The organism is Microcoleus sp. FACHB-1515 (genome assembly GCF_014696105.1).
GTDB lineage: Bacteria > Cyanobacteriota > Cyanobacteriia > Elainellales > Elainellaceae > JAAUTJ01.
The window spans coordinates 112,456-168,994 of record NZ_JACJPO010000027.1 but is presented as its reverse complement, the minus strand read 5'-3'; the positions used below and the strand labels follow the sequence as shown (position 1 = coordinate 168,994).

The 56,539-nt window shown below is 54.1% G+C and carries 56 protein-coding genes (2 of these 56 running past the window's edge); 31 read left to right on the top strand and 25 right to left on the bottom strand.

Annotation, left to right across the window (positions count from 1 at the left end):
- On the top strand, positions 1–1,362 hold the 3' portion of the coding sequence (locus tag H6F67_RS09790; protein ID WP_190765777.1) for an alpha/beta hydrolase. 336 nt of this gene lie to the left of the window's left edge; the window shows 1,362 of its 1,698 coding nt (coding positions 337–1,698); its start codon lies beyond the left edge, outside the window; its stop codon occupies positions 1,360–1,362.
- Here H6F67_RS09790 and H6F67_RS09785 read toward each other — a convergent pair.
- Positions 1,359–1,742: a VOC family protein gene (locus tag H6F67_RS09785; RefSeq protein WP_190765774.1), complete on the bottom strand. Its 384-nt coding sequence runs from the start codon at positions 1,740–1,742 to the stop codon at positions 1,359–1,361. The genes H6F67_RS09790 and H6F67_RS09785 overlap by 4 nt on opposite strands.
- 307 nt (positions 1,743–2,049) lie before the next feature.
- Here H6F67_RS09785 and H6F67_RS09780 point away from each other — a divergent pair, with 307 nt between their 5' ends.
- From H6F67_RS09780 to H6F67_RS09770, 3 genes are all read left to right on the top strand, one after another.
- A complete protein-coding gene (locus tag H6F67_RS09780; RefSeq protein WP_190765772.1) occupies positions 2,050–4,047 on the top strand; it encodes a serine/threonine-protein kinase in 1,998 nt (665 codons plus the stop codon).
- Positions 4,048–4,161: 114 nt separating this feature from the next.
- Positions 4,162–4,485 carry a thioredoxin gene (gene trxA, locus H6F67_RS09775; protein WP_190765770.1) on the top strand — a complete coding sequence of 108 codons (324 nt, stop codon included), beginning with the start codon at positions 4,162–4,164 and terminating at the stop codon, positions 4,483–4,485.
- Position 4,486: 1 nt separating this feature from the next.
- A complete protein-coding gene (locus H6F67_RS09770; protein WP_190765768.1) occupies positions 4,487–4,873 on the top strand; it encodes a hypothetical protein in 387 nt (128 codons plus the stop codon).
- Positions 4,874–4,879: 6 nt separating this feature from the next.
- Here H6F67_RS09770 and H6F67_RS09765 read toward each other — a convergent pair whose 3' ends face one another.
- Positions 4,880–5,149, bottom strand: a complete 270-nt coding sequence (locus tag H6F67_RS09765; RefSeq protein WP_190765766.1) for a hypothetical protein — start codon at positions 5,147–5,149, stop codon at positions 4,880–4,882.
- 256 nt (positions 5,150–5,405) lie between these two features.
- On the opposite strand from H6F67_RS09765, the gene H6F67_RS09760 reads away from it, so the two are divergent.
- Entirely contained in the window at positions 5,406–6,470 is a 1,065-nt protein-coding gene (locus H6F67_RS09760) for an LOG family protein (RefSeq protein WP_190765764.1), read from the top strand.
- A 3-nt stretch (positions 6,471–6,473) separates the two neighbouring features.
- Here H6F67_RS09760 and H6F67_RS09755 read toward each other — a convergent pair whose 3' ends face one another.
- Together H6F67_RS09755 and H6F67_RS09750 are read right to left on the bottom strand one after the other, a co-directional pair.
- Positions 6,474–7,037, bottom strand: coding sequence for a hypothetical protein (locus H6F67_RS09755; RefSeq protein ID WP_190765762.1), 564 nt, complete (start codon positions 7,035–7,037; stop codon positions 6,474–6,476).
- A gap of 238 nt (positions 7,038–7,275) precedes the next feature.
- Complete coding sequence (locus H6F67_RS09750) at positions 7,276–8,745, bottom strand: glycosyltransferase family 2 protein (protein WP_190765760.1); 1,470 nt, start codon at positions 8,743–8,745, stop codon at positions 7,276–7,278.
- A gap of 187 nt (positions 8,746–8,932) precedes the next feature.
- On the opposite strand from H6F67_RS09750, the gene radC reads away from it, so the two are divergent.
- On the top strand, positions 8,933–9,664 hold the full coding sequence (gene radC, locus H6F67_RS09745) for a DNA repair protein RadC (RefSeq protein ID WP_190765758.1): 732 nt from the start codon (positions 8,933–8,935) through the stop codon (positions 9,662–9,664).
- 11 nt (positions 9,665–9,675) lie between these two features.
- Here the strand turns inward: radC and H6F67_RS09740 are convergent, their stop codons facing one another.
- Together H6F67_RS09740 and H6F67_RS09735 are read right to left on the bottom strand one after the other, a co-directional pair.
- Positions 9,676–11,514 (bottom strand): ATP-binding protein, encoded by a 1,839-nt coding sequence (locus H6F67_RS09740; protein WP_190765756.1) that lies wholly within the window; start codon positions 11,512–11,514, stop codon positions 9,676–9,678.
- Positions 11,515–11,921: 407 nt separating this feature from the next.
- Positions 11,922–12,167 (bottom strand): hypothetical protein, encoded by a 246-nt coding sequence (locus H6F67_RS09735; RefSeq protein WP_190765754.1) that lies wholly within the window; start codon positions 12,165–12,167, stop codon positions 11,922–11,924.
- Positions 12,168–12,403: 236 nt separating this feature from the next.
- Between H6F67_RS09735 and lepA the strand changes: the two genes are divergently transcribed.
- A complete protein-coding gene (gene lepA / locus H6F67_RS09730; protein WP_190765752.1) occupies positions 12,404–14,206 on the top strand; it encodes a translation elongation factor 4 in 1,803 nt (600 codons plus the stop codon).
- A gap of 567 nt (positions 14,207–14,773) precedes the next feature.
- On the opposite strand, the gene H6F67_RS09725 is transcribed toward lepA, so the two are convergent.
- Complete coding sequence (locus H6F67_RS09725; protein WP_190765750.1) at positions 14,774–15,469, bottom strand: riboflavin synthase; 696 nt, start codon at positions 15,467–15,469, stop codon at positions 14,774–14,776.
- A 392-nt stretch (positions 15,470–15,861) separates the two neighbouring features.
- Between H6F67_RS09725 and H6F67_RS09720 the strand changes: the two genes are divergently transcribed.
- Together H6F67_RS09720 and H6F67_RS09715 are read left to right on the top strand one after the other, a co-directional pair.
- Positions 15,862–16,362, top strand: coding sequence for a bifunctional nuclease family protein (locus tag H6F67_RS09720; RefSeq protein ID WP_190765748.1), 501 nt, complete (start codon positions 15,862–15,864; stop codon positions 16,360–16,362).
- A gap of 196 nt (positions 16,363–16,558) precedes the next feature.
- Positions 16,559–17,674: an aldo/keto reductase gene (locus tag H6F67_RS09715; RefSeq protein ID WP_190765747.1), complete on the top strand. Its 1,116-nt coding sequence runs from the start codon at positions 16,559–16,561 to the stop codon at positions 17,672–17,674.
- A gap of 18 nt (positions 17,675–17,692) precedes the next feature.
- On the opposite strand, the gene H6F67_RS09710 is transcribed toward H6F67_RS09715, so the two are convergent.
- Together H6F67_RS09710 and H6F67_RS09705 are read right to left on the bottom strand one after the other, a co-directional pair.
- Positions 17,693–17,998, bottom strand: coding sequence for a hypothetical protein (locus tag H6F67_RS09710; protein WP_190765745.1), 306 nt, complete (start codon positions 17,996–17,998; stop codon positions 17,693–17,695).
- A 171-nt stretch (positions 17,999–18,169) separates the two neighbouring features.
- Positions 18,170–18,772 (bottom strand): RNA polymerase sigma factor, encoded by a 603-nt coding sequence (locus tag H6F67_RS09705; protein WP_190765743.1) that lies wholly within the window; start codon positions 18,770–18,772, stop codon positions 18,170–18,172.
- A gap of 291 nt (positions 18,773–19,063) precedes the next feature.
- On the opposite strand from H6F67_RS09705, the gene H6F67_RS09700 reads away from it, so the two are divergent.
- Both H6F67_RS09700 and H6F67_RS09695 read left to right on the top strand, forming a co-directional pair.
- Entirely contained in the window at positions 19,064–19,492 is a 429-nt protein-coding gene (locus H6F67_RS09700) for a peptidoglycan-binding protein (protein ID WP_190765741.1), read from the top strand.
- A gap of 175 nt (positions 19,493–19,667) precedes the next feature.
- On the top strand, positions 19,668–20,597 hold the full coding sequence (locus H6F67_RS09695; protein ID WP_190765739.1) for a methylated-DNA--[protein]-cysteine S-methyltransferase: 930 nt from the start codon (positions 19,668–19,670) through the stop codon (positions 20,595–20,597).
- Between the two features lie 23 nt (positions 20,598–20,620).
- On the opposite strand, the gene H6F67_RS09690 is transcribed toward H6F67_RS09695, so the two are convergent.
- Both H6F67_RS09690 and H6F67_RS09685 read right to left on the bottom strand, forming a co-directional pair.
- Positions 20,621–20,983 carry a hypothetical protein gene (locus H6F67_RS09690; protein ID WP_190765737.1) on the bottom strand — a complete coding sequence of 121 codons (363 nt, stop codon included), beginning with the start codon at positions 20,981–20,983 and terminating at the stop codon, positions 20,621–20,623.
- A 258-nt stretch (positions 20,984–21,241) separates the two neighbouring features.
- Positions 21,242–23,341, bottom strand: coding sequence for a pentapeptide repeat-containing protein (locus H6F67_RS09685; RefSeq protein WP_242020575.1), 2,100 nt, complete (start codon positions 23,339–23,341; stop codon positions 21,242–21,244).
- A 402-nt stretch (positions 23,342–23,743) separates the two neighbouring features.
- Between H6F67_RS09685 and H6F67_RS09680 the strand changes: the two genes are divergently transcribed.
- The 3 genes from H6F67_RS09680 to H6F67_RS09670 all read left to right on the top strand — a co-directional run bounded on the left by H6F67_RS09680 (position 23,744) and on the right by H6F67_RS09670 (position 26,454).
- Positions 23,744–25,543: a tetratricopeptide repeat protein gene (locus tag H6F67_RS09680; RefSeq protein WP_190765733.1), complete on the top strand. Its 1,800-nt coding sequence runs from the start codon at positions 23,744–23,746 to the stop codon at positions 25,541–25,543.
- An 86-nt stretch (positions 25,544–25,629) separates the two neighbouring features.
- Positions 25,630–26,052 (top strand): hypothetical protein, encoded by a 423-nt coding sequence (locus H6F67_RS09675; protein WP_190765731.1) that lies wholly within the window; start codon positions 25,630–25,632, stop codon positions 26,050–26,052.
- 39 nt (positions 26,053–26,091) lie between these two features.
- On the top strand, positions 26,092–26,454 hold the full coding sequence (locus H6F67_RS09670) for a nuclear transport factor 2 family protein (RefSeq protein WP_190765729.1): 363 nt from the start codon (positions 26,092–26,094) through the stop codon (positions 26,452–26,454).
- 35 nt (positions 26,455–26,489) lie between these two features.
- Here H6F67_RS09670 and H6F67_RS09665 read toward each other — a convergent pair whose 3' ends face one another.
- On the bottom strand, positions 26,490–26,876 hold the full coding sequence (locus H6F67_RS09665) for a YidH family protein (RefSeq protein WP_190765727.1): 387 nt from the start codon (positions 26,874–26,876) through the stop codon (positions 26,490–26,492).
- Here H6F67_RS09665 and H6F67_RS09660 point away from each other — a divergent pair.
- From H6F67_RS09660 to H6F67_RS09640, 5 genes are all read left to right on the top strand, one after another.
- Positions 26,847–27,872, top strand: a complete 1,026-nt coding sequence (locus H6F67_RS09660; protein WP_242020574.1) for a cation diffusion facilitator family transporter — start codon at positions 26,847–26,849, stop codon at positions 27,870–27,872. The two genes, H6F67_RS09665 and H6F67_RS09660, sit on opposite strands and share 30 nt — an antisense overlap.
- Before the next feature lie 9 nt (positions 27,873–27,881).
- Positions 27,882–28,259, top strand: a complete 378-nt coding sequence (locus H6F67_RS09655) for a hypothetical protein (protein WP_190765725.1) — start codon at positions 27,882–27,884, stop codon at positions 28,257–28,259.
- Positions 28,256–29,674, top strand: a complete 1,419-nt coding sequence (gene dacB / locus H6F67_RS09650; protein WP_190765723.1) for a D-alanyl-D-alanine carboxypeptidase/D-alanyl-D-alanine-endopeptidase — start codon at positions 28,256–28,258, stop codon at positions 29,672–29,674. Before H6F67_RS09655 ends, dacB begins: the two co-directional genes overlap by 4 nt.
- 105 nt (positions 29,675–29,779) lie before the next feature.
- A complete protein-coding gene (locus H6F67_RS09645; RefSeq protein ID WP_199304329.1) occupies positions 29,780–31,522 on the top strand; it encodes a serine/threonine-protein kinase in 1,743 nt (580 codons plus the stop codon).
- Between the two features lie 38 nt (positions 31,523–31,560).
- Positions 31,561–32,640 (top strand): glycosyl transferase, encoded by a 1,080-nt coding sequence (locus tag H6F67_RS09640; RefSeq protein ID WP_190765721.1) that lies wholly within the window; start codon positions 31,561–31,563, stop codon positions 32,638–32,640.
- Positions 32,641–32,687: 47 nt separating this feature from the next.
- Here the strand turns inward: H6F67_RS09640 and H6F67_RS09635 are convergent, their stop codons facing one another.
- On the bottom strand, positions 32,688–33,221 hold the full coding sequence (locus tag H6F67_RS09635; RefSeq protein WP_190765719.1) for an FHA domain-containing protein: 534 nt from the start codon (positions 33,219–33,221) through the stop codon (positions 32,688–32,690).
- A gap of 592 nt (positions 33,222–33,813) precedes the next feature.
- Here H6F67_RS09635 and H6F67_RS09630 point away from each other — a divergent pair.
- Positions 33,814–34,623 carry a carbon-nitrogen hydrolase family protein gene (locus H6F67_RS09630; protein ID WP_190765717.1) on the top strand — a complete coding sequence of 270 codons (810 nt, stop codon included), beginning with the start codon at positions 33,814–33,816 and terminating at the stop codon, positions 34,621–34,623.
- 46 nt (positions 34,624–34,669) lie between these two features.
- Here H6F67_RS09630 and H6F67_RS09625 read toward each other — a convergent pair whose 3' ends face one another.
- The gene (locus H6F67_RS09625; RefSeq protein WP_190765847.1) at positions 34,670–37,681 is read right to left on the bottom strand and encodes a HEAT repeat domain-containing protein; all 3,012 of its coding nucleotides are present in this window, start codon (positions 37,679–37,681) and stop codon (positions 34,670–34,672) included.
- A 215-nt stretch (positions 37,682–37,896) separates the two neighbouring features.
- Entirely contained in the window at positions 37,897–38,424 is a 528-nt protein-coding gene (gene infC / locus H6F67_RS09620; RefSeq protein WP_190765715.1) for a translation initiation factor IF-3, read from the bottom strand.
- Positions 38,425–38,643: 219 nt separating this feature from the next.
- On the opposite strand from infC, the gene H6F67_RS09615 reads away from it, so the two are divergent.
- Together H6F67_RS09615 and H6F67_RS09610 are read left to right on the top strand one after the other, a co-directional pair.
- Positions 38,644–39,294: a ComF family protein gene (locus H6F67_RS09615; protein WP_190765713.1), complete on the top strand. Its 651-nt coding sequence runs from the start codon at positions 38,644–38,646 to the stop codon at positions 39,292–39,294.
- Positions 39,295–39,395: 101 nt separating this feature from the next.
- The gene (locus tag H6F67_RS09610) at positions 39,396–39,854 is read left to right on the top strand and encodes an ERF family protein (protein WP_190765712.1); all 459 of its coding nucleotides are present in this window, start codon (positions 39,396–39,398) and stop codon (positions 39,852–39,854) included.
- Between the two features lie 135 nt (positions 39,855–39,989).
- Here H6F67_RS09610 and H6F67_RS09605 read toward each other — a convergent pair whose 3' ends face one another.
- Positions 39,990–41,438, bottom strand: coding sequence for a hypothetical protein (locus H6F67_RS09605; RefSeq protein WP_190765710.1), 1,449 nt, complete (start codon positions 41,436–41,438; stop codon positions 39,990–39,992).
- A gap of 213 nt (positions 41,439–41,651) precedes the next feature.
- Between H6F67_RS09605 and H6F67_RS09600 the strand changes: the two genes are divergently transcribed.
- A complete protein-coding gene (locus H6F67_RS09600; protein WP_190765707.1) occupies positions 41,652–42,209 on the top strand; it encodes a DUF721 domain-containing protein in 558 nt (185 codons plus the stop codon).
- Positions 42,210–42,325: 116 nt separating this feature from the next.
- Positions 42,326–42,811 carry an Hsp20/alpha crystallin family protein gene (locus tag H6F67_RS09595; protein ID WP_190765705.1) on the top strand — a complete coding sequence of 162 codons (486 nt, stop codon included), beginning with the start codon at positions 42,326–42,328 and terminating at the stop codon, positions 42,809–42,811.
- A 47-nt stretch (positions 42,812–42,858) separates the two neighbouring features.
- Here the strand turns inward: H6F67_RS09595 and H6F67_RS09590 are convergent, their stop codons facing one another.
- Together H6F67_RS09590 and H6F67_RS09585 are read right to left on the bottom strand one after the other, a co-directional pair.
- Complete coding sequence (locus H6F67_RS09590) at positions 42,859–44,895, bottom strand: thioredoxin domain-containing protein (RefSeq protein WP_190765703.1); 2,037 nt, start codon at positions 44,893–44,895, stop codon at positions 42,859–42,861.
- A gap of 153 nt (positions 44,896–45,048) precedes the next feature.
- The gene (locus H6F67_RS09585) at positions 45,049–45,708 is read right to left on the bottom strand and encodes an SDR family oxidoreductase (protein ID WP_190765702.1); all 660 of its coding nucleotides are present in this window, start codon (positions 45,706–45,708) and stop codon (positions 45,049–45,051) included.
- A gap of 354 nt (positions 45,709–46,062) precedes the next feature.
- Here H6F67_RS09585 and H6F67_RS09580 point away from each other — a divergent pair, with 354 nt between their 5' ends.
- On the top strand, positions 46,063–46,710 hold the full coding sequence (locus H6F67_RS09580) for a DUF1997 domain-containing protein (protein ID WP_190765700.1): 648 nt from the start codon (positions 46,063–46,065) through the stop codon (positions 46,708–46,710).
- A 64-nt stretch (positions 46,711–46,774) separates the two neighbouring features.
- On the opposite strand, the gene H6F67_RS09575 is transcribed toward H6F67_RS09580, so the two are convergent.
- The 5 genes from H6F67_RS09575 to nuoH form a co-directional block, all read right to left on the bottom strand.
- Positions 46,775–47,695, bottom strand: coding sequence for an NAD(+) kinase (locus H6F67_RS09575; RefSeq protein ID WP_190765698.1), 921 nt, complete (start codon positions 47,693–47,695; stop codon positions 46,775–46,777).
- A gap of 4 nt (positions 47,696–47,699) precedes the next feature.
- Positions 47,700–48,005 (bottom strand): NADH-quinone oxidoreductase subunit NuoK, encoded by a 306-nt coding sequence (gene nuoK / locus H6F67_RS09570; protein WP_190765691.1) that lies wholly within the window; start codon positions 48,003–48,005, stop codon positions 47,700–47,702.
- A 23-nt stretch (positions 48,006–48,028) separates the two neighbouring features.
- Positions 48,029–48,679: an NADH-quinone oxidoreductase subunit J gene (locus H6F67_RS09565; RefSeq protein WP_190765689.1), complete on the bottom strand. Its 651-nt coding sequence runs from the start codon at positions 48,677–48,679 to the stop codon at positions 48,029–48,031.
- An 86-nt stretch (positions 48,680–48,765) separates the two neighbouring features.
- On the bottom strand, positions 48,766–49,353 hold the full coding sequence (gene ndhI / locus H6F67_RS09560; RefSeq protein WP_199304335.1) for an NAD(P)H-quinone oxidoreductase subunit I: 588 nt from the start codon (positions 49,351–49,353) through the stop codon (positions 48,766–48,768).
- Between the two features lie 66 nt (positions 49,354–49,419).
- Entirely contained in the window at positions 49,420–50,538 is a 1,119-nt protein-coding gene (gene nuoH, locus H6F67_RS09555; protein WP_190765685.1) for an NADH-quinone oxidoreductase subunit NuoH, read from the bottom strand.
- 448 nt (positions 50,539–50,986) lie between these two features.
- On the opposite strand from nuoH, the gene H6F67_RS09550 reads away from it, so the two are divergent.
- Positions 50,987–51,619 carry a viroplasmin family protein gene (locus H6F67_RS09550; protein ID WP_190765683.1) on the top strand — a complete coding sequence of 211 codons (633 nt, stop codon included), beginning with the start codon at positions 50,987–50,989 and terminating at the stop codon, positions 51,617–51,619.
- A 239-nt stretch (positions 51,620–51,858) separates the two neighbouring features.
- Here H6F67_RS09550 and H6F67_RS09545 read toward each other — a convergent pair whose 3' ends face one another.
- Positions 51,859–53,004 (bottom strand): HhoA/HhoB/HtrA family serine endopeptidase, encoded by a 1,146-nt coding sequence (locus H6F67_RS09545; protein ID WP_190765681.1) that lies wholly within the window; start codon positions 53,002–53,004, stop codon positions 51,859–51,861.
- A 170-nt stretch (positions 53,005–53,174) separates the two neighbouring features.
- Between H6F67_RS09545 and H6F67_RS09540 the strand changes: the two genes are divergently transcribed.
- The gene (locus H6F67_RS09540; RefSeq protein WP_190765679.1) at positions 53,175–53,537 is read left to right on the top strand and encodes a metal-sensitive transcriptional regulator; all 363 of its coding nucleotides are present in this window, start codon (positions 53,175–53,177) and stop codon (positions 53,535–53,537) included.
- Positions 53,538–53,541: 4 nt separating this feature from the next.
- Here the strand turns inward: H6F67_RS09540 and H6F67_RS09535 are convergent, their stop codons facing one another.
- On the bottom strand, positions 53,542–54,141 hold the full coding sequence (locus tag H6F67_RS09535) for a Uma2 family endonuclease (protein ID WP_190765677.1): 600 nt from the start codon (positions 54,139–54,141) through the stop codon (positions 53,542–53,544).
- 144 nt (positions 54,142–54,285) lie between these two features.
- Between H6F67_RS09535 and H6F67_RS09530 the strand changes: the two genes are divergently transcribed.
- From H6F67_RS09530 to H6F67_RS09515, 4 genes are all read left to right on the top strand, one after another.
- Positions 54,286–55,128, top strand: coding sequence for an AraC family transcriptional regulator (locus H6F67_RS09530; protein WP_190765676.1), 843 nt, complete (start codon positions 54,286–54,288; stop codon positions 55,126–55,128).
- A gap of 45 nt (positions 55,129–55,173) precedes the next feature.
- Positions 55,174–55,845: an AzlC family ABC transporter permease gene (locus tag H6F67_RS09525; protein ID WP_190765675.1), complete on the top strand. Its 672-nt coding sequence runs from the start codon at positions 55,174–55,176 to the stop codon at positions 55,843–55,845.
- A complete protein-coding gene (locus H6F67_RS09520) occupies positions 55,842–56,132 on the top strand; it encodes an AzlD domain-containing protein (RefSeq protein WP_190765673.1) in 291 nt (96 codons plus the stop codon). The genes H6F67_RS09525 and H6F67_RS09520 overlap by 4 nt, the downstream gene beginning before the upstream one ends.
- A 97-nt stretch (positions 56,133–56,229) precedes the next feature.
- Positions 56,230–56,539: the beginning of a sporulation protein gene (locus H6F67_RS09515; RefSeq protein ID WP_190765671.1), read on the top strand. Its footprint extends 464 nt past the window's final position; the window shows 310 of its 774 coding nt (coding positions 1–310); the start codon lies at positions 56,230–56,232; the stop codon falls past the right edge of the window.

The window sequence follows — 56,539 nt, the reverse complement described above, 5'->3', positions numbered from 1 at the left end:
ATTCTAGAGCGCGTCGGCAACTTGATTCAAACCGAGTCGCACAAGTCCGGCTTTTATGCGATTCGCTCGGCGTTGATTTTGGCTGCTGCCGATTCGCAAGAAGGCTTGACGCCCCTGAACTTTTTGCGGCAGTTTCCGCTGGCCGGACTGCGCGTGGAGATCGATCGCACCTTGGCAATTGCCGACGAGCTGGAAGATCTCGTCAACGAATCGACCGCAGCACTAGCGGCTGTGCAAACCGAATTTGAACTCGAAGCGGCCACCCCGATCGATCCTGCCCTGCCGGATTTGCGAACCCCTGGCCCGAACAGGTCACAACGGCAAACGATTACCCTGGTGAATCGACAGCGCGATCGCGTATTTCTGGCCGATGTTTACCTGCCCGTTGCGCCTGCCAACCGTCCGCCGCTGCCCGCCGCCCCGGTGATCGTGATTTCGCACGGATTGGGATCAGACCGCACCTCGTTTGCGTATCTTGCAGAGCATCTAGCTTCTTATGGATTTGCCGTCGCCCTCGTTGAACACCCTGGCAGCAACACCGCCCAGCTTGAAGCGCTGTTGAGCGGCAGGGCTGGTGAGGTGATTCAACCAGAAGAATTTGTCGATCGCGCCCTGGATATCCGACTGCTGCTGAATGATTTGAATCGTCGATCGCGCAACGATCCGCTGTTTCGCGGACGCTTGAACGTGCAGCAGGTCGGCGTGATCGGGCAATCGTTCGGTGGCTACACTGCACTGGCCTTGGCCGGAGCCGAAATCAACCGCGACCAGCTTCGCCAAGACTGTCCGCCCGGAGATTCATTTAACCTGTCGCTGCTGCTGCAATGTCAGGCCAACGATTTGCCCCAGCGCACTCCCCGCCTGCGAGACGATCGCATCAAAGCAGTCATGGCGCTCAACCCCTTCAACAGCAGCATTTTCGGTCAAGAAAACCTAGCGCCAATCAACCTACCCGTGATGATCGTTTCCGGCAGTGCAGACACCGTCACGCCCGCTCTATTCGAGCAGATTCGCCCGTTCACCTGGCTCACCACGCCCGATCGCTTCTTGCTGCTGCTGCGCGGCGGCACGCACTTCTCCACTATTGGCCCCAGCGAAAACCCTGCCGTCGATTTGCCGCCTGAAGTAATTGGTCCCGACCCGACGATCGCCCGTCGATACATTAGCGCCTTCAGCGTCGCCTTCTTCCAAACCTACCTCGCCAATCAGCCGAGCTATCGGCCTTACCTGAGCGCTGCCTACGCCAACCGTCTCAGCCAAGCGCCCCTGCCCCTGCAACTGGTGCGATCGCTAACGCCCGAACAGCTTGCCACCAGCTTAAGCAACTCCTCCGATCGCACTCCCACACCTTCACGCGACTAAGCTTCCACCTCCGCTACCTCCGCCACCTGCGTCAGTTCGATCACATTGCCATCCGGGTCTTGCGTAAACAGCGCCGATCGCCCCGACGCACTCATCTGTAGCTCACAGCCCTGCGCCTGCAAATGCGCCTTCGCCACCTCCAAATCCACCACGCCCAAGGCAAAATGGCGATCGCGCCCCCACTTTTCCGGCGGGGCGATCGGCTCCATCTGCTCATCCACAATGAGATGAAGCTGCACCGCCCCAATTTGATACCACGCACCGGGATACTTTAACGGGCGATCGACCTTCATCAATCCCAACACCGCCCCATAAAAATGCTCGGCTCGCGCTAAATCAGAAACCCGCAGGGCAGTGTGGAGGTAAGTTGTGAGCTGCATAAGAAAACGCAGATGTCGGTAGAGAGGAAGTTGAGTTCAGGCGTTAAGAGACAGAGAGCAAAGGGCTGAAGGGGAAGCGAGCAGGACGGGGGACGCAGCGGGAAAGCAAATGTGGCGTACATTGACACCCACCGATATGACCTTTGGGAGTTTCAGGGTGGCCTTTGGTGGGAAGGTTTGGAGGCAGGGGCAACGCCCTTGGCCTTTCGGGTCGGCGGATCGGATCAGACAAGAAACGCTAACCTCGATCGCTTCATGACTGTAAGAATCCTATCGCCTAAACTAGAACAGATTCCCCACCGCTAGCATGACTTACTGTAGCCAAGGCCACCCCAACACGCTCGGAAGCCGCTTTTGCGCCTCCTGCGGCGAAAAACTGTCTCCCCAAACGATCGAGACAGGCTTGGTGCTGGGCGATCGCTACCAAATCCAATCCGAACTCGGACACGGCGGCTTTGGGCGCACCTACCTCGCTTGCGATCGCAACCGCTTCAATGAACCTTGCGTCCTCAAAGAATTTGCCCCGCAAGTCCAAGCAGCCGAAGCCCTGCAAAAAGCCGAAGAACTCTTCGCCCGCGAAGCCGGAGTTTTGTATCAGCTTCAGCATCCGCAAATTCCCCGCTTCCGCGAACTGTTTCGCGCCCACGTCGGCGGACGCGATCGCCTCTTTCTCGTTCAAGATTACGTCACCGGAAAAAACTACCGTCAACTGCTCAACGCGCGATCGCAGCCATTTTCTGAAGCCGAAATCGCCACGCTGCTGCGGCAGCTATTGCCCGTTTTGCACTACATTCACTCGATCGGCGTCATCCACCGCGACATCTCACCCGACAATTTGATCCAGCGCGAAACCGACTTCCTTCCCGTCCTGATCGATTTTGGCGGCGTCAAACAAATTGCCGCCAGCGTTTCGCAAATGGCGCACACTCCTTCATCCGCCACGCTGCTCGGCAAAGTCGGCTATGCCCCGCCCGAACAAATGCACGCCGGAATCGTTTCGCCCGACAGCGACCTGTATGCGCTGGCAATGACCGCACTGGTGCTGCGAATCGGAAAAGAACCGCAAGACATTTCGGCAACCTGGCGCGATGCATTTACGCCGCCGCTGCAAACCGTTTTGGCAAAAATGCTTGCCCTCCAGCCGATCGATCGCTACCCTAACGCGATCGCCGTCCTGCAAGCCCTGGATGCAACCAGCCTGCCAACTTCCGCTTCCACACCGATCCCCACACCGACTCCCGTTCCGATCGCCACTGTTGCCGCTGTTCCACCCGCTCCCGTTGCCGAAAAGAAATCGAGCGTCGGCAAAATTGCGCTGCTGGCCGTATTTGCCGCTGCGATCGGCTTCACCTGGGGAACCCGCAACTTGTGGCTGCCGCCTGCCTCAGAGCCAACCGAACCGACGCCAACCGCAACTCCGTTGCCCGTCGAATCTCCCAGTCCCACCCCCACCTCAAACTTTTCTGCCGCAGAACGCGCCCGCAAAGCCGCTTTGCGCGATCGCCGCGAAGCCTTGGGCGTGCCGCAACCGTTCTACACCGCCATCACCAACACCACCTTTTTTGAGCGCTATCCCAACCAGCAAGGCCGGACGCTCTCTGACAGCAAGGAAGACGAAATCTGGCGCGATCGCTGGGATCAAATTGCAGGCGACTGGCTCGACTGGTTTGAGGAAAACCTCAGTAGTCAGGCACGCCGTAATCTGGGCAGCTATGGCGACGACGATCTGGCTCGCTTCCGACAGCAGATCAACGCACTGGGCGTGGGCAGCGGCACACTGAACGATTTGACCGATGCCAAATTTTTCCATCTGTTTCCCGACCAGCGCGGCAAAACGGAGCAAGACGGATTTCTCACCAGTCCGATCGGGCAAGTGTGGCAGGCGATCGCTGCCGACCAAGTGCAGGCGCTTCAATCTGGCGACACGCTAGAAAAAGTCGAGTTTGCTCCGGGCACGACGAGCGATCGCCTGACAGCCACACTCGCTCCGGGTGAAGGCCGAGTCTACACCGCCACTTTGCAAACTGGACAACTCCTCGGAATTAAGCTGCAAGCACCAAACACCCGCCTGTCGGTTTACCCGCCGCGCCCAACTGCTGAGCAACCCTTTCTGCTTTCGGATTCTGAGGAGAAAACCTGGTCGGCCACACTGCCGCAAAGCGGCATTTACGAGATTGTCGTGATTTCAACTGCATCCCAGCCGATCGATGTGGAACTGTCGATCGCTGCTGAAAGCATTGCGCCTGAACCCGCTCCGCCTCCAGCAGACGACTCAGCCGAGCCTTCAGAAGACGATTCAAACTAGCGATCGACTCAGACTGACGAAAATGTATCTGAATGTATAGCCCTGCTGGTTCTGCGGCGACATTTTCGCTATGGTAAAATTTTGATTCATAACCTAGGCAAGGAATTTTCAGGCATGTCAGCAGCCGCACAAGTTACAGATTCCACTTTTAATCAAGAAGTACTTGAAAGCGATGTCCCCGTTCTGGTGGATTTTTGGGCGCCTTGGTGCGGCCCCTGCCGAATGGTGGCTCCGGTCGTCGATGAGATTGCTGAACAGTACTCCGGTCAGGTCAAGGTCGTCAAGGTCAACACCGATGACAATCCCAGCGTCGCCAGCAAATATGGAATTCGCAGCATCCCGACGCTGATGATCTTCAAAGGTGGTCAGCGCGTTGATATGGTCGTCGGTGCGGTGCCCAAAACCACGCTGGCGAACACGCTCGAAAAGTATCTCTAAGTTGCAGTTTCTCGATCGCCTCAGCGCAGCGATCGCCAAAACCAAGCTCGATATCTCGCTCGACTTCGTTGTGGAAGTCGAGCTTTTTATGCGCGTCAGCGAAGGGCAAATTTCTCACCCTTCGGTGACATCTTCAGTAGTTCCCCCGTTTAAAACCAGAGCCAACCAGAATCGATCACTGAACGGAATGAGCGGCTGCGGGTTTTGTAGTTTCACAAGATGCAGAGGCCGTGTCAAGTTCCGGTTGAAAGCGCAAACCCATTCAATTGGGTTGATCCTCGCGAGTCCGTTCCGGCATCCCTACGGGATCGCCAGTTTTTGGGACTGGAGCGATGAGCTTTGGAAATTGATTTGCGGGTTGGCAATGCGTCATTCCTATTTAGATTAACTGCGACTACTGCGGAGAAGGCGTTGCGGTCGGGGTCGGTGTGGTGGTTGGGCTACCCGTTGGGCCACCACCCGTCTCACCCGTAATGCCGCCTGTTGTTCCTGCACCGCTGTCTCCTGCACCGCCTGTTGTCGTGCCGCCTGCGCCGCCTGTTGTGTCAGTTGTGCCAGGATCATCGGTTGCGCCATTACCTGCACCACTGTTTGTATTCGTGTCGCAAGCGCCGAGTACCAGCAACAGTCCGATCGCACCTGCAAAAAACATTGATTTCTTCATCGATTCCTCCTGCAAATTAAGTCTGTTTGGCAATTTGCAGCGATCGAGCCGCATCAAATGGGCGATCGCTCTCGCTCGTTTGCTTTCTTAAAGGGAGCGAACTTCAAGCGCAGTTTTCTCTGCCATCAGCGAGATTTGCTGAGCTTGGAAACGATTGACTCGTCAAAAGTTGTATCGCCTACTACAAAGCTTTAATGTTTAGACAAGTTTCTAGATTTGTCGATACAATAGGGTGCTGTCCGTTTGGCTGGTGTTCATGACTTTATCTTCCGATTCGGGTCTTGAGTCGCTACAGCAAGACTTGAATGAACTGCTTCAGCAACTGCCCGCACATCGACATGGAGCGCTGATTCAGCAAGCATTATCAACGATCGTCGAATTAGCCGAAGGCGGAGCCGATCGCCTGGACTGGAAGATTTTGTCGGCCTCGCTGTTGGACATGAAGCGAGCCTTTCAAGCGCTTTATCCTTATCGCCACACGCGCAAAATTTCGATTTTTGGCTCGGCTCGCCTCTCGCCCGAAACGCCCGAATATCAAATGGCCGTTGCCTTTGCTCGCTGCGTCACTCAGCAAGGCTTCATGGTGATTACAGGCGGCGGGCCAGGCATTATGCAGGCCGGAAATGAAGGAGCCGGAGCCGCCAATTCATTCGGACTCAACATTTTGCTGCCGTTTGAGCAGGGCAGCAATCCGTTCATTGAAGGGGATCCAAAGCTAATTAACTTCAAGTATTTCTTTACGCGCAAACTGTTTTTTCTGCGCGAAAGTGATGCGCTCGCTTTATTTCCGGGCGGCTTTGGCACACAAGATGAAGCGTTTGAATGTTTAACTTTGGTGCAAACGGGCAAGTCGCATTTTGTGCCCTTGGTGCTGATCGATCGACCCGGCGGCGACTATTGGCATAGCTGGTATGACTATGTGCAAAAACATTTGCTTCAGCGCGGTTTGGTGAGCGCGGATGATTTCAGCCTGTTTACGATTACCGATCGCCTCGATGTCGCCTGCGATGAAATCTCGAATTTCTATCGCGTTTATCACTCGAATCGCTTTACGCAAGGCCAACTGATTTTGCGGCTAAAAACCGAACTTTCCGACGAAAATATTGACCAGCTAAACCAGGAATTTAGCGATCTTTTAGTCAAAGGCAAAATCGAAAAAAGCGTTTCTCTACCGGAATCTGGCGATCCCGCTTCGGATTCATTGCCTTGCCTGAAAATGTATTTCAATCAGCGCGATTATGGTCGTCTCTATCAGATGATTCGCCACCTCAATCAGCTTGCACCTGCCTCGCCGATCGTCGATCATCCTGAACAGAAATAGCTACTAAGGCTGCACGGGAATCGGTTTGCCCGATCGCAAAATCCGCTTCATCTCCTCAACGCTCAACGTCGTTGATTTCAGTGAAATTCCTTGCTCTAAAAAGGTGACTTGTGAAATATCTGCTTCGTCTGCATTAAATACCAGAAATTGATCTGAACCAGGAGGAGTCAAAGTACTAAACGTTCCCGCACTCATGCTTTGAGAAAGACTAATTGCTTGACCCGATCGCAATGCTGCTTCGGCAACATCCGACTCAATTTCAATTGTGCTTCCCCACCATTCTCGCGGCAGCGGTGGAGCAGATAATCCCTGCTTGTAAATGATGTAGCTTTCTCCACTCGCACCCATGATGTAATACGCCAAGCCGTTGTAGTATTCTTCGGGCAATTCATAGTCTTTTGGATAAAGAAATGGGCGATCGCCTTTTCCCTGAAATAAATCTTGGCTACCACCCGATCGCGCTACTTCTTGAACTCGATCGCGCCAAGTTTTCAAAGCTGGCGGAGTTGGCGTTGGGGAAGCAGATGTTGCAACTACGACAGGTGCGATCGATTGAGAAGAAAACACAACCTGATTGTCAAAAAAGATTGAGCCTTTTGTAAAAAGAAATTTAGTGCATGGAATCGCGACACAGGCTGTTAAAACGAATCGGATTAATTTCATTTTCTGCTTTGAATCGTGCCATTCATTTTTACAGATATTTTTCTTGAGATCAGCGAGTTTCTGTTAAAAAATTTTGCGCGATCGTCATAAAAAATCTTCACAGGTTGACTGTTCCTGTGAAGATTTTTCGTTTGTTGTTGAATTAGAATTTGGGCGATCGCGATTCAGTCACGTCCAGCCAATCTGAACCGTGATGCACCGTTTTCACCCACTTTAGCCGCTTTTGCCGAACAGACATTCGCGCCGTTGTTGCGGGCATCACGATCAGCCAGTGCAGCATATAGATCGTGCCGCGCAGCGTTTGCAAGAGGGTGATCCAGCGCGACGGCACGGTGACGGAACCTGTGACGCCTGCGATCGCGGGTTCGTGCGGTTCGCCCGTTTGAATGCGGCGCAGTCCGCTAAACATGCCAAACAGAAATAGGCTGAAGCCCAAACCGCTCAGAGGCGTGAGAATCGGCGGACGACTGCGGGCGATCGACATGAGAAAATCGGGAACGGCGGCAGTCGGCAGAATGTATTGAATCAGCCAGTAGCTAAACAGATCGGCGGTTTTGCCCAGTCCCATGCGGTTGCGGACGATCAAGCGCCAATAGTCGAGGTAGCGCTGATAGCCGCCTTCTGCCCAACGACTGCGCTGATGCCACAGACCGATCGATCGCGTCACGCCTTCTTCGGCCACAGCAGGAAATAGCACAAAATCGATGTCCCAGCGATCGAGATGCAGTCGCAAGGTGAGGTCGAGATCGTCCGTGATCGTCTGCTCGTTCCAGCCGCCGCAGCGATCGAGTGCCGCCCGTCGGACAAACTGACCGTTGCCGCGCAGTTCGCCAATGCCGCCAACCGCAATCCGCTGCTGCTGCATGTAGCTGTCTACGGCCATTTCTGCCATTTGGCCGCGCGTAAGAAAGTTGGTGCGGGCATTGGCGATCGCTTTTCGCACCTGCACGGCTCCGACAGTGGGGCGATCGAACAGCGGCACAACCCGCCGCAGCAAGTCTTTTGTCACCTGTGCATCGGCATCGAATACGGCGAGAATTTCGCCCTGCGTCAGTTCTAAAACTTGGTTGAGTGCGCCGGATTTGCCGCCTGTTGCATCTGCCGATCGCCGCATAATCTGAAGCTGCTGATAGTTTTGTGCCAGTTGCTTCAAGACGGTTGGGGTGCGATCGCTGCTGTTGTCGTCGACGATCCAGACTTCATAGCGATCGCTGGGATAGTCAAGGCTGCACAAATCTTCGACTAAGGCTGAAATGACGGCTTCCTCATTTTTGGCAGCAACTAGCAGCGACACAAACGGATAGTCTGCCGGATCGTCACTGTCGATCGGATCGGGTGGAACGAGCGGACGCGCCAGCACAATTCGCAAGGCCTGAATGCCCAAAAGTGCCGTCAGTCCAAAAACGAACCAGTAGCCCCAAGAGACGAGATGCAAGGCGATCGTGCCGCTCCAAACGACCGTGATTGCAACCGCAGCTTTGCGCCGTCGTCCGGGCAGGCCGCGATAATAGTGGCGATTGAGATCTGCCGATTCCGCCAAATCTACGGTCAGCGAACTGATCGGCTCCAGTTCGTTCAAAAAATCGTCGTCATCGCGCCAGTTGTTCGCCATAAGCGGTTCGGTCTACCTCCTGATCAAATCTCTGCATGAAGCATGGCATGATGCTTCCCCCCTCAGATTACCCTTAGAGCGTTGTCGTTGTCAGAATTCCCGCCGCGATCGATTGGAGAAAAAATTCGGGATAACTAGAGAAAAGGAAGCGCATTCCCTTCCCGCTTTTCGTTCCTGATTTCCGCTGATGACCTACACGCTTCGAGTTACCGATTTACCCACTAGCGAACGTCCCCGCGAACGATTGATGTCGCACGGCGCAAAAAACTTGGCAACGGCTGAACTGATCGCGATTTTGCTGGGCACAGGTCAAGGCGCAGGCAAGCTCTCGGCAGTCGGGTTGGGACAGCTTATCTTGCAGAAGCTAGCAGAAGACCAGCGCGATCCGCTGGCTGCTTTGCGCGATATTACCGCTCAAGAACTGATGGACATTCAAGGCGTTGGTCCGGCCAAAGCCACGACGATTCTGGCCGCGATCGAACTGGGCAAGCGCGTTCTCCATTCGCGTCCGTCTGAACGTCCGATCGTGGATGATCCTGCGATCGCCGCTTCTCTTTTAAGTAGCGATCTGATGTGGCAGTCGCAAGAGCGCTTTGCCGTGCTGCTGCTCGATATCAAGCATCGGCTGATCGGAACGCGAATCATCAGCATCGGCACGGCCACCGAAACGATCGCGCATCCGCGTGATATTTTTCGCGAAGTGATTCGGCAGGGGGCAGTGCGAGCGATCGTCGCTCACAATCATCCATCGGGCAGCGTCGATCCCAGTCCCGAAGATATTGCCCTGACTCGTCAACTGCTGGCAGGCGGGCAATTTTTGGGAATTCCGCTGCTCGATCATCTGATTTTGGGCAACGGCAATCACCTGAGTTTGCGGCAGACGACTACGCTGTGGAAAGAATTGCCGCAGGGTGATTGAGGGTCGCAGAACTACTGAGTCAGCAGATTCATCGTGTCGGGCGCTTGGGCAGTAATCATCAGCGGGTCTTGATAGAGCGGCACGGTAAAGGTAACGGTCGATCCAAGACCTTCGCCCATGCTGTAGAAGTTAACGACACCATTCATCGCTTCGACCAGCTTTTGCGAAATTGCCAGCCCCAAGCCTGTGCCGCCATACTGCCGCGTCCGCGAACCGTCCACCTGACTAAACGACTGAAACAGCTTGTCTTGCTTTTCGAGCGAGACGCCAATGCCCGTGTCGGCTACGCTGATTTTGACCGCGCTCGGCTGGTCTTGATTGTGTCCCAGAATTTTCTTCTCAATCACTTCGGCGGTGATCGTAATGCCGCCTTCATGCGTGAATTTGATCGCGTTGCCGACCAGATTGAGCATCACTTGCAGCAAGCGCTGATAGTTGCCGAGCAGGACAACCTCATCGCGAGTGGCAGGCAGGCGGATTTCAAAGCTGAGGTGTTTCTGATGGGCAAGCGGACGAGTGAAATCTTCGACATCGCTGAGCAGATCGTCAAGCCGGACGGGATTGAGGTCAAGCTGCATTTTGCCCGCTTCGATCTTGGCGATGTCAAGAATGTCGTTGAGGATGTCGTGCAGGTGAACTGCCGATCGATACGCTTCTTGGAGAAATTCGTTTTGCTCTTCGGGATCGTCCGCCATGCCATCCATAATCAGCTTTAAAAAGCCGATCATGCCGTTGAGCGGCGTCCGCAGTTCGTGCGAGGTGTTGGCTAAAAATTCGCTTTTGAGCCGTGACGCTTCCTCGGCAAAGGCACGGGCATCTTCGAGTTCTTGGTGCTGCTGCATCAAGCTGTCGTTCGCTTTTTGCAGTTCGGCAGCGAGACTGTTGCTCTCGGCAAATAGCGTGGCGTGAGCAATGCCTGTCCCCACCTGATCGGCCAGCTCGCGCAGCAGTTCCAGTTCGGCTTCGTGCCACTGGCGATCGCCTTGGACACCCGATCCGCGATCGAGCTGATGCAGCAAAATCAGGCTGTTTGGCTGGTCTTGGTAGCAAGTGGCGATCGCCAAAACCGGATGTGGCAGATCGTCCGGATTGATTTCTTCTGAAGGAACGGTAATCGGGCGCGTCGTGGTCAGTGCACGACTGAGATAGGTGCCGGGTGTAATTTCTTGACCCAGCAGCGAGGGCAAGCCTGCCTGTAGATATTCGGCGACAACGCGCAGCGGCTCGCCTGGAGTATGAGTGCAAAGTACGCAGCGCGAAACGGCCAGCGCTTCGCCCAGTCCATTGACTGCCCGTTGCCAGATCGTTTCGAGGTCAAGCGTGCGGCGAATGTCCCAGGTAATTTGCGTCAGCAGTTTGTGGTAGCGATCGAAGCTGGCAAAAACGGCGGGACAGGCGGCCACCTGCGCCAAAGTTTGCGCTTGCGATTCCGTCAGGCGATCGTGCAGTTGTCCGACCACGACCACCTGATGCGCCTGACCCTGCGGCAGCAAAATCGGGCTGACGACCAAGTTAAACAGAAAATATTGTCCCGCAAAGCAAAACGGACACTGAAACTGCTCAGGCAGCAGCAAATCGAGGGCACGCTGAACCCGCTCTAGATAAAACTGCGGAGCGACCGGGCCAAACTGCGGGTCGATCGATCGTCCGATCAATCTGGCAGGCTCTAACCCGTATTGAGCGGCGGCAGGCCAAAAAAACGACAAATAGCGGCCTGTCGCATCTTGAGTCAATACAAGGTCGGTATTTGAGCCGGAAGCTTCGCTGCGATCGAAGGGTTGCTCCGCCGCTGATGCGTTTGCGGTGAAGCCGTTGGACAGCGAAGGAGAAAAGTCGCTGGGCGAAGTCATTAATACTACAGCACTGAAGACGAAAGGACGAAGAGAGAAATCGATCGAAAAGTTTGGTTCAAGCAGGCATTCATGTTCATTAAAACAAATTGCCGCTGCGATCCGCTGCTCAATTCGCGCTGTGGCTGCGAATTGAGCAGCTTATCTCAACTGCTCGCTTCAGCGATTGTGGATTCTACTCAGCTTGAACCGATTTGCCGCTCGCTTGCAGTTGGCTCGCACGCAGTCGAATGAGCAATTTACGCCGATCGAGCGAGGTTCCCTAGGCAAGATTCACCCTGTCCCAGACATGATTCAACCATGAGGTCGCTGCTTTCTACTATTAATTGCGTGGAAACACGGCAATTTCAGGAGAAAATTTAACTGTTTGTAAAAAAACGATGAACCTCGATCGAATTTTGTCCAGCTTAATCATTCCATTCGCCACGCGGCGGAACAGGCACATTGCGCTGCATCGATCGCGTCAGGTCGTCATCGCGGCGCGACCCGCCCCTGAGCCATTGACGCACCGCTACTTCGATCACCTTGCTGGGATCGGCGGTGAGATGAGAAATCTGGTCGAGCAGTTCTGCGTCAATGTTGATTGAAATATCGACGCGGCTCGGCTGCGACGGTTTGGGCAGTGACTGCTCTGGTGGAACGGCGTCGTTCATGTTGTCTTATCCACTGTTTCGCGAAGGTGAATTGAATCCATCAGCGCGAAAAAACGCCATCGCGTCAGCGACGGATTCTATTTGTGATTCTACGCTTTTCAAAGCAGAGATCAACGAAGTTCGATCGCCTGCGTATTAAAGCTTGACGATCGCCACAAATCAACAAAAAAATCGGCCTGTCAGAGGATTCGTTTGAAGAAGAATTACAATGTGTAACAGGACGACGCAGAAGATCTATGACAGACGTACCCGTTTCGCGCATTCGCAATTTCTCAATCATCGCTCACATCGATCACGGTAAATCGACGCTGGCCGATCGCCTGCTGCAAACCACCGGGACGGTGAACGATCGCGACATGAAAGAGCAGTTCCTCGACTCGATGGATCTCGAACGCGAACGCGGCATCACCATCAAGCTGCAAGCCGCCCGGATGAACTACACCGCTCGCGACGGTGAGAAATACGTCCTCAATTTGATCGACACGCCGGGGCACGTCGATTTCTCGTATGAGGTGTCGCGATCGCTCGCTGCCTGTGAAGGAGCGCTGCTCGTCGTCGATGCTTCACAAGGCGTGGAAGCGCAAACCCTGGCAAACGTGTATCTTGCTTTAGAACACAACCTCGAAATCATCCCGGTTCTCAATAAGATCGATTTGCCCGGAGCCGAACCCGATCGCGTCAAAGGCGAAATCGAAGAAATTGTCGGACTAGACTGTAGCGGCGCCATTCTTGCCTCGGCCAAAGAAGGCATCGGCATTGATGAAATTTTGGAATCGATCGTCTATCTGGTTCCGCCGCCACAAGACACAACGCAAGAACCGCTGCGCGCCTTGATTTTCGATAGCTACTACGATCCCTATCGCGGCGTGATCGTCTATTTCCGCGTCATGGATGGCACGGTGAAGAAGGGCGATCGCGTCCGTCTGATGGCTTCGGGCAAAGAATACGAAATTGACGAACTCGGCGTTCTCTCACCCAATCAAATTCAAGTCAACGAACTCCACGCAGGCGAAGTCGGCTATCTCGCAGCCGCAATCAAATCGGTTGAAGATGCTCGCGTCGGCGATACGATCACTCTCGCGAACGCTCGTGCCAAAGAACCGCTTCCGGGCTACACCGAAGCAAAACCAATGGTGTTCTGCGGATTGTTCCCGACCGATGCCGACCAGTTTGAAGATCTGCGCGAAGCTCTCGAAAAGCTGCGCCTCAACGATGCCGCCTTGCAGTACGAGCCAGAAACGTCGAGCGCAATGGGCTTTGGCTTCCGCTGCGGCTTCTTGGGACTGCTGCACATGGAGATCGTCCAAGAGCGGCTAGAGCGCGAATACGACCTTGATCTGATCACCACCGCACCTTCAGTTATCTATCGCGTCACCAAAATCGACGGCGAAGTGCTGGAAATCGACAACCCCAGCATGTTGCCTGACCCGCAATATCGCGAAAAGATCGAAGAACCTTACGTTCAAGTCGATATCATCACGCCCGAAGAATATGTCGGAACGCTAATGGAGCTAAGCCAAACGCGGCGCGGCCAGTTCAAAGACATGAAGTATCTCACCCAAGGCCGCACGACCTTGATGTATGAGATTCCCCTTGCCGAAGTGGTGACTGACTTCTTTGACCAGATGAAATCGCGATCGCGCGGCTACGCCAGCATGGAATATCACCTGATTGGCTATCGCGAAAATCCGCTCGTCAAGCTCGACGTGTTGATTAACGGCGATCCGGTCGATCCTTTGGCGACGATCGTGCATCGCGACAAAGCCTACTACGTCGGCAAAGCCCTCGTTGAAAAGCTGAAAGAACTCATTCCCCGCCATCAGTTCAAAATTCCACTTCAGGCGGCGATCGGTTCTCGCGTTGTTGCCAGCGAAAGCATTCCCGCTCTCCGCAAAGACGTTCTCGCCAAGTGCTACGGTGGCGACATCAGCCGCAAGAAAAAACTTTTGCAGAAGCAGGCGAAGGGAAAGAAACGCCTGAAGGCGATCGGCACGGTCGATGTTCCGCAAGAAGCATTCATGGCCGTTCTGAAGCTGTAGAAGCCGCTTTCGGTGGAAAAATCGCTGCCTAATTACGAGGCGATCGCTTGCTCGATCGCCTTGACTGTAATTAACTGTGTCGATTGAAATTGCTAACTATCAAGTCGTGTAAATCTTAGTGAATTGAGTGTGCTGCAATACGGTTTGGGTGTTACTTTATCAATAGGCGCAAGAGAAAAGATTCAACTCCAAACTTCCTCGGTCTAGAGCCTGCGCCTCCTGCTCTCAAGCCGAACACAACATTCGATTTCTGTTTTAATTACCCATTCAGGAGGTAGCGCGATCGCCTTTTATTTTGCTCTCTTTGATTAGGCGAAATTGTGATTGCCCACAGTATAGTCTCCTACAGAGATTTGCGGTTTAATCGAACTTGAATTGTTGTGCATTTGACGTTCACTTTAGTTGTGATTTTTTCGATCGTTCGATTCGCTACGTTTGTCCGATCAACCTGGTTCAATTTCACTTCATCGCTTTTTTGCATTGAACCAAACTCAATCACTCCTATCGAGGTCTAGCAAATCGCTAGACCTTTAGCATTTTTGGCAACCTTTGTGAGAAGCGATTGCCCTACAAATAGCCGTTTTCCATCAAAAACTCTGGTGTGATCGAATCGCGTGAAGCCGAGCCAGCCATGACTGTCTCAAGCTGAGCCGTTGCAATGCCGCCGTTTGACATTCGCAAAAACTTTTCGACATATTTGCCCAGCACATCCCCTTCCAGGTTGACCGAATCGCCCGCTTCGAGATATTGCAGATTTGTCTCGGCATAGGTGAGCGGAATCACGGCGACCGAGAACCAAGAGCCGATCGCATCACAGTCCGCCACTGTCAGGCTGACCCCGTTCACCGAAATGCTGCCTTTCGGGACGATGTAGCGCGAAACGCGGCCATCCGTGACCGTGAACGTCATCACCCAAGCGTTTTCCGTTTGAACGCTCGATTCGAGGTGGCCGATGCCATCGACGTGGCCTGTGACGAAATGTCCACCCAGCTTGCTGCCGACACGCAAAGAAGCTTCGAGGTTGACGTGGGTTTTGCCGCGTCCCAACGTGGAGCGATCGCGCGTTTCCGGCGAAACTGCTGCCAAAAAACCGCTGGGCATCAATTGCGTGACGGTGAGGCAAACGCCATCAACGGCAATGCTGTCGCCGATCGCCGCTTCCTTCAGCAGGGCTGCACCCGCCGCACCCGGACAGGAAATTTGAAGTTCTTCGGCACTCCAAGGTTTGAGCGTGCCGATCGCCTGAATCAATCCGGTAAACATGATGCGAACTCGCTAGACTAGTACACAGCTTGCCCTGTTTGTTAGTGTATCTTTTCGTCAAAGATTCCGACCCAGATTCAAGATGAGTCGATCAGTTCAGGGCATACTGGAGTTCAATACCCTCAAGCTGCTCACTGAGTTTGATCGCTCAGGCAGCAAGGCGAGGCAAACCGCTTCAAACCGCTAATTCAAGTTCACTTTTAGTAAAGCCTCTATGAATTGTGATGCTGGTGGGAGGAATTGATTTTTGCCAAATCTTTAACAGAACGATCGCTCGATCACTTTATGCCGCTCGTTCATCGGCTATCGTTCAAGACAGAAGCTCAATTTGAACAAACTGCCCAGTTGATGTACTGCTTTCCTTTCTCGCACATCGGATAGAGGCTAGATCAATGATTGAAATGAAGGTCGCTGGAATTGCGGTGGACGCCCAAACACGCAGCCCCATCGTCCTGCTGCGCGATGCCACCGATCGCCGCCAGTTGCCCATCTTCATCGGCCAAGACCAGGCCAAGTCGATTATGATGGTTCTGGAAAATCAAGCGCCGCAGCGCCCGCTGACGCACGATTTGCTCGTCAACATTTTGGAAGCGTGGGACATGACGCTGGAGCGCGTCGTGATTCACACGCTTGAAGACAACACCTATCACGCCAGCTTGATGCTGAAAAACGGCGAAGCTCGCAAAGAAATCGATTCGCGCCCCAGCGATGCGATCGCGCTTGCCCTCCGCACCCGCAGCCCGATCTGGGTACTTGAAGAAGTTGTGGCCGAAGCGTCAATTCCAGTCGATCGCGATGCCGACGAAGCCGAGCGTCAAGCCTTTCGCGATTTTCTATCAAACCTGCGGCCTGAAGATTTCACCGGGCGCAAACCGAAGCGGAACAGCGACTAGGGGTGTGTCTTAAACCCTTCTGGTCGCTTAATTTTCCGGTGGAGATCCCCCTAAATCCCCCTTAGTAAGGGGGATTTTGAGCGGTGGTTCGACTCCCTCCTTGCTAAGGAGGGTCGGGGAGGATCGATGGCTGTTAACACATTCTAGGGGTTGGGAAAGCAGCCGACACCCGGCACTCGATCCCCAACACTCAATCATGCGCTATCGTCGCTTCGGGCAAACGAATCTGTCACTCTCAATTTTTTCGCTGGGAACGATGCGCTATTTGGCCTCAGCGAAAAATGCCAAGCAAACGATCGATCGCGCCCTCGAATTGGGCATCAACCACATCGAAACGGCCAGCGGCTACGGCAACAGCGAGCAGTTGTTGGGAGAAGCGCTCCGCTCGCTCCGTCCGCCCTCCGTTTATCTGACCACTAAGCTGCTGCCGACACCGGATGCCGAACCGATGCGGCAAAACATCGATCGCTCGCTGGCTCGATTGGGCGTCCAGTCGATCGACTGTCTCGCCATTCACGGACTGAACACGTGGGAGCATCTGGACTGGGTGAACCGGGCGGATGGCTGTATGCAGGCAGTACGCGAGGCGATCGCGGCGGGAAAAATTCACCATGTCGGCTTTTCGACTCACGCACCGCTGGAATTGATTTTGGCGGCGATCGAAACGCGACAGTTTGCCTTTGTCAATTTGCACTACAACTATTTTTTTCAACGCAATCGGGCGGCGATCGATCGAGCGCATCAGCTTGATATGGGCGTCTTCATCATTTCGCCTGCGGACAAGGGCGGCCTGCTCTACACACCGCCGCCCACGCTTGAAAAGCTGTGTGAACCGTTTTCGCCGCTGGAATTGAACTACCGATTTTTGCTCAGCGATCGACGCATTACAACACTGAGCGTGGGAGCCGCCGAGCCGCAGGAACTTGACTGGCCGCTGAGCATGGCCGATCGAGACGGTGCTTTGACAGCAGGTGAACTGGAAGCGCTAAGCCAATTGGAGCGCCAGCAGGACAGCATGAGCGATCGCTGTCGTCAGTGTTTTGCCTGTCTGCCTTGCCCAGAGGGAATTCAGATTCCTGAAGTGTTGCGCTTGCGGAATTTGGCGCTCGCCTACGACATGACGGCCTACGGACAATATCGCTACGGCATGTTTGAGAATGCCGGACATTGGTTTCCGGGGCGTCGGGGCGATCGCTGTACGGACTGCGGTGACTGTCTGCCGCGCTGCCCCGAACAGCTAGACATTCCATTTTTGCTTAAAGATGCTCACGATCGCCTCAAGAGTTCGCCCCGCCGCCGCCTCTGGGAATAGACTGACAATTCAATCGCTCTAATCCTTTCGCAAAAATGATTCAATATCATCTAAATTCGGACAATACTCATCACTTGTATCAACTTCGATCGTCGGAAAAGATAAAAGTGGTGGATTATAGTTTTTAAGTGGTAATTCGATGCCCCTTTGAGCGGTGCAAACGTCCCAATCACCGTGAAATTTAAGCCTTTTTGGATCAGATAAGCCTCGTTGAATGAAGCGGGATCTCGCTAAATCAGGGTCAACGGTGCACACGATAATTTTGAGCAACATTTGAAGCCCTTCATCACCTGCAAACCAAAATCGATCAATTACTCCATCCACTAACTGCTCCGATGATTGCTTCGATTACGGGTTATCCCTTTTTTCTTGCTGCCCTATCTGCCCTCACCACTCTTTAAATTCGTATAATTCTGCTGAAGCTGTCATTCGCAGTTCTCAGCAGTCGGGCGATTGCAGCTTCACGTCGTGCGATCGCACATTGCCCCGAATGAATTAAACGCTTGCTTTCTCGGTTTCGTGATAAATCTGTCTGAGTTGTTTGCGAGCGCGAGTACAGCGTTGCCGCAGCGTGTCAACATTGGGCGCATTGCTGCCGCTCGCAGTCAGATGAGCTTGGATCGCTAACCAAGACATGCCTTCACAGTCTTTCAGTTGCAGCAGTTCAGCACTTTCAGGATTGTTGCGCTTCAAGATCAAAAAGGCATCCAGCATCACCTGAATGCGATCGTCCAGTAGTTCGCTGCTCACCTGCTGATCGGTGTGTATCCTTCCATACCGATCTTCTAAAATTTCCACCTCAGCTAATTGATACTTTCCGAGTTTCCGCTGCTGTTCGCGCACAATGTTGAAGCACACTCGCCGTAACCAAGCGTGAGGAGAACGAATGATTTCTCCTTTTTTTCGAGCAGCTTTGGCTCGCAGGTAAGCTTCATGCAAAACCTCAGATGCTTCAACCCGCGACGCAATATTAAACTGGCGCAGCCACGCTTGAATAGACGAAAGAAATGAATAGGACAGCGGGCTATCAGCGGACAAAAGTGTTTCTATGAGCGAATCAAACTCATCGTCGATCGAATGCTGCGAGGGGTTGTGCATAAATGGAAAAAAGTTGATTTACAACCTAGTGACCCCAAACCAGAGAATGTGACAGTCACGAAACACTCAACTTGCGATCGCGCCAAACCACATTGAAAGTAGCCCTCACCTGGATTAATTGAATTTCCGCTTCCCTTTACCAAAACTTTACGTTTGACCTGTCACACTTGCGCCAGTGCTTAACACTATACATATAGTGATTTATTTCAGCTTCGCGAGGAGTGATGCAGTTCAATGGAAAATCAACGAGCAGAAGAGGCAATGAAGACTGAACTAAGCCTACAGGAACTAATGAAATACAAGCCCATTGTCCGCGAATATTGCACTTTGTCCATTCAGTCAAAGCTGACCGAAACCGAAGCCAATCGCCTGGGTGCAATTTTGCAGCAGGCCGAGCAAGAACCTATGCTCAATCTGCTGCTGGATGAAGCCGATCATCTGGTTGCCCACGAGCTTGATTTGATCGATCCTGTTTTTATTCAGGAACAGCAGCATAAATTGAAGGTTGCTCTACAGCTAGAGCGATTTAAAAAGGCAAACCTCAGCCAAACAGAAACAGTCGAAATTCAAACGGTTTTGCAAAAAGAAGGACTGTATACGGGTGCGATCGATGGCGTCTGCGGCCCCCGCACCCAAGAAGCGATCAAACAGTTGCGATCGCTCCCTACCAATCGCTGGATTCGCAACTTTATCAGCGCGGAAATTTGGTCAACTTGCTGAAGACAGGAGGCAGAGGGTAAGAGGTCTGGGGAACAGGTACCTCCAACCCCGTAAAGTCGCGAATCACCTCTCTTCGCCCATACCCCCTCTGCCTCCTGTCTTCGATCGCAACAATCGGGTGGCTCTTCCTCGCCGTTTCCGTCTACAGTAAGCGAGCATTTCTATTCAACTTGCTATGAACGCTCGCAGTGAGGCAAATCTGAATCCGGAAGACTATCAGCGCATGGCGCAGGCGATCGCTTTTTTGCAGCAGCATCAGATCAGCCAGCCGGATTTGGCAACGATCGCGCAGCAGGTGAACCTGAGCGAATTTTACTTTCAGCGTTTGTTTACGCGCTGGGCAGGCATCAGCCCCAAGCGATTTTTGCAAAATTTGACGATCGAGCAGGCCAAGCGCAAAATTGCCCAGTCAAATTTGCTGGATCTGTCGATCGATCTGGGTTTGTCGAGTCCCGGACGGCTGCATGATCTGTTCGTGAATTTGGAGGCGATGTCTCCGGGCGAATTCAAGTCGGGCGGGGCAGGGCTGCAAATTCGCTATGGCCTGCACGATTCGCCGTTTGGTCGATCGCTGATCGCAACGACGGCGCGAGGCATTTGCAACCTGCATTTTCTCGATGCCGATCGATCCGCAGAAACGCTGCTGCGGCAGGACTGGCCGAATGCTGAAATTCACTTTGATCCGACGGTGACGGAAGCGATCGCCGCTCAAATCTTTCAGCCTGCCGGACTGCAACCGCCGCTGACGCTCCACGTCAAAGGCACAAATTTTCAAATTCAAGTGTGGCGAGCGCTTTTGGATGTGCGCTTTGGCGATCTCACCACCTACCAGTCTTTAGCGGGAAGGCTGAACCGTCCAACAGCGGCAAGAGCAATCGGCAATGCAGTGGGCGACAATCCGATCGCCTACCTGATTCCCTGCCATCGCGTCATCCGTGCTTCTGGCGAACTCGGCGGCTACCGCTGGGGACTCGATCGCAAACGCATGATGCTGGGCTGGGAAGCGGGGCGATCGAGTGGCGAGCTTGGACGTGATTGCTCAGCCGAACCGTGTCAGCAGACAGACAGTGAGCAACTGACGCTTGAGGGCTTAACGCCAGTTTAAGTGCGGTCAAGATGCGCTCGCGCCTACGCCATGCTGAAGCGGGAATCGGCCTTGAGCGACTGCGGCTCAAACTCCTGCACCCACTTGACAAAGGTGGAACTGCTGATTTCGGGCAGATTGCGATCGAGCAGCAACGCCGTGTAGCAAGCTCGCTGCTTGACGACGATCGCGCAGTGGTCGTTGCCGTGAATGCGAGCATAGCGAAAGCCTTCAAGCTGAAGTGACGACAGCAAAAGTGACTGGAGGCCAAGCGACTGAAAGACCGTTTGCACCCAGCCGCTATCGCGGCTTTCTTGGGTGGCGAAATAAGCTTTGGGCAGGCCGCTCAGATCAAAAATGGCCGCTCCAAAAATGGCGTTCGCGTAAGCCGGAGGAATATTGGTCATGGGAGAAGCCTTGCTGAATGGCTTTGCGATCGAATCAATTTGTCAGAGACGCCTTAGTTTGGAAGATGACAGGCGTCGTTCGCAATGGTGAAACTGCTCGACACCACCAAGGAATGCTTCATTTTTACACCGAATCTATGCCCTGAGAAGGTTGCTACACTACAAAAATTTTTTCATTTAATAAAGTTGATGCTGCAAAGCGATCGCGCTTCTGTTGAATGGTCGGCAGCAGAATGTTGGCTTCGTTGACCGCACGGCTCAAGGAGCAGGACAGCGCGGATAAATGCCGCCTTGCACACAGATGTATTCGACTTGTTCGCGGCTGAGATTGCGGACACGAGTGAAATCTACGCCTTTGAGCGCGGCAGTGACTTCATATTGCGGATCGGTCTGGATGAACTGGTTCGATCGCACGGGCGGCGCAGGCACAAAAATCGCGTCTTGAAAATCGGCTCCGTCCAAATTGGCTCCGCTGAAGTTGACGCCGTTCAAATCGGCTCCGGTCAGATTGGCGTTTTGCAAATTGGCGTTTGTGAAGTTGGCGTTTTGCAAATTCGCCGCGCTTAAGTCGGCATTGTCGAGATTGGCCTCGGTGAAATTGCTGCGCGACAAATCGGCTTCGCGCCAATCGGACTGCCGCAAATTCGCGCGGGTAAAATTCGTGGCGATCGCCTGCGCCTGAGAGATCATGCCTGCTTGCAAATTCACCTGCGAGAAGTTTGCATTTCCCAAATTGGCTCCGGTGAAGCTCGCCCGCTCCAGAACGGCCTGCTGCAAGTTGCCACCGACCAGACTGGCGTTGCTGAAGTTGCCCGCGATCGATCGCGCATGGCTCAAATCTGCTTTATTCAGCGTGGCATTTGTGAAGTTGGTGCGATCGAGCCGCACCCGACTTAGAATTGCTCCGGTTAAATCGGTCTGCTTGAGTTCCGCGCCGCTCAGATCAGCGATCGCATCGTCAAATGTGCCCCAGCGATCGTCTTTGCCTCGGCCATAAAAGCGAGTGCCACGCAAACTGACGCCCGCCAATCTTGCGCTGCGAAAATTCAAACTCGACAAATCCGTTTGATCGAGAACCAGACGAAATGCAGGCTGGTTGGTTTGGCCTAAATCGATGCGGCTTAGGTCGAGGCGCGGCAGTTGACCGCTGTAGATCGTGAGGATTTTGGCGATCGCCTGCTGCGTCGTTCGCAAGCGCAACGCGGCTAGTCTTGCCTGCGACGTGCCCTGTGCAGAAGCAAATTCCGATCGCATCGCCTGATTGAGTTTTCGCAGAGCGGGCAGCGTCTCGGTTCCCAAACTCACCAAGGCTTGCTCGATCGCGTCGAGCATTGTGGAACTAGTTTCTTGAGCGAGCAAATCGCTGAGCAAGGCAGGCGATCGCGGATCGTCGATCGAGGCCAACGTCAACACTGCCGCTTGCCGTTCAGACAAGCGATCGCTCGTGGCAAGCTGATTGACGATCGCCAGAAACATCTGGTCGCGCTGCTGACGAATTTCGCGATCGTTGGCTTGTCCTTGGATATAGAGCAGCGTGCCGACGAACGTGCCTAAAACCAGTCCAACCGTAGCGATCGAACCGCCCACGAGCACAGTTCCCGGATGATGACGCATCCACAGCCACAGCCCTTGCTGGCGCGGCAGCGGTTCGGGCGGCAAGACGATCGCCGTAATCGCGCCATCCACCCAATCGTCTGCTGTTTCCGTCACAACGGCTTGTAAGGGCGGTTCGACAGGCTGCCAGATCGGGGAAAACGCATCGATCGCATAGGTGCCGCCGATCCGGTCGTGTCCTGTGCGGCGGTCGCGATCGAACAATGCGATCGCCGCTTCTCCCACAAGCAGCAGCGCACTTAAGCTGGCGAGAATGCCCAAACCGGGAAACGCCCCGCTGTAGCGCCAGATTAGATAAGCTGTGCCAACGGGCAATCCCCAGCGTCCTACGCCTTCGCGCAGCAGCACTTTTGCCAGTCCGGGCGGTGTGCCCGTTGCCGTTGTCACCTGAATGCCAAACCAGCGTTTTGGTAAGGTGCTGCCCGTTTTTGCCAGCAGATAAAGTTGCGATCCGGCCAGCACGATCGGCAGCACGATCGCACCCGACCACAGCAAATTCGTGAGCGGCGCAACCTGCTGATTCTCATCGCCAATCGGAATCGCCAGCGTTTCAGCAATGGCTTCCTCTGTCGCGCTCAAAACCGGATTGAGCGGTGCGAGTTCTCCGGTGTGGTGCGTTTTGGCAACCAGTCCTAACTCCAGCGGCACGATCGCACTCGCGGCGACAATCGTGATCTCGATCGCCCAAGCGCCAACTCTGCGTAGGCTGAGCGGCAGCGTGACGAGGCGATGCGATCGAACCATTTGAACGCTCCTCGTTCGAGCGGTTCCACTTCTAAAAGTTGGACTCGCCATAAAAAAATGCCTCTGGATGCAACAAACAACAAGCCGTCATGCCAATTTGAGTTTGCGAGGAGATGCAAAGCTGCGATCGATGCAACTGTTTCAATGGGCGATCGATCATTGCCGTGTCGATGTGAAAGCGTTAACAAAGCGAATCGCGTTCGCTACGATCGAAATCAAGGGGTGTGGCAAAGCAAGCTAACCTCAAACTCAAGAAAAATGCTACAAAAGCTGTGCGTATAGTGTAGCTGCCATTGACCAAACTGCGATAACTTTTTTGACAATTTCATCGCAGTTGAAATATTGCCTTTCGAAGACAGTTCAATTGTTAAAAAACCGTTGTATTTCTTGCCGCTATTGCTAATGAATGAAATTTCCTCCTACCGCGATCGCTATTTGACGCTGATCGATGAAATTGTGCAGACCACGCTTAAAGGACAAATTCGATCGAAAGCGCAGGTCTATCAACTGCTGCTCGCGCAAGTCGAAACTGGAACCGGAGAAATTTTTGAGCGTGCGCTCGAATCGCGTCTCAGTGAAACTCAAGCCCAAGCGCAAATTGCCGACGAACTCAAGCAGGCGAAAGCTCAGCGCCGACTGCGAGCCTTGCAAACGATTCAGGGCGAATGGCAGCGCTGGCAAACAGAAACTCAAGCCAGCCAAATCGTCAGCACGATCGCAACGGGAATTCAATCGAGCAACGATGCGATCGCCGCCATTGTCCGTGCGCTCGATCCGAATCAGCCACAGGCGATCGAACTGCCGCAGCTTCAGCAGCTTGCTAAAACGTTAAGTTCCAATCCGGATTCTTCAGACATCGCGATCGGTTTGCAGCACGGCATCGTCGCCTGGCAACGACTCGAAGATCATTTAATTAGCTGGATGTATGACTCGCGATCGATCGGCTTTGCAGGCAGCACCGAGCAGCCGAATCCCTGGCGAACCTGGGCAAAACAGGTGGATCGACCCATTTTGCGATCGCTGTTTGAAGCGCTTGCTCGCAACGAATCACCGAGCGAATGGGCAAGCCACAATCCGATCGATGCTGGCAGCTTTGTCGAACTGCTCGTTACGATGCAGCGGTTGCAGCAAGGCTTGGTGCGCTGGTTTGACAAGCAGCTTTACGACGCGAAATCAAGTGCAAAATTGTCGATCGCCACGTATCTTGCTTTTGCCGTGATTTGGTCGCAGCTTGCCAGCGGCTCCAGTCGAATTGCAGATGATTGCTTTCAGGTGACGCTGCAAATTCTGCGACAGTTTGCCCAGCGCGACTACTTCCCGCTGTATGGCGGCGTGTTCGCTTCATTTTCTGGTGAATCGCTCAGGGATGCGCTCAGCTATCTTGATGAACCGCTCAGACGAGCAGAAGGAACGCAGGAAAAAGCCAGAATCCTCACGCTCCTGGGCTATTCAGCGCGAATTCAAGGCCGCCTGCGCGAAGCGGATGCGTTTCATCAGCAGGCGATCGATCTGGCGCGTGAGGCAGGCGATCGCGTCTGCGAAGTTGCGAACTTCAACCACCTCAGCCGCGCTGCCGTTGCCCAAACCGACTACGAAAGCGCCATTCGCTACGGACAGCGAGCCGTCGTCCTCAGTCGGCAGGCAGGCGATCGGATCGGAGAAGCCAACGCCCTCGCCAATTTAGGCTACAGCGAAGTGTTGCAGGCGCAGCAAAGCGAATATCCCGACCCGGATCGCTACGAAAGCGCGATCGGCTATCTAGAGCAGGGCTTGAAGCTGGCCGAACGCCAAGCCGATCGCGCCAGTCAAGCCTTGTGCCACAGCAGCTTGGGAATTGCGTATGTGGTTTTGGAGCGATCGGAGTTGGCGATCGAGCAGCTTGGGCGCGGCTTGCAGGCGGCACAGTTTACGGGCGATCTGTATCTGCAAGGCTTGAATCTTGCTTATTTGGGCGAAGCTTATTGGCAGCAGAAGAATTCGCAGCAAAGCATTCTCACCGCCAGTTTGGGAATGTATTTATTAGAACAAAGCGGCTCGAATCGCTGGCGGCAGTCTGCCGGACTGCTAACAGTTTGGCAGGGGCAACTGGGTGAAGAAAACTTTATGAAAATGCTGGAGCAAAATCGCACCGCGATCGTCTCGGTAATTGGTGTCGATGGTTACGACCATCTGCCCGAACTGATCCGGCAATATCAGCAGTAACCCCACTTGCGGAACTGTCACAGATTCGGACACGCCCCAAAGTCCGCTCGCTACGATCGAACTGTAACAAAACTTGTTATCAACCAATGGCAACTCTCCGACCGTTAAACTGGTTCGCGCTTCCGACTGCAATTGCTCTTGCACTCGGTTTGTCTGGAACGGCGATCGCCAATCCGATTCAAACGCCGCTGAGCACCAACGTTGTCGTCAACGGCAGCGCCAGCGGCGGCCAGTCTGGTGATTGTGGCTATGTTTCCAGTACGCCCACGCAGGTCGTTCGAGTCACCGAAGATTTCACCTCGCTTCGGTTCAGTGTGCAGGGCAGCGGTCAGCCAACGCTGATGGTGACAGGCTCCAATGGCAGAACGCAATGCGTCATGGCCGATCGCTTCTCGCAAGGCGCGGTCGAGATTCCGGGCGTTTGGGAGCGTGGGACTTACTCTATTTTTGTGGGCGATCGATCGCAGGGCAATCATCCGTTTACGCTGTCGATTTCGCAAGGAAATTAAGCGTGCTAAGCTGCGAATGCTGAGCACAGGTGAATCCCAATGCAAGACGCGATCGCCGAATTAGAAGAACGGTTGCGACAAGCCATGCTCGCCAGCGACGTTGCCGCTCTGGATGAACTGATCGCAGACGATCTCGTCTTCACCCTGCCAACAGGGGCACTCGCCAACAAGCAAATGGATTTGGACGCGCACCGCTCTGGCAGCGAAAAACTAACGGCTGTGAAGTTTCTAGAGCGGCAGGTGCAGATTTATGACAAGGTGGCGATCGTCACGGTGAAAACTGAACTGGCCGGAACCTACGAAGGCGAAAATTTAACCGGAACCTATCGCTACACTCGCGTTTGGGCACAGCCGCAAGGCCGCTGGCAAATTGTCGCAGGCCACGTGAGTCGAGTTTTGTAAAGCTGTAGGCCAAGTCGGGCTGAGTAAAGCGATCGCTACGGTTCCCGACCTGAAGGCGGCGGAGGCTGATCAGGTGGCAGCAGCAGCGGCAGGCTCAAACTACCCAGCAGGATGACGACGATCGTAATCATCCAAATCACCCAGCGAGTGGGCCGATAGTTGCCGCGCTCAATTTGCCAGTAGGCGCGGTTGTATTGCCAGGCGGCCAGTCCGATCGTGGCAATGCCCAACCCAATCAAGCTCATGCCTAAAAGCTCCGATCGCGGCAGCGTCGTCATTGCCTGAGGCTGCATTTGCCGCAGAAACAAGCCAAATCGGGCGATCGCAAAACCAAACGCAATCAGCGAAATTGAAGTCCGCAGCCAGGCCAAGTAGGTGCGCTCGTTGGCTTGATGTTCGCGCTGTCGATCGAGTCTTGTCATGATGCTTCCTCCTGTGAGGAGGATACCAAGCTGAGGCGATCGCTGTACGGTACGATCGACATTCAGTATTTTGCCGTCGGCTCCATGAGTGCTTCTGCCGCTCGTCCCTACACGATTTTGTCGATCGCGGCTGCGGTTGCCACGATCGCGCTAAAATTTGCTGCCTACCATCTCACTGACTCGGTTGGCTTGCTTTCCGACGCTTTGGAATCGGGCGTGAATTTAGCGGCTGCGCTGGTGGCATTTTGGGCGCTCTCACTCGCTGCCAAGCCGCCCGATGCCGAACATCAATACGGCCACTCGAAAGCGGAATATTTTTCCAGTGGGCTAGAGAGCGCGTTGATTGTCGTGGCGGCGATCAGCATTGCGGTTGCCGCGATCGATCGCCTCCTGCATCCCGAAGCGATCGAGCAAATCGGCCTCGGCTTACTGCTTTCACTTCTGGCAACTGCAATTAATGGCGGTGTTGCCTGGATTTTGCTGCGGGCGGGTCGCAGGCTGCGATCGATCACGCTCCGCGCCGATGCTCACCATTTGCTGACGGATGTGTGGACTTCGATCGGCGTAATCATCGGAATTCTGCTGGTGAAGTGGACAGGCTGGCTGATTCTCGATCCGCTGATTGCGATCGCAGTGGCGATCAATATTGTGTGGGCGGGCTATCGGCTGATGATCGAAACCGGGTCGGGCTTGATGGATGAAGCCTTGGCGATCGACGAACAAACGCTGATTCTCGACATTCTGACTCGGTATGCGGATCAGGGCATCGAGTTTCATGCGATGCGATCGCGCCAGTCCGGATCGCGGCGCTTCGTGTCGTTTCACGTGCTTGTCCCCGGAAACTGGACGGTTCAGCGTGGTCACAATTTACTTGAAGAAATCGAATTGGCGATCGTTCAAGCGCTGCCGCACACGCACGTCACAACGCATCTAGAGCCGATCGAAGACCCGATTTCATGGGACGATCAGCAGCTAGATCGATCGCTACGAGAATAAGATGAATCTATGGAAACACTGACTTCTGTTGAAATTATTGAATATCGAGCGGAACTGGCAGGTGATGAAGACGCGCTGCGAGCGTTAGACATGATCGAAGACTGCGAAGGCAACCTTGAAGATGCGGCGATCGCGCTTGCCTTGCGCGTCGGCCAGGAACCCGATGAGTCGGAACGCTGGCTGGAAGGTTTGGCGAAACGCTGGCGGACGGTGATTTGCCGCGAAGAATTTCGGCAAGCGATCGCGGGAGACTCGATCGAGCCTGCGCTGCAAATTCTGCGAACAGAAACCTCGATGCCGCGAGGGTTGGCGTTGCCCGTCGCGCTGTTTGTGCTCAAAACGGGCATTGAAGATTTTTGTAAACCGCTGGAAGAAAAATTGTCGTGAAGCGATCGCGAAGCGCTCCCGTTACGGTATCGATCGCCCTTCTCCCCGTTCTCACGCTGGCGATCGCTGCTCCTGCTCAGGCTGGCATTTGTCCCGCCCAGCTTGCCGATGGAATCGCCACTGAGCAAGCAAAATTCGATCGATCGCGCTGGGGCATTTCGATTCAAACCTTCGACGGTGAATCGCTTTATGCTCAGGAGAGCGATCGATTTTTCATTCCCGCCTCGAATGTCAAGCTGCTCACAACTGCCGCCGCCCTGACGCAGCTTGGCGCAGACTACCGCATTCGCACCTCGGTTTATCAGTCAGAGGATTTGCTGCGAGTAGTTGGACGAGGCGATCCGAGCGTTGGGGACGATCAGCTTTTGCAGCTTGCCACCCAACTTCGCGATCGCGGCATCCGGCGAATCGACAGCATGATTTTGGACGAAAGCACTTTCGCAGCCGAGCCGATCAATCCAAGTTGGGAAGCTGGCGATCTGCCCTATGGCTATGCTGCTCCAGTGTCGAGTTTCATTGTGAACGAGAATGCCGTGACGCTGCGGCTGATTCCACAGGCGATCGGTGATCCGTTGCGCCTAGAATGGAACAACGAGTTTGGCGCTGTATTGTTCAACCTGATTGAAAATCAATCGTTCACGGTGGCCGCAACTGAACCGGAATTTATTCAGGTCGATCGCCAACGCATTCGCGGACAGCTACAGGTTGATTCGCCTGCTGATGAAACATCGCTTTCTGTCCCTGAACCCTCGCTGTATTTTCTCGATCGCTGGCAAATCGCCTTGAGAAGTGTCGGTATTTCGCTTCCCGAAGGCGTTGGCCTCGCGGATCGATGGCTTTCGCCACCCGATAACGAAATTGAAATTGCCGCGATCGACTCTCCGCCCCTCTCCCAACTTTTGATCCCCACCAATCAAGAAAGCAACAATCTCTACGCCGAGTCGCTGCTGCGACAGGTAGGAATCGCCGCTCAGCCGGAAACCGATTCGCCGTTGCAAGCGGGAATTGCCGCGATCGAATCCACACTTTCCCAAATTGGTGTTGACCCGGAAGGCTTCGACTTAGCAGACGGGTCGGGCTTGTCGCGCCACAATTTGGTGACACCGGAGGCGATCGTGCAAACGCTGCAAGCCATGTCGGATTCCACTGTTTATCGCAATTCGCTTGCCGTTGCCGGAGAAAGTGGAACGCTGGTCAATCGCTTTCAGGGCACGATCGCGCAAGGTCGGCTGCAAGGCAAGACCGGAGCAATCAGCGGCGTGGCAGCGCTTTCTGGTTATCTCAATCCGCCCAATTACGAGCCGATCGCCTTCAGCATTTTGGTGAATCACTTTGATGTGCCTGTGCGCGAAGTGCGTCCCTCTGTTGATGCGATCGTGCTGCAACTGGCACAGCTAGAAGCCTGTGACGATTGATGTGCAAAGTTCTGTCGGGGTGAAGAGGGCGATCGATCGGTTTGCGCTTAGGCTAGCGATCGCACGGCAGACGCAGTAAGGTGTGGAAGACGCGATCGATTAGCCATGATGTTAGTTGGGACGACGCTGCAAAACGGAAAATACACCCTGGATCAGCTTTTGGGCGAAGGTGGCTTTGGTGTGACCTACAAAGCCATGCACCAGTATCTCAATCAGCCCGTCGTGATCAAAACGATTAACGAGGCCAGCCAGCGCAGCCCGCAATATGCCGACATCGAGCGCTGGTTTCGCGATGAAGCCCGCCGCCTCGCCTTGTGTGTGCATCCCAACATCGTGCGCGTCAGCGATTTCTTCACCGAAGGCAATTTGCCCTATCTGGTGATGGACTACATTCCCGGTGAAACCCTGGAGGCGATCGTCCTGCCCGATAAGCCACTGCCGGAAGCGATCGCCATTCACTACATTCGGCAAATCGGTTCTGCCCTGCAAGTCGTTCATCAAAACGGTCTGCTCCATCGCGACGTGAAGCCGCAAAACGTCATGCGCCGCAATGGAACTGATGAAGTGGTTTTGATCGACTTTGGCATCGCTCGCGAATTCACGTCGGGCGTGACGCAGGCACACACCAGCCTCGTGTCAGTGGGATATGCGCCGATCGAGCAGTACGTTTCCCAGGAAAAACGCACACCCGCCACCGACGTTTACGGCTTAGCGGCCACGCTCTACACGCTGCTGACGGCTCAAGTTCCCGTCGCCTCGATTCTCCGCAGTCGTCAACCGATGCCCGCCCCTCGCGATCTGCGCCCGGAACTGAGTGCGGCAACGAATCAAGCCGTGATGCGCGGTATGGCTGTTGAGGCCAAATATCGCCCGCAGTCGATCGCTGAATGGCTGCTGCTGCTGCCAGATGGCGCAACGGCTCCTGACTTTCAAACGCTGCCGCCTGCTCAGATAACGGCTCCTCCAGCGACGGCGGCAACCGTTGCCGTCGCGCCCCGCGCCCCCAAGCAGCCTGCTCCCTCGCGTCATCAGCCCGAAGCAACCACGCCCGTCGCCGCTCCGCCGCGCAAAGTGGCAACCATTCCGCCTGCGACCGCTGCAACGCCTTGGCGAACGCTGGGAATTTTGGGACTGGTGGCGATCGCTGGAATTGCTGCTGCCGCGATCGCCGCTGTGATGTTGCGATCGCCCGATCCGCAACTCACGCCCGAAGAAACCGCACCGACCGAAACGCCGACTGTTGACTCGTCACCCAGCCCCGAAGCGACCGAAACTCCCGACGCAACGCCCACGCCCGAAGCGACTGAGACACCCAGTCCCGAGGCAACCCCCGAAGCAACCCCTGAGCCAGAACCTAGCCCGCCACCCGTTCAAGAATCGCCGTCTCCGGTTGAACCTGAGCCGCCCGAACCCGAAGCTCCCAAGCCGGAAAGTCCAGTCAATAAGCCTATCCCCGGATTTCCCACAGGCACACCGGAAAGCGAAGTGGAGTCGTCGCTGGGAGAACCGAGTCGCACAGGTGGCGGACTGTGGCCGAACACGCGATCGGCACTTTACGACCTTGTACCCGGACAGGTGACGCTGGCCTACCTGTACGATCGCACCACAAATCGCGTCCGCCAAACCGAAGCTTCATTCGCGCAGTCGGTCGATCGAAACATTATGCGCGTCACGCTCAACGGCATGATGGGCGGCAGACTCAGTACCGACATTGAGCAGGGACTCGATCGAGTGCGCGATCGCCAGGCGAACCGATTTGGCTTTGCCAGCAGAGGCATCGAAGGCACGATCGAGCGTAACAATCGCGATCGCATCTACATGGCCGTGTGGGATGAAGATTTGCACTAGCCGATTGGACTCACGTAAAAGCTTGATCGCTCTACACCATGCCGCAACCAATTCTCTATACTGCCGTGACCAATCATGGCTTTGGACATGCAACTCGGACTGCCTCGATCGTGGCCGAAGTGCAGCGGCTCGATCCAGATATTCTCGTGATGATGGCAACGACGGCTCCGCGCTGGCTGCTAGAATCCTACATTTCTGGCGATTTCATTCATCGACCCCGCGCTTTTGATGTCGGCATTCTACAAACCGACAGCATCACAATGGATAAAGCCGCCACGCTCGACAAGCTCAAGCACATTCGATCGCAGGCGCGATCGATCGTCGCTTCCGAAGCTACTTTCCTGCGGCAAAATCGCGTCGGACTCGTCTTGGCAGATATTCCACCGCTGGCTGCTCCGATCGCTCACGCTGCCGATTTGCCCTGCTGGATGGTGAGTAATTTCGGCTGGGACTATATCTATCGCGCTTGGGGCGGTGAGTTTGTGGAGATCGCTGACTGGATTGCCGAATGCTTTGGGCAGTGCGATCGCTTATTCCGGTTGCCGTTCCACGAGTCGATGAGCGCTTTTCCGCAGATTACCGATGTTGGTTTGACCGGAGGTTCGCCCCGCTTTCCGCTGGATGAAGTGCGATCGCGCTTTGGTCTGAATCGTCCGATCGAACAAACCGCACTGCTGACGTTTGGCGGCTTGGGACTTGCTGCAATTCCCTATCACAATCTGGCGAACTTCCCCGACTGGCAGTTTATGACGTTCGATCGATCGGCTCCGGATCTGCCTCACCTCGTCAAGATTACCGATTCCCGCTATCGGCCTGTGGACTTGATGCCGCTGTGCGATCGCGTCGTCTCTAAACCGGGATTCAGCACGTTTGCCGAGGCTTGCCGCCAAAAAACCGGAATTGTGTCGATCACGCGATCGGATTTTGCCGAGGCTGCGCTGCTGATCGACGGCATTCGCACTTATGCTCGGCATCGCATCGTTGAACCTGCGGAATTTTTTGAGGGCAACTGGAGCTTTTTGCCAGAAGCGCTACTGCCGCCCCAGTCCAACTTGCCGATCGCGACTGACGGCAATCGCACCATTGCCGCAGCGATCGTGAACTATTTGCACGCTTAAGCGAACTGTTAAGCAATCGATGGTCGAATCCGCCAAGCGCCAACAGTTTAGTAGCAGGTAATGTCTGTGCCGATTTCGCAGTTGCGATCGCGCGTCAAGGCGAAGAACTCGACGGGCAAACTGCCCAAGCGGATGACATCGCCATCTTGCAGCGGTTGCCGCTCCATTGCGCTCAGCCTGCGCTTGTTGACCCAAGTTCCGTTTCTGCTGCCGACATCGGTGATGTAGAAGCTTTCGGACGAGTAGCCAATTACCGCATGGCGGCGCGAAAGTTGTGGATTGGCAATGGCGATCGCGCAGTTTGGACTCCGACCAATCAGCCAGTGCGAAGCGGCCTCGGTCATCTGCATGTCGCGCACGCCACTCAGATTTGAGGCAAGAAACGAAATGCGGCCTGTTGTGACCGCTTGGATATAAAAAGAACTCGTTTGGCAGCGCTGTTTGGCTCGCAAAACAGGTTCAACGAGCGTTGTCACTTCTTCTGGATCAAGATCGTAGTCCGCAAGAAAGTTGGACAACCGCGATTGCTCTAGAAGGCTGAGCGGATTGTCAGAAATTCTAGAGGAATTGGAATGAGGCATATCAACTGGCATCTGTACAAATCAAGATGGGTTCGATAGAAGTAAGGAACATCAGGCGCGACTTGCCTGGCTCAGTCAGCGAAGATGCAACCCTCGACGTTGCTCGCCTCGATCGCCATAGTCCATCTATCGGCGGATTGAAGCTGAGAGGTTAGTTGCTTGAAGCAACTCGCATTTGCGGTAGTTGAGTCGGGCGATCGAGCGCCAAACCAAGTGACGCCAAATCAATGCACCAAGAAAGCAACGACAAGATGCAATCGGTATCAAGAATGCTGAACGTTCTGTTCGCGTCACTGGAAGGTCATTGAACTTATCTTGATTCCCAAGATTAAATCGGAAGAACGAGCCGTTCGCAAAGTAGCAAATGGGCAAGTTCACCTGAGCTTTACGGAAAACAACAAAAACATAACTTTCGCTAAAGATTGTAATGCAGCGGCTGACACAACCCATTTTTGAGTTCAGAAGCGGCGATCGTCTCCAAATTTGTGATTCTTCTCCTCCTTGAGATAGAGAAGCTGCGTCAGCCTGCGCCGATTTCAGAGAAAATTAAAGATAGGTTTCGTTCTATTCTTTTTGTCATTTGTTGCCTGCCATGAAGTCTTATCTTGCCGCTGCCGTTCAAATGAACAGCATTCCTGACCTTCACAAAAATCTTGCCCAAGCGGAAGATTTAATTGATTTGGCGGTGCGACGAGGTGCAGAACTGGTGTGCCTGCCGGAAAACTTTTCCTTTTTGGGCGACGAGGACAGCAAAATTGCTCAGGCCGAAGCGATCGCCCAAGAGAGCGAAAAATTTCTCAAAACAATGGCGCAGCGTCATCAGGTAACGCTGCTGGGCGGCGGGTTTCCCGTTCCTGCCCGCGATGGCAAAGTTCACAATACGGCCTTGCTGGTTGGCAAAAGCGGCGAAGAACTCGCTCGCTACGAAAAAGTGCATCTGTTTGACGTGAATTTGCCCGACGGCAATATGTATCGCGAGTCCAGCAGCGTTGTGGCCGGACTGCAACTGCCGCCTGTCCATCCCTCAAAAGAACTGGGACATCTGGGGCTGTCAGTTTGCTATGACGTGCGCTTTCCCGAACTCTATCGGCATTTGGCGCAGATGGGAGCCGAAGTGCTGTTTGTTCCCGCTGCATTCACCGCCTACACAGGCAAAGACCACTGGCAAGTGCTGTTGCAGGCACGGGCGATCGAAAACACCTGCTATGTGATCGCGCCTGCCCAAACCGGACGCCACAACTCAATGCGGCAGTCACACGGCCACGCCGTTATTATCGATCCTTGGGGCGTGATTTTGGCCGATGCAGGAGAGCAGCCGGGAGTGGCGATCGCCGCGATCGAACCCGGACGCTTAGAACAGGTGCGGCGGCAAATGCCTTCGCTTCAGCATCGCGTGTTTTGAGCAGGGCAGAAGGCAAGGAGCGGCTTTCGAGCCTTGCCTTCTGCCCTCAAGTCGGAACGTTCTTATAGCCTGCACCATTGCTGCGGTGGCCGTTGTTGCGGCTCAGATCAACGGCCAAGTTGAATTCGGCCATCAGCGTTTCGACTTGAGCACTGACGATGCGATCGGGATCGGCCTTCAGGCGCGGCAGCAGGTCGATGAGCGATCGCGGCGAAGCTACTTTTAGATAGGTCAAAACCGATTCGCGCACAAATCCGGTCGGGTGGCGCAGTCCGGCCAAGGTTTGCTCGGTGGTCAAACTCCAGCGATAGCGGCGGGCGAGATGGAAGCAGCAGGCCAATGTCCAATCGGAAAGGAAGTAGCGCAGTTCAAGCAGATGCCGGAGGCGCTGACTGGGCGACATGGCCTGATAGCCGATCGCCTCGCTGATGCTTTGCAGCTTGTCGCGATCCGAGCGGCGATCGAGCAGCACCAGGAGCGTGCGCTTGCTGGCGATGTCGATCGTGTTGTCGAGAATTTCCAAGCCTCGCGCCATGAAGTCGGGCGAGTTGGACTCTAAGTTGAAGGCGGCAGCTTGAATCGCGCTGTTGGGATGGTAGAGCAGTCGCATCAGCAGGAAAAGGCGTTCGATCGAGTCGGTTTGCTGATCGCGCAAAGCCCTGACAAGCAAAGCAACTTCGCGATTGCCGTCTTCAATGTCGAAATCAACGATCGCGGCATACAGTTGACCGACAAACAAAATTTCTTGCTGAATCAGCGACTCAACTCCGTTGCGACCGAGGATATCAGAAACCGCATCGATTCCAGTTTCCTGCGGCAGCTTAACCAGGATGCGAAGAATGTTGCGGCGTGTTGATCCCCATGCGGTCATTAATTGGGAAACTAGGGCGTTGAGCGCTTCGACGCTGCCAATCTGCCCCATTGCCGTCAGCGCATAGGTACGCACCAGCTCAGGCTGATACGGATCTTCAGCCAGTTTGACCAGCAGCGGGATCGCATCATTATCGAGCCGCACCAAGGCGTGTAGCGCTGCGTCTCGCGTGGATTTGTACTGCAAGCCGCGCAGCAGGGAGGGATAGTATTCCTCGGAATGAGTAGCGGCGATCGCTTCCAGCATCGCGCAGCGCACCCGCAGCGAAGAATCTTGCAGCAATGGTTTGATGTAGAGCCGCAACGCCTGCAAGTATTGCGCTTCACCCAACGCCCGACAGCCCATCACCCGTTCGCGTTCGCGATCGTGCGTCAGCATTCGCCGCAGGGTGTCAGTGGCGATCGCTTTTTGCTGAGCATCGCCGCGCCGAAGCAGCAAAGAAGCCGCCGTTCCGCGCACAGCCGGATCAACAGTGGGCTGAAGGTATCCTTGCAGCGGCGTGAGATCCGGATCGGCATCCGTCAGCCAAACGTAGCGGAGGGCAAGGGCGAAAACTTCGGGGGTGAGCGGTTGGGAAAGCAGTGCCCGGACGCGATCGAGATAGATCGAATTGGGGTGCTTCAGCATTTCTTCGAGTGCCTGTCGCTGCAAGGTGGGCGTCAGGTTGGGCAGCATCGGCGCAAGCACATCTCCGACCGCTTTGGCATCCAAAAAGCTCAACAGTTCAATGCTCGATGCTTTGTCAGCTTCGGCTCCCGGTCGCTCCAGCGTATCGAGGACGGCACGACGCAGCGATCGCGGATCCACATCGGCCAAGCTTAGATCGCCCCGTTCGGCACTCAGAACGAGCAATCCAGTGTAGCGCGATCGCAGCATCAGCACGGTTCCCAGCCAGATCGCCGCAAACAACCCGATATAGCCGACGAAGACAAAGCTTTGAATGCGGTGCAGTTGCGCTTGCGTGCCAGCAGGCAAGAGATACTGACACAGCCAAATTGTCGCCAGCATTCCCAGTCCGGTCAATCCGGTTGAAAGCGGTTCGGCAATGCCGCGCACGATCGACTGAACGCGACTGCGCTGATCGTCGGGCACAGGCTGGAACAGAACCGGGCCAGTGCTTGCCAGCAGCGTGTAGCGCAATAGCTCATCAAGAAACTTGAGCAGAATCAGTCCCAGAAATAGATCGATGAGGCGAGTGAGGCTGAGGAAGCTGACGGCGACAATTAGAGCAGGCGGAATCGTGGCAACGATGAAGACGCCTAAGCGCTCGATCGCCCGACTCGAAATAAACCACTGCGTCAGCAGTTCAAACAGTCCCAAAATGCTGCTAAAAAGCGCCAGAAAGTCGGCAATGTCTTCGACGCGAACATTCAAGCTAGCTTCAAGCTGGCTGAGATACTGAAAGTCAATTAGCAGCCAGAGCACCTGCACCATGACAAAAAACGCCACCAGCAAAATCACGTAGCGCTGAAGCGGACCACGCAGCCGACGAGCCGCAGACTCCGGTGGATCTTCGAGCAGGCGGCGGCGCGAATCGGGGAAAAACTGCTGGTAGGTCTGGCTGATGTAGGCCAAAATGCCTGCGCCCACCAAAAGCATGAGGCTGGCGAGCAAGATGATATTTTCCAAACCGATGATCGATCGCAAAATTGGCAGGGAAACGCCGCTCAGCACGTCCGCCACCAAAATACCGCTGCTAATAATCGGATAGGTGCGCTTAATTTCGCGAATGTTAAAAAGCTGATTGGCGGTGATCGAGGTGTTGAGTTCGTTGAGCACGTAGACCGCTTCGAGCCACAGCCGCATTAGAAAAACGCTATAGCCACCAAGCAGAGCCGGACTAATTTCTAGCCGAAACAGCAGCAGCGGCAACGCCATCAGTACGGCAGTCAAAACGAGGACGCGGCGTAAGGGCAGCAGCTTTTGCAGCAAAGAATAGAAAAAGCCTAAACCTGTTCCGATCCCTGCGCTGGCAATGTAGATCCAGGGCAGCGATTCTGCACCGTATTCGCCTAAAAACAATGCTGCCGCGCTAATTTCGAGCCACAAAACGCCGATCGAAGTTGCAGTGTAAAAAGCAAACAGCAAAATCGTTCGCTCGACTTCTTCGGGTCGAATGTTGACCACTTGAAGAATTTTGCGGCTCCATAAATTTTTTTGAAGGGCTACTATCCAACCGTCACTCATGCTGGCTCCTGCTGCCGCCATTCGCGAATTGCCTACAATCTAACCATGCTTTTGTGTCGATCGCGGCGAACTTTTCGGCGAAATTAATGGCAGGTTTATGAATTGAGATGCTTCCTGTGATTTCAACATGCCCCAAGGCGTGGAAGAAGCGATCGCCAAAAATAAAATAACCCAGAAGTTTTGCGCTTCTGGGTTGAAAAATGAAACCAAGAAAACTACTTTTTCGGAGACAGCAGCATCATCATGTTGCGGCCTTCACGCTTGGGGGCTTGCTGCACTTCCGCGAATTCTTGCAGATCGGTTGCCAAGCGCTTCAGCAGCGTTTCGGCCAAGTCGCTGTGCTGAATTTCGCGACCGCGAAACATCACGGTTGCTTTCACTTTGTCGCCGGATTTGAGGAAGCGCTCGGCCTGATTGACGCGCACCTGATAGTCGTGGTCTTCAATCTTGTAGCGCATCTTCACTTCTTTCACGTCAGAAGTGTGCTGCTTTTTGCGGGCTTCGCGGGCTTTCTTTTCTTGCTCAAACTTGAATTTGCCGTAGTCCATGATCCGGCAGACGGGCGGGTCTGCCTTGTCGCTCACGAGTACCAAGTCAAGTTCTTTTTCTTCGGCCAGCCGCAGCGCATCACGGGGAACCATAATGCCAAGCTGTGCACCGTCGCTATCAATTACTCGAATTTTGGGAAACCGAATCCGTTCATTAATGGTTGGTAAATCGCGATTTTGTTTGATCAGAGCCATTGGCGATTTCAAGTTGTCAGTTTGTGGGGTGAAAGGACAATCGAAGCGAAGTACAGGGACACAGTTTACACGAACACAAATGTTTTTCGGTCAAACCAGTTGCTATAGCACCATGTTAAGCCGCATCACTGGCAGTGGAACTATAGATTTGTGTACTGACATTTTAGCGACATTGCACGGCCTGCTGTCACCTTCGATCGGTAGCAATTCTACGCCATCATGAACCTTTGGAAATCGCTTTCTTCACTGCTGATTGCGCCTACCTGCCCGCTGTGCGATCGACCCAGCCCCCGATTCTTCTGCCGCGACTGCGATCGCCAACTCCATGCCTGCCAGTTCGATCGTCCTGCCGCAGATTGGCAGGGCGATTTGCCGATTTTTGCATGGGGCAAGTATGAAGGAACGCTGAAGCGATCGATCGCCGCGCTCAAATACAACGGCCAGCCGCAAATTGCTCAGCCGCTTGGCCTCTGGCTCGGCGAAGCTTGGCAACAAACGATGCAGATTCCAGCCTGTGCGATCGTGCCCATTCCCCTTCATGCCGCCAAACAAAAGCAGCGCGGCTACAATCAGGCAACTCTACTGGCCGAGTCGTTTTGTCAGGCAACTCGATTACCTCTGGCTTCGGATGCACTTTGGCGCATTCGATCGACCGAGGCGCAGTTCAAGCTAGGGGCGATCGATCGCGCTCAAAATTTAGCAAATGCGTTTGCCGTCAATTCTGCTTTTCGGCAGCGATCGGCAGGCGTGTTGCTGCTTGACGACATCTACACAACGGGCGCAACGGTAAACGCTGCCGCGAGTTGTTTGCAGCAGCAGGGCATTCGGGTTCGGGGTGTGATCGCGTTGTCCCGAACCGCCAAACGTTGACATTTGAGGGCGGTCGATTCGACTAGCGATGACGGTTTGGCGCACCCTAAACGGAAATCGATCGCGCTATAATAGTACCTATGAACTACAGGCGAAGTCGCATGAACGAACTCATTTCCGCCTTGATTAGAGCACGCAGCGAATTTCAGCCGATTCGCAAAGATAAAGTCAACCCCTTTTTGAAAAATAAATACGCCACGCTCGATGCTGTTCTGGAAGCCGTCGAACCTGCCCTGCGTCAGAACGGCCTGACGATCGTGCAAACGACGGAAGTCAACGGCGATCAAACCGTCCTCAAAACCTCGCTCTACCACGAATCCGGCCAGTCAATCAGCGGCCACTATCCGCTGCCGCAAACGGACGACCCGCAAAAGCTCGGAGCCGCCATCACCTACGGTCGCCGCTATGCGCTCTGTGCTATTCTTTCCGTGACAGCGGACGAAGACGACGACGGCAACGCCGCCCACACGCCGACCCCAAAGCCCGCCGCCGCCAATGGCAGAGGCACGATCACGAAAGCTGAATGGGAAGCCCGCAAGCGATCGCCCGCTCAAGCTTAATTAAGATTCACGTCGATCGCCTTTTCCGCTTCCTCCGCTCACCAACCATTCAATTTCAGCGTTACGGTCTTGAGCAATTTTGCTAGACCGTAACGTTGTTTTGGCGTGAGAGTGGCGAAACCTGCGATCGCTGCTTTAGTTGCCGCCCGCTTCAATCACCTGCGCCGAAATGCCCTGCTGCTGAAGCTGCTGGCTGAGTTCTCTGGCGCGATCGCCATCGCTAAACGCGCCATACTGCACCTGCGCCCCATTCGGCAAATTCCGCACGTAAGCATCACCAACTACGCGCTGAGCTTGTTCTAGGCTGCGATCGCCACTATACGGACTCACGACCACGTAGCGCGGCGGAGTGCTTGGGCGTGTGGCAGGCCTGCTAGCTGCGGGTGCGGCAGGGCGGGGAGCCGGACGTGCGGCAGGCGATCGACGGGGCGCAGCCGGACGTGCTGCTTGCTGAGCAGGCCGAACTGAACGTGCGGCAGGACGCGCCTGAGCCGGACGTGGAGCCGGACGCGCTTGCGCCGGACGAGTCGGCTGAGCTGCTCGCACCGTTGGACGAGTGGGAGCTGGACGCGCAGCCGGAGTCGATCGCGTCGTTGAATTGCGCTGGGCAGGTGGCGCAGTTGGCACCGTTCGGCGTGGAACCGTCACCGCTGGCGCAACTGGGCTGGGAGCCACACTTGCCCTCGGACGAGCGGGTTGAGCCGGACTTGCCGGAACTGGAAGACTAGGAGAAGCCGCAACGCTGGGAGACGGAGCGATCGCCGTTGCAGTCGGCAGTGGAGCGGGCGAAGGCGACATCGGCAGCGTACTGAGTGTATCCAGGTTGAGATCGTGAAATTCTTGGCTGGAAAGGTCGGGCGATGGCGCAACGGAGGGTTCGATGGCTTCGCCGCCTTCGATCGCAACAGGCGATTCGATCGGTGTGGTTGCTTCCGGTGCAGGCGATCGATTCCAGAAGCGAGCTAGATTCCAGCTTTGCAGCGTACCGGGATTCAAAACCAAATAGCCCAGCGTGGCGCTAGAAAGCAGCATCAGCAGGAGCGATCCGATTCCCAGCGGTGTCAAGATGCGATCGCGGCCTTTCGATTGTCGTTGACGGCGCAAATCAGCTTCTTCCTCGGCCAAACTCCGCAACAGTTCTTCCGAAGAGGCGAGATAGTCGTCCGGTTCTGATTCGTCAGCAGGATCATCTGGCTGCAATACCGTGATCGGCTCAGGAATTGAATTGAAGGCGATCGCACGCCCAAAGTCAGCCGCAGGTTCAGCAGACGGTTGGGGTGCGATCGGCGGTTGGGCAGCGGCGATCGCTCCTTGCACGGCTAGCGGGGCAGACGGTTCAGTTTGCCAAGGGTCGGCCTCCGGTGCGGGTGCAGGCGGAACTTGCGGCTGCGTTCTGCCGCCAACGGCCTGCACTGCAATCATGCTCATCGGTTTGGCATCGTGCTGGCGACGACGCTGAAGATGACGCTGGCGACGATAGCGCGTCAGTTCAGCTTCAAGCTGCACATCTAGACTGCTGAGTGCGGCTTGCAAAGCGGGATGCAAACTGGGTGACAGGGCAGCTTGAACTGAAGCTCGGCGCATAAACAATTCTCCTGGCAAGCGGAATGCGAAGTGAACTGACTTCCAGCGACGCGACTAGCTGGATCGCGATCGCCACAAAATTGAACTCTGTGAGATCGCCAAGAATAGCACTGCTTTGGCAAATTGCATCCAAATCTACACTAAATCTGCTTGGATTTGCCAGCCAATGCTCCTTATACTATTGGACAACCCAAATCGCTAGTACTTTTGCTCATGGCGCTTCGATCGCTTCACCATGTCTTGAACCTGCTTGAACAATCCGCTTGGCAAGAGCGCCAGCAGTTTCAGCGGCTCACAACCGTTTGGAGTGAGGTGGTGGGCGCGACAATTGCTACGCAGACGCGCCCGATCGCAATTCAGCGGCAGGTGCTTCAGGTGGCAACTTCCAACACGGTCTGGTCGCAAACCTTGGCCTTTGAGCGCGTCCGCATCCTCGATCGCCTCAACGCGCAACTGGCAACGGCGCTCGTTGATATTCGCTTTTCGCCCCGCCAGTGGCAAACCGAACAACCTGCGATCGCCACTCCAACCGCTCTGCTGTTTCAGATGCATCCCTGCCGAGTCGAAGCAACCGAGCCGATCGCGCACCAGAACAGTATCGAATCTACTTCCGCCAACCAAACACCAACAATTGCTTTTCAGCATTGGGCGATTGCCATGCAGACGCGATCGCAGCACTTGCCGCTTTGTCCTGTGTGCGATTGTCCAACGCCTGCGGGCGAACTTCAGCGCTGGTCAATGTGTACCCACTGCGTTGTGAAACAGTGGTGAGTTGGGAAAACTCTACTACCGCAGTCGAGTTCTCCTGACCGAAGCGATCGCAAATTTGCGACATGATTAAATCATCTCGAAAGAGTGAACCATTCATCGAATAAGAGGTGAACAAAATGTTAGTTCGTTACTGGCAACCCTTGCGCGAAATGGAAACGCTACGTCGCCAATTTGATCGCGTGTTTGATGAGCTAAGTTTTGCAACCAATGAGTCTGCTTGGTCGCCTGCGATCGAACTGCGCGACATGGGAGATGCGATCGAACTGCGGGCACAACTTCCAGGTTTAGATGCCAAAGATATCGATATTCAAGTCAGCCGTGAAGCGGTTGCGATCGTTGGTGAATATCGTCAAGCGTCGCAGTCTGAAAACAATTTGCTGAACAGCGAATTTCGCTATGGCAAATTCCAGCGCGTGATTACGCTGCCTGTTGCGGTCATTAACGATCAGGTCAAAGCGGATTACAAAGACGGCATTTTGACCCTGACGCTGCCGAAAGTGACCGAAGCTCGCAACACCGTTGTGAAGCTAAATTTGGCTGAACTGAGCCACAGCAACAGCACACCAGAAATCGCCGCTCAAGAGCAAGCCGCTCACAACTAATCGTTCAATAATCTGATTGTCAAGGAGGGTTTCAAGCCCTCCTTTTTTTAGGATTTGTGAACCGTTTGGCTTTGCTGTAGCTGCTGCTGCAACTGTTCCCAGCTTTGTGCGGGTTCCTGACAGCTTAATCCTTCGCAAACCAATCCGATCGCTCCGGCAGGCAACTCAGACTCGATCGCAAAAGTTGCAGTGGGAAAATAGTGCTGTTGCAGTTCCGTGATTCGATCGCCCGTCGATCGCACCAAGATTGGAAAGAGATACCAGTCGAGCGCAAGGAACAAGACGGGGCAGGATTGCGGTGCGGATCCCATGATGCCGCTGAATGCCCGAAGTGCTCGCTCAGCGGCATCGAGATAGGCTAAATTTTCAGTCCGCAAGCTGAGGCGAATCAAGTTGGCGATCGCAATTCCGTTTGCCGATGGCGTGGCATTGTCGTCCGTGCTGCGTTCGCGGATAACCAGATCGGAACGGGCGATCGTGTTGAAATAGCCGCCTTCGCTGCTGCCGAGTCGGTCATCGAATTCCTGCTGAAGCTGAACGGCGCTTTCAAGCCATTTGCCTTCACCAAGCGCTGCCTGATCAAGGTCGAGCAAGGCTTTGATGAACAGTGCGTAGTCTTCAGATTGAGCGAGGATGCTGGCTTGACCGTTGTAGTTGAGGCGATGCAGTTGACGATCGATCGATTGATTGTCGAGCAAAAAGGCGGCAGCGCGGCTAGCGAGTTCGAGATGGTGCGGACGGTTCAAGACAGCGCTCGATCGCGCCAGCCCTGAAATCATCAGGCTATTCCACGCCAAAATCATTTTTGTGTCGGTGACGGGTGGAATTCGCCCTGACCAAGCTGTGGTTTTGGCTTCTTCGTTGTTGCGGGCGGGCATGACGGTGCGATCGGGGATCGCGCCATAGCGGACGGCGAACAGTTTGGCGATCGCGGCTTCTGCGGTCTGTGAGAGTTGATTGGATTCGCGTCGCTGCAAAACGATTTGACCTTCAAAATTGCCCGCAGGCGCGATCGCAAAGGCGGCACTCAGCTCGCTGAATTCTTCGGACGTGAGCAGGTTGAGCAGTTCTTCGTAGCGCCAAACATAGAATGCGCCTTCTTCGGGTTCCGCCTCGGATGGCGTGGTGAAGCTGTCGGCATCTTGCGCGGCGTAGAAATAGCCTTCAGGTGCGGTCATTTCGCGCTCTAGCCATTCGACCGTGCGATCGATCGCGCGATCGATCGCCGCTTCCTGCACGCCTGCGCTCCACAGATTCGCCAGAAATTCAACAATCTGGCCGTTGTCGTAGAGCATCTTTTCAAAATGCGGCACAGTCCAGGTAGCATCGACCGTGTAGCGGTGAAAGCCGCCACCAACATGGTCGAAAATGCCGCCCAAGGCAAGATCGAGTCCACGCTGTTTGGCGGCTGCCATTGCGTCGTAGCGATCGAACCGAAATCGACTTCCGGCTAGGGCTGCTGCCGCATGAGGAATCATTGGGAAGCTTGGTCCCATTCCCTTAGCGGCGAGAATGCCTGCACTGTATTCAAGGCCGAGCTTGAGCAAATCGACATCGATCGATCGCGCCTCTCGTGCCTGCGTCGTTTCCTGCAAGGCAGACATGACTTCATCTTTAATCGATCGCAGCTTGTCGCGTTCGGCATGGAAAAAGCGACACAGCGCTTCTAGCACCTGCAAAAATCCGGGTCGTCCGTAGCGCGGGTCAATCGGAAAGTATGTGCCGCCATAAAAAGGCAAGAGATCATCGGGAGACAAAAACACGTTTAGCGGCCAGCCGCCCTGTCCGGTCAGCAGTTGCAGCGCTTGCATATAAATACTGTCCAGGTCAGGTCTTTCTTCGCGATCGACCTTGATCGGCAGAAAATTCGCGTTCATAAACGCTGCGATCGTGGGATCGGAGAACGCTTCGCCCTCCATCACCGTGCACCAGTGACAGCTTGAATAGCCGATCGACAGAAAAATCGGCTTGTTGTCGCGGCGGGCAGTGGCGATCGCTTCGTCGCTCCATTCCCACCAGTCGATCGGATTTTCGGCGTGCTTTCGCAAATACAAACTTTGAGCGGCAGCAAGACGGTTAGACATAGCATCTGATGGGGCGATCGAGCCTGCACTGTGCTTTTGAGTTTATCGTGGCTGGCTGGAGCGCGTGTGGGTTGGGAACGAAGCCAGTTTGAGCAAACGCTGGGAAATCACAATTTTCGCGTAGGGGCACATGTCATGCCCCTACCAATGCCGCTAAACGCCCGCAAAGAGATCGGCAAAATCGCGGCTAGGCGCTTCGGCTTTGGCGACAATTTCAACGATTTTGTTTTTCGCTGTTGGATTGGTCAGCGCTTCGACGCACACCTGCGCCACCTTGATGCGAGCAATTCGGCCATCAAACAGCGTATCTGCGCTCGACATCACGATCGAATCTGCATTCTCATCTTCGTTCGTCAAGCCGCCCGGACGCACGATTGTATATGGAACACCGCTGGCCTGCAAATATTCCTCTGCTCGCTTTTTCCACACCAAAATTAGGAAAAACAAGTTCAGCGGGTGCAGCAGCTTGGACGTGCACAGCGACGACACCATCACAAACTGTTCGATGTTCTTTTCCTTGGCAACATCTATCAGATTTTTCGTTCCTTCATAATCAACCTTGTACGGTCCGGTCGGGTCAAAGCTCGGAGCCGCGCCCGTTGCCGACAGCAGCACAGTACAGTCTCCGATCGCTGCCCGAATCGAATCAATGTTCAGCACATCGCCCGTCACCAATTCGGTTTGGGCGGGAAGAATTTGCGCGGCTTTTTCGGTCGATCGCACCAGTGCCCGCACCGGAATGTTTCGCCGTACCAGTTCGGCCACAATCCGCCGACCTGTTTCGCCCGTAGCTCCTGCTACAAATGCTTTCATAATCTCTCTTTTTAATAGATCAGGGGTGAAAAAAGGATGAAGAAGCGCCATCAGTGCGGGACAAGTCAGGAAACCTGGTGATAATGGGTGAAGTCATGTCCCGATGGCGATCGCTTCCGTAGATCAAGCGATATCGATCGCTCTCCCTATCCGTACCCTTCGATCTTTGCGTAGATCAAACAGGTGCGCCTTCTAGTTAACAGGATATGCTGAACAAGATTGCTGTCTATGGTTCAACTGGTAGATTCTTACCGCATAAACGAGTCTCATACGCTAGACTGACCAAGCGACCCAACCCCCTGAAGCCAGGTCAAAACCCCGCCCCAGTCCCGGAACGATCGCAGGAGAGTATTTATGCAGGCAAATTCAGCCGAACGTCAATCCTTTGAAGCTCCGAATCCGGTTCGAGTTTCTTCTGGCTTGATTCACGGTCTGCCTGAAGTCGAAGAGGCCAGCAGCGAACCGACGCTGTTTCACGGCTACTACGCCAACTGCATGGAGATGAACGCTTCCGTGCCGACGGTGCTGGAATACATGAACGCCCATCGTGACTGGTTTCCCCGCTGTGCCCATCCGATGGCAGTCGAACCGCTCAGCACAAACGGCTATGCGCTGACGATCGGTCAGTTCGGTGCATTCGGCTATGAAGTCGAGCCGAAAATCGGTCTGGAACTGCTGCCGCAAGACCACTGCATCTACCACATCCAAACGATTTCCATTCCCAATTACGAATTTCAAGGCTACAGCGTGGATTTTCAAGCAACCATGCTGTTCACTGAAAGTGAGCCGCAGCAGACGCGAATCGATTGGGAACTCAATCTCGAAGTTGCCATTCACTTTCCCCGCTTCATCCACGCCCTGCCCAAGTCGCTGGTGCGATCGACGGGCGATCGACTCCTCAATCAAGTTGTCCGCGAAGTCTCGCGCCGCCTAACTCGCAAAGTTCAGCAAGATTTTCATACCTCGATCGGTCTGCCGATGCCTAAAAAAGGACGGCACTAGGTACGGATTGATGTTTAGCTTTAACCCTTAGCGAATATCCGTGCATTCGCTGAGGGTTGAACGTTTAATTGCGGTGATTGTTGTTGTAGTGAACCAGTGCGCCTGCCCATTGCAGCTTTTCGCGCAGGGTTTGATAGTAGGAATGATTTTCGCGCAGGATGATGAAGTGGGCATCACACTCGGCCATGCGAACATCGACACGCTGACCCGGCCAGATTGAGGTAGCAAGAACGCCGTCCATCCAGAGTTTTGTCGTCAGGTCGCGATCGGCCAGCGGCCAAATGCTCACCACCGATCCGGCAGGCAGGACGATCGATCGACTCGACAAGCTCAACGGACAAATCGGCGTGACGATGATCGCGTCCATGCCGGGATGCAAAATGGGGCCGTTTGCCGCCAAAGTGTAGCAGGTTGATCCAGTCGGCGTGGCGACAATCAGGCCATCACCCTGATACTGATCGACCACTTCACCGTCGATCTCCATTTCCAAGAATGAGGTGATCATGCGATCGGCACTCGCAGGCTTGATGCACATCTCGTTGAGGGCGAGAAAGCGATCGCTCATCGGCTCCAGGTTTGTGCGGTTGCCTTCAAAGAGGGTCGCCTGCATCATCATTCGCCGCTGGACGGCAAAGCGATCGTTGAGCAACCGATCCCACACTCGTTCGGTTTCCTTGAAGATGTCGAGCGGTTCCGTCAAAAAACCCAAATGGCCGCCAGCATTGACGGCCAAGATGGGAATATTGTCGGCAGACAAATTGCGGGCGGCAGCAAGGGCAGTGCCGTCGCCGCCGAGGACGATCGCCAGATCGATCTTGTCAGCGGCAGAGGCAAGGAAGACCGGAAACGGATTGTCTTTTGGCCCGTTAGGACCGAGCATGACGCGACAGCCAAGCTTTTCGAGTTCGTCGGCACAGCGTTCCGCCCAGCGCTGACTGAGCGAATCGCCGGACTTGTGAACGATGATCGCCTGCTTTAGCTGCACAACGCTACCACTTGAGCAGATTAAACTGCTCCATATCAACCGTGCCGCGATTTCGGTAGATAGACAGGACGATCGCCAGTCCCACCGCCGCTTCTGCCGCCGCTATCGTAATTACAAACACGGTGAACACCTGTCCACGAATGCCTTCGGAGTCGAGGTAGTTCGAGAAGGACATCAGGTTAATGTTGACGGCATTGAGCAGGAGTTCGATCGACATCAACACGCGAATCGCGTTGCGGCTTGTCACCAAGCCATAGATACCGATGCAGAACAAAGCAGCAGCCAAAAGCAAAAAGTATTGCAGTTGCATCGCAAAAATTTCCTAATTACGAATTACGAGTTGCGCTCTTGCGGCGTGTCGGCGATCGTTGCATCGCGGCTTCCGGGAGTAGCCGACACCAGTTCACGCGGGCGTTCTTGCAGCGTCAAGACTGGAGGTTGAACGGTGGCATCGCTCGCTGCTTCGTCCGGCAGAAATTCGCGACGGGCGAGGATGATTGCGCCTACCAAAGCCATCAGCAAGAGGACAGATGCTAGCTCAAACGGCAGCAAAAAGTCGCTGAAAAAGTGCAGGCCGATCACGTTGATTGCTTGGTCTCCTGCGATCGGTTCACTGCTGAGCGCCCAAGGCGTTCCCAGCACCATCGTACTGAGGAGGGCAAACAGGCCAACGCACACCGCCGCAGTTGCGGCCTTGCCGAGCCAAGCATTCTTCAGTGGACGAAATTCTTGCCGCTTGTTGACGAGCATGATCCCAAACAGGATCAAGACGTTGACCGCGCCGACATAGATCAAGACTTGGGCAGCGGCAACAAATCCGGCATTGAGCAGAATATATAAGCCTGCGATGCTGATGAACACGCCACCCAGCAAAAAGGCGGAATAGACGATGTTTTCCAGCAAAACGACGCCCAAGGCTGCGCCGATCATCATGATGCCCAAAATGCCGAACGAAACAATCTGTACGACTTCTGCAATACTCACGATCCGACTCCGTAGGGTTGAGAGGCGATACCATTCCAGGATCGCTACACGATCGCGCCAGCCGACCGACGCGATCGAACTGAATCTTACTTGCTGCTTTCGAGTTCTTCGAGGATTTCTTCCGGCAGCTTGCCAGCGCGACGCGAGTTTGCAGGCAAATCATGCGGGTAGAGTTCGCCCTTGGGTAGGTAGGCGAGTTCGCGCAGCGGTGTCACCATCGGGTCGTCCGTCACCTTGTAGGGCAGGCGACCGAGGGCAACGTTATCGAAGTTGAGTTCGTGGCGATCGTAGGTCGAAAGCTCATACTCCTCAGTCATCGACAAACAGTTGGTCGGGCAGTATTCAACGCAGTTGCCGCAGAAAATGCAGACCCCAAAGTCGATGCTGTAGTGGTTAAGCTTTTTCTTTTTGGTTTCTTTGTTGAATTCCCAATCGACCACAGGCAGGTTGATCGGGCAAACGCGGACGCACACTTCGCACGAGATGCACTTGTCAAACTCAAAGTGAATTCGTCCCCGGAAGCGCTCGGAGGGAATCAGTTTCTCGTAGGGATACTGAACGGTGATCGGGCGGCGCTGCATGTGGTCGAAGGTGACAGACAAGCCTTGACCGATATATTTGGCGGCCTGCACTGCTTCTTTGGTGTAGTCACCGACTTGCTTGAGAAATTTCAGCATGGTTGGAAAAAAGAATTAAATGGGCAATCCAGGCAATCTACAAGTGAGGTTCGATCGAACCAATTAGCCGCCAAAAAAGGCCGGAAAGCTAAGTTTGAGTGCCGCCGTCAGCAGCAAATTCACCAGCGAAACCGGAAGCAAAAACTTCCAGCCCAAGTCAAGAAGCTGGTCAATCCGGACACGAGGCACTGTCCAGCGCAGCAGAATCGCCAGGAAGACGAGCAGATAGGCTTTGAAGAGGGTCATGACGATGCCCAGTGCGCCCGTGATGACTTGCAGCCAGGGAGTTGTTTCGCTGACGCCGATCGCATTTGCAATCCACTCGACCGGAACGATGAAATTCCAGCCGCCCAGGTAAAGGACGGAAACGAACAGCGCTGACAGTACCAGGTTGACGTAGGAACTGAGGTAGAACAGCGCAAACTTGATACCCGAATATTCGGTTTGATATCCAGCGACGAGTTCTTCTTCGGCTTCTGGCAAATCGAAGGGGAGGCGTTCACATTCGGCCAAGGCTGCGATCCAAAAGATCAAAAATCCGATCGGCTGTCGCCAAATGTTCCAGCTTAAAATTCCCAAACCCGACTGCTGCTCGACAATATCGACGGTGCTGAGCGAGTTGGACATCATCACGATCGCCAGTACCGCCAAGGCCAGCGGAATTTCATAGCTGATCGATTGCGCTGCCGCCCGCAAACCGCCCAACAGCGAATATTTGTTGTTGGACGAATAGCCCGCCATCAGCAGACCGATCGGGGCAATGCTCGACAGAGCGATCCACAAAAAGATGCCGATATTAATGTTGGTGATGTGCAGATTTTGGCCGAACGGCACGATCAGGTACGAAAGGAAGACCGGGATCGTGACGAGGATGGGACCGATCGTAAACAGCCACTTGTCCGCCAAGGCCGGAATAATGTCTTCCTTCACCAGCAGCTTGAGACCGTCTGCAACGGGAATCAAAAGACCTTGGGGACCAGCAAATTCAGGACCGATCCGCTGCTGGGCGGCGGCTGAGATTTTGCGCTCTAGCCAGGTTGTGACCAAAACGCCGACCGTTGCGCCGATCAGCATCAGCAGCATCGGGATCGGCATCCAGATGACTTTTGCGACTTCGGCAGGCAGGCCAAAGTTGACTAAAAGTTCGATAAAACTTCCTTGTAGATCAATTCCTGGGTTCATGTTTGCCGCTGCAAGTGAATTTATCGGGTCGGTTGCGATCGATCGCAACCTTGGCAAATTACAAGCTCAATCCGCAACAAAACTTCCTTAAGAAAAGTTGAGGCTTGCTCCATGCCTAGTATATCGCTGCCTGTGAGCGACAGACGCACCGGAAATCAGAAGTTCTACTGATGGTGATAAGCAGGTTTGCTTGGGAAATGGGGCTTGACTTATGAGCGATTGTTCGTCACGGTGAACCAGCGCCACGCCTTTTCTTGGCTCGATCGTCCAATCCAGTCGCGCTGCTGCCGCCTAAGCGGGCGAGTGATTCACCAAAAAAGCGGCTCACGGTGTTAGTCTAAACCAGATCATTTGATGTCGATGATGCTTTCGGCTAGGAAGCGATCGATCGAATTTCAATGCGCCTCAATTGCAGCAATCATCTGTGAATAAATTTGTGTAGAAGAAAATGCCAAAAGCAAAATACTATGCCGTCATGAAAGGTAGGCAAACCGGAATTTTTACAAGCTGGAGTAGTTGTGAACGGCAAGTAAAAGGATTTAGCGGTGCAATTTATAAGTCTTTTAATACGCGAGCAGAAGCAGAGACAGCGCTGAAGCTGGCAGAGCAAAATGGTGGATTCTCGCAGAGCGAGAAAAGCCAGCGAAAACCAGCAGAAAAACACCTGCTCGATCGCGAATTCATTTCGGACAGCATTTGCGTCGATGCCGCCTGTTCAGGAAATCCTGGCGTGGTTGAATATCAAGGCGTTCACACGACAACCCGCGACGTGATCTTTCACAAGCTCATTTCGCAGGGAACAAATAATTTGGGGGAATTTTTGGCGATCGTCCACGCGCTAGCCTATCTACAAAACCAAGGCGAAGACACACCAATTTACTCCGATTCAGAAACAGCAATGCTTTGGGTGAAAAATAAGAAAGTGCGAACGACGCTGCCACGAAATTCGTCAACGGCAGAAATTTTTAGTCTGGTCGATCGCGCATTAGACTGGCTAGAAAAAAACGAATATTCCAATCCGATTTTGAAGTGGGAAACTAAAATTTGGGGAGAAATTCCCGCCGATTTTGGCCGCAAATAATTTCTGATTTCAGCAAGGATCGATCGCCCGATCGAGCAACGTCAATCAGGCGATCTTCCTCATCCATGAAGGCGTGTTTTCAAAGCTCTAGAAAGAGCAGATCGCGTGCAATTGCGAAGCGCTGTCCGTAGGGAATCGATCCCCCCAAATCCCCCTTAACAAGGGGACTTTGAGAGGGTAGTTCGGCACCCTCCTTAGCAAGGAGGGTTGGGGAGGATCACTGCCTTTTAAGACACTGCCTAGGGTTCTGGTTGAAGTTCCGCAGTGCGAACCGAGATTTGCTGAGTGCGATCGCCTCGTCGCACGGTCAGCCGCAAGTTGCTGTTGAGGCCGCTGCGCTCCACCATGTCTTGAAGCTGTTCGGAAGCGGTGATCGGCTGATTGTCGATCGCCGTAATCACGTCGCCGCGCCGAATGCCCGCGCTGGCCGCAGGTGAATTGGGCACAACGCCCACCACTAGCACGCCATTGACTTCCGGCAGAATAACAGTCGCGTTCGGATTGTCGTTATTCTGCTTCGCGAGTTCCGGCGTCAGCGTGGCGATCTGCACACCCAGGTAAGGATGCGCGATTCGTTCGCCTCTGGCAAGCTGTGGCGTAATTTCTTTGGCTTTGTTGATTGGAATTGCAAAGCCAATTCCTGCCGCATTCGCCCGAATCGCCGTGTTGATGCCGATTACTTCGCCCTGCGCGTTCAGCAGGGGGCCACCGGAGTTGCCCGGATTAATCGCGGCGTCCGTTTGGATGAACTCCAATCGCTTATCGGGAATGCCGACCAGAGCGCTCGATCGATTCAGTGTACTGACGATTCCCAGCGTCACCGTATTGTCGAGTCCCAAAGGATTGCCGACGGCGATCGCCCAGTCTCCAACCTGCACCTGATCGGAATCGCCCAAACTCGCGACGGGCAGGGTTTCGCCCGTGTTGATCTTGACAACGGCCATGTCGGTGACTTCATCCACGCCGCGCACTTCACCGTCAAAGGTGCGACCGTCCTTGAGGCGGACGGTGACGCGATCGGCATTGTCAACGACGTGAGCATTAGTGAGAATGACGCCGCTGCTGTCGATGATGAAGCCCGATCCTTGTCCACGCAGGCGCTCCTCACCTCCCGGAGGAATCACGCCATAGCCGCCATCGCCAAAGAAGCGGCGGAAAAACGGATCGCTCATGAACGGGTCAGGAGAGCGGGTAATCGTGCGCTCGGTGTCAATCCGCACGACCGCTAGACCAATGCGATCGACCGCCGCCGCCACAAAACTTCGGGAACTGCTTGCCGCTGCGGGTGCTTGTGCCACGATCGGCGCTGCCCCAGCTTCCAACGGATTCAACATCAGCAGCAAAACGAGAATGCAAGCTGCTAGCCACTTCTGTAAACGATTCATTCGATCGCCAACCTCCACGCATTTCGCAACTCAGGCCAAATTTTGCCTCCGCAGCGCGAAGGCTTTGCTGCCTGTAGTTCGATTTTAACCAAGGCGATCGCTGGATTGGCGCAATTCCGAGGAAAGGCCGATCTTTCGCTAGAATCGAAAAGATCCGCAACTTGATTCACATGGCAGCTTCCGAGTTACCACACTCGACCCGACTTACTTCCGCCGAACCGCTTCCCGCTGAGCATCAACACGACGAAGCGACGCATCCGCATGTGCATAGCGAGGAATCGCTGCGCCGCATCGTGAATCGCCTGTCGCGCATCGAAGGCCACATTCGCGGCATCAAAGTGATGGTGCAAGAAAGCCGCCCCTGCCCGGATGTGCTGGTGCAAATTGCTGCCGTCCGGGGCGCACTCGATCGCGTTTCGCGCATGATTCTCGACGAACACCTGACTGAGTGCATCGCTCGCGCTGCCAAAGAAGGCAACATCGAAAGCGAAATTGAAGAACTCAAAGCTGCGCTCGATCGATTTTTGCCTTAACGATTCACCAAACCTCTTGCATTTCTAATACAAATTCTGGCAAGACATCTTCTCCAAAAAGCTGTTTTGGCTCGGTTAGTGTTTCAACTGGTCGATCGATTCGATAAATTTCAACGGTGCGGTTGTCTCGATCGATCAGCCAGCCCAATCGCACCCCATTCTCTAAATATTCCTGCATCTTTGCCTGAATTTCTTTCAAGCTATCTGTTGGCGACAGTAACTCTAAGACAAAATCAGGTGCGATTGGTGGAAATTTACGCTGCTGTTCACGGCTGAGGGAATTCCAGCGATCGCGAAGCGCTCCCGGAACGGTATCGATTGCAATCCAGGCAACATCGGGCGATCGATTTGCGCCATTTGGCAGCTTAAAACAGGTAGAAGAATCAAATAATTTACCTAGTTGAGTTTGGCGATTCCAAATTCCGAAATCAATGCCAATTTCAAAATTACGGTTTCCAGTTTCTCCACCTGTCGGAGGCATGATCAGCAGTTCTCTTTTTGCATTCCGCTCAAATTTCACATCAGGATTTGCCCGACAAAGCTGGTAAAACTGCTCATCGGTTAGATGGATGACTGGTTCCAAACTGATTGTGTAGGCAGTCATAATTGCTGAGGCTAAGCGTGTAATTTCAGTTTATCGCTAGTGCCATGCAGGAGAAGCGATCGATACAAAATAATTCGCCTACTTGGTGCAGTCTTCAGTGATGTTGTGCTGTAATGCAATGATGGGCTGTTACAGTGAGCCACTATGGTGCAGGAACAGGTGAAATTTTGGCGATTTGCGTATCGGGAAATCGATCGATCGCCCAGCAATATTGACTTACTTCACGCTCACTTTATTACGCACAGTTTCGATCGCCATATTCACGACACCTATGCGATCGGCGTGATTCAATCGGGTGCGGAAGCCTTTACCTATCGTGGCGAATATCACGTTGCGCCCGCAGGCAGCATTGCCGTGATCAATCCGGGTGAAGTGCATACAGGCCATGCCGTTGATGGCTCAGGTTGGACTTACCGAATGCTGTATCCGGATGTGAGCTTGTTAGAGCAAACGGCGATCGAATTGGGCAAGCGAAACCTGCCATATTTTCCGGTTGCGGTGTTAGAAGATCGACTTTTAGCCGAACAAATTTTGAAGCTGCATCGATCGCTCGAAGGCGAAAATCAGCTAGAGCAAGATTCACGATTATTGTGGACAATGGCGCAGTTGATTACTCGATATGCGGGCGATCGACCAGCGGTTCCTGGTGTGCGATCGGCGGGGCGATCGATTCAGTTGGTGCGCGATTATCTCGATGCTCACTATGCTGAATCAATCTCATTAGAGCAGCTTTCTCGAATTGCAAATCTCAGCCCGTTTTATTTGATTCGGGCTTTTCGGAAACAGGTTGGATTGCCGCCGCACGGCTATCAAAATCAAGTCCGTTTGCATCAGGCGCGTCGGCTGCTTGCTCAGGGTGAATCGGCTGCGATCGTCGCTCAAACGACGGGTTTTGCCGATCAAAGTCATCTGCATCGTCTGTTTAAGCGGATGTTGGGCGTGACGCCAGGGCAATATCGACAGGGCAATTTTGTTCAAGATCCGTGAACTCGATCGCGCCTAACCTGAAGTTCGATCGAGTTGGAAACGAGAATGCAGGAATTTTGGCGCGGCTATCGGCACGTGTTAGGTGTGGTGGCAGGATTTTTGCCGATCGCCATGAGCTTTGGTGCGTTGTCAGTGCAGGCAGGCTTGTCGCTGTGGGCAACGGTTGGCATGTCGATGGGATTGTACGCGGGTGCTTCACAGTTTGCGGCGATCGAAGCGGTCAAACAAAACTTACCTTGGTTCAGTATTGTGCTGACCGTTTTGATTATTAATCTGCGACATATTCCCATGAGCTTTGCTGCCGTGCATCGCAACTATCAGCACTTTTCAACCGGGCAAAGATGGCTGCTCGCGCATGGCCTGATTGACGAAACTTTTGCGCTTGAGATGACAGATGAATTGCGATCGTTTTGGTTTTACATCGGAATGCACATCGGCTGCTGGTCTTCTTGGGTAATCGGTACTTGGGTTGGCGCTCAGATCGGTCTATTTCTGCCGGAGCAATGGTTTCAGTTTGCTTTGCCAGGATTGTTTTTGTATTTGCTGGTGAGCAATTTGCGGCAGCGATGGCGACGAGAAATGAGTATTATTCTGTTTGCTGGAATTGCTTTAACGCTGATGTTGCGATCGCTCGGCTCGACCGGAATTCTACTTGCAATTTTGAGCGTGACGGCGATCGCCTGCTGTTTTCCTCGTCTTGCAAGTGGAGAAGAATGATGAATATTTGGTGGATCATTGCTTTGTCTGGAATTGGCACTTATTTGATGCGAAGCGCGGGCGTTTGGGTGAATCCAAAACTCGTGCAGGGTCGCTGGCTAGAAGAGTTGCCGTTTGCCGTAATCCTCGTCATTACCGTGAGCAGTTTGGGCGGCTTTACAACGAATTCAGCCAGTTTAGTTGCAGCGATCGCCGCGAGTTTGGCCGTCATTTTGACAAGCTGGCGCAAATTACCGCTGATTGTTTGCATTGCGATCGGCTGTGTAGTTTACGGACTCTTGGCGTGATTTGCTAGCAGGAATGGAGGAATAAAAGCATTTGTAGTTTCCGCAATCGAAGTTTGACAGGCTGTAGATTGCATTCACAACTCAAGCAATCTGAATTATGTCTACCTTCAAAAAGCTGCTGGCAAGTGTTGGAATTGGCGCTGCAACTGTTGATACCTGTTTGGTTGAGGCGGCAGTTCCAGGTGAAATATTGTCAGGAGAAGTTTATGTGACGGGCGGTGATGTTACTCAAGAAATTGAGAAGATTTATTTGCAGCTTGCAACTAAATACAAGCGTGAACGCGGCGACTCAACCTACTACGAGCGGTGCGTTTTGCTAAAGCATCAACTGAATGAAAGCTTCACAATTCAGCCGCGTGAACAAAAAGTTTTTTCGATCGCCCTTCCTATCCCTCGACAAACACCAT

Coding starts and splice junctions, on each gene's coding strand:
- H6F67_RS09715 (WP_190765747.1), top strand. CDS start 16,559: ATGCGCTATCGTCGCTTCGGGCAAACGAATCTGTCACTCTCAATTTTT.
- nuoK (WP_190765691.1), bottom strand. CDS start 48,005: ATGCAACTGCAATACTTTTTGCTTTTGGCTGCTGCTTTGTTCTGCATC.
- H6F67_RS09680 (WP_190765733.1), top strand. CDS start 23,744: ATGAATGAAATTTCCTCCTACCGCGATCGCTATTTGACGCTGATCGAT.
- H6F67_RS09690 (WP_190765737.1), bottom strand. CDS start 20,983: ATGACCAATATTCCTCCGGCTTACGCGAACGCCATTTTTGGAGCGGCC.
- H6F67_RS09785 (WP_190765774.1), bottom strand. CDS start 1,742: ATGCAGCTCACAACTTACCTCCACACTGCCCTGCGGGTTTCTGATTTA.
- H6F67_RS09545 (WP_190765681.1), bottom strand. CDS start 53,004: ATGAATCGTTTACAGAAGTGGCTAGCAGCTTGCATTCTCGTTTTGCTG.
- trxA (WP_190765770.1), top strand. CDS start 4,162: ATGTCAGCAGCCGCACAAGTTACAGATTCCACTTTTAATCAAGAAGTA.
- H6F67_RS09535 (WP_190765677.1), bottom strand. CDS start 54,141: ATGACTGCCTACACAATCAGTTTGGAACCAGTCATCCATCTAACCGAT.
- H6F67_RS09660 (WP_242020574.1), top strand. CDS start 26,847: ATGTTCGCGCTGTCGATCGAGTCTTGTCATGATGCTTCCTCCTGTGAG.
- H6F67_RS09600 (WP_190765707.1), top strand. CDS start 41,652: ATGGCGCTTCGATCGCTTCACCATGTCTTGAACCTGCTTGAACAATCC.
- H6F67_RS09695 (WP_190765739.1), top strand. CDS start 19,668: ATGAACGCTCGCAGTGAGGCAAATCTGAATCCGGAAGACTATCAGCGC.
- radC (WP_190765758.1), top strand. CDS start 8,933: ATGACCTACACGCTTCGAGTTACCGATTTACCCACTAGCGAACGTCCC.
- H6F67_RS09580 (WP_190765700.1), top strand. CDS start 46,063: ATGCAGGCAAATTCAGCCGAACGTCAATCCTTTGAAGCTCCGAATCCG.
- H6F67_RS09605 (WP_190765710.1), bottom strand. CDS start 41,438: ATGCGCCGAGCTTCAGTTCAAGCTGCCCTGTCACCCAGTTTGCATCCC.
- H6F67_RS09520 (WP_190765673.1), top strand. CDS start 55,842: ATGATGAATATTTGGTGGATCATTGCTTTGTCTGGAATTGGCACTTAT.
- H6F67_RS09550 (WP_190765683.1), top strand. CDS start 50,987: ATGCCAAAAGCAAAATACTATGCCGTCATGAAAGGTAGGCAAACCGGA.
- H6F67_RS09590 (WP_190765703.1), bottom strand. CDS start 44,895: ATGTCTAACCGTCTTGCTGCCGCTCAAAGTTTGTATTTGCGAAAGCAC.
- H6F67_RS09655 (WP_190765725.1), top strand. CDS start 27,882: ATGGAAACACTGACTTCTGTTGAAATTATTGAATATCGAGCGGAACTG.
- H6F67_RS09615 (WP_190765713.1), top strand. CDS start 38,644: ATGAACCTTTGGAAATCGCTTTCTTCACTGCTGATTGCGCCTACCTGC.
- H6F67_RS09700 (WP_190765741.1), top strand. CDS start 19,064: ATGAAATACAAGCCCATTGTCCGCGAATATTGCACTTTGTCCATTCAG.
- H6F67_RS09765 (WP_190765766.1), bottom strand. CDS start 5,149: ATGAAGAAATCAATGTTTTTTGCAGGTGCGATCGGACTGTTGCTGGTA.
- H6F67_RS09635 (WP_190765719.1), bottom strand. CDS start 33,221: ATGCCTCATTCCAATTCCTCTAGAATTTCTGACAATCCGCTCAGCCTT.
- H6F67_RS09640 (WP_190765721.1), top strand. CDS start 31,561: ATGCCGCAACCAATTCTCTATACTGCCGTGACCAATCATGGCTTTGGA.
- H6F67_RS09720 (WP_190765748.1), top strand. CDS start 15,862: ATGATTGAAATGAAGGTCGCTGGAATTGCGGTGGACGCCCAAACACGC.
- H6F67_RS09665 (WP_190765727.1), bottom strand. CDS start 26,876: ATGACAAGACTCGATCGACAGCGCGAACATCAAGCCAACGAGCGCACC.
- H6F67_RS09780 (WP_190765772.1), top strand. CDS start 2,050: ATGACTTACTGTAGCCAAGGCCACCCCAACACGCTCGGAAGCCGCTTT.
- infC (WP_190765715.1), bottom strand. CDS start 38,424: ATGGCTCTGATCAAACAAAATCGCGATTTACCAACCATTAATGAACGG.
- H6F67_RS09525 (WP_190765675.1), top strand. CDS start 55,174: ATGCAGGAATTTTGGCGCGGCTATCGGCACGTGTTAGGTGTGGTGGCA.
- H6F67_RS09670 (WP_190765729.1), top strand. CDS start 26,092: ATGCAAGACGCGATCGCCGAATTAGAAGAACGGTTGCGACAAGCCATG.
- H6F67_RS09530 (WP_190765676.1), top strand. CDS start 54,286: ATGGTGCAGGAACAGGTGAAATTTTGGCGATTTGCGTATCGGGAAATC.
- H6F67_RS09735 (WP_190765754.1), bottom strand. CDS start 12,167: ATGAACGACGCCGTTCCACCAGAGCAGTCACTGCCCAAACCGTCGCAG.
- H6F67_RS09705 (WP_190765743.1), bottom strand. CDS start 18,772: ATGCACAACCCCTCGCAGCATTCGATCGACGATGAGTTTGATTCGCTC.
- H6F67_RS09740 (WP_190765756.1), bottom strand. CDS start 11,514: ATGACTTCGCCCAGCGACTTTTCTCCTTCGCTGTCCAACGGCTTCACC.
- H6F67_RS09595 (WP_190765705.1), top strand. CDS start 42,326: ATGTTAGTTCGTTACTGGCAACCCTTGCGCGAAATGGAAACGCTACGT.
- H6F67_RS09675 (WP_190765731.1), top strand. CDS start 25,630: ATGGCAACTCTCCGACCGTTAAACTGGTTCGCGCTTCCGACTGCAATT.
- H6F67_RS09610 (WP_190765712.1), top strand. CDS start 39,396: ATGAACGAACTCATTTCCGCCTTGATTAGAGCACGCAGCGAATTTCAG.
- H6F67_RS09625 (WP_190765847.1), bottom strand. CDS start 37,681: ATGAGTGACGGTTGGATAGTAGCCCTTCAAAAAAATTTATGGAGCCGC.
- H6F67_RS09585 (WP_190765702.1), bottom strand. CDS start 45,708: ATGAAAGCATTTGTAGCAGGAGCTACGGGCGAAACAGGTCGGCGGATT.
- H6F67_RS09750 (WP_190765760.1), bottom strand. CDS start 8,745: ATGGCGAACAACTGGCGCGATGACGACGATTTTTTGAACGAACTGGAG.
- H6F67_RS09540 (WP_190765679.1), top strand. CDS start 53,175: ATGGCAGCTTCCGAGTTACCACACTCGACCCGACTTACTTCCGCCGAA.
- nuoH (WP_190765685.1), bottom strand. CDS start 50,538: ATGAACCCAGGAATTGATCTACAAGGAAGTTTTATCGAACTTTTAGTC.
- lepA (WP_190765752.1), top strand. CDS start 12,404: ATGACAGACGTACCCGTTTCGCGCATTCGCAATTTCTCAATCATCGCT.
- H6F67_RS09685 (WP_242020575.1), bottom strand. CDS start 23,341: ATGGTTCGATCGCATCGCCTCGTCACGCTGCCGCTCAGCCTACGCAGA.
- H6F67_RS09725 (WP_190765750.1), bottom strand. CDS start 15,469: ATGTTTACCGGATTGATTCAGGCGATCGGCACGCTCAAACCTTGGAGT.
- H6F67_RS09760 (WP_190765764.1), top strand. CDS start 5,406: ATGACTTTATCTTCCGATTCGGGTCTTGAGTCGCTACAGCAAGACTTG.
- H6F67_RS09630 (WP_190765717.1), top strand. CDS start 33,814: ATGAAGTCTTATCTTGCCGCTGCCGTTCAAATGAACAGCATTCCTGAC.
- H6F67_RS09645 (WP_199304329.1), top strand. CDS start 29,780: ATGATGTTAGTTGGGACGACGCTGCAAAACGGAAAATACACCCTGGAT.